This is a genomic window from Paraburkholderia dioscoreae (genome assembly GCF_902459535.1).
GTDB lineage: Bacteria > Pseudomonadota > Gammaproteobacteria > Burkholderiales > Burkholderiaceae > Paraburkholderia > Paraburkholderia dioscoreae.
Map to the genome: position 1 here is coordinate 2,515,115 of NZ_LR699553.1, position 54,660 is coordinate 2,569,774.

The window sequence follows — 54,660 nt, forward strand, 5'->3', positions numbered from 1 at the left end:
CAACGGGAACTGGCGAAAAAGCTGGAAGAAAAGCCGGAAGTATCAGCCGCGGGCAAAGTGCTGCCGCACGCAGGAGCGAACGCGTTCCATATGTTGCGCTGCCACGTCCGTCGGCAGTTCAGGCGCGATCTCGTCGAAATGCAGGTGCTCGATCAACTCGAAACCTGTGGAACGGAGCACATGCGTATCCTGCAGAACCTGCACGGCGTTCCAGTTTCCGCTCTTCACGAGGACCGGCAGCGGCGCCCCCGAGCAGGTGATCAGCACAGCCTTCTTTCCGCCCAGCAGTCCGCGCACCGCGCCATGACTGGACTCATAGGCAAAGCCGCGGGCGAAAACCCGGTCGATATAGCCCTTCATCATGGCCGGCATCGACATCCACCAGAGCGGATAAATCACAGCGAGGACGTCGGCGGCGCGAATCTCATCCTGAGCCTTGGCCACATCGGCACAGACAGGGTGTTTGTCGTTGGCTGGCGATAACTCCTGCGCGTTGAGCGCCGGGTTGAATCCCATACGATAGAGGTCGTAGGTACGCTGGGTATGTCCGAGCTTTTCGAGTTCATCGGTATAGGCACGCGTCAGTCCCATCGTGAAGCTGTTTTCGACGGGGTGAGCTACTACGGCAAGATGTTTCATCTCTTCCTCCCAGACAGATGAACGGCGACGCGCCCGGCTGAAGGTTCGCTATGGCATACGCGATTTGAGCCGGATCGTTTCGCCGTCGACCGTGAATACACCGTATCCACGGTGGTGGATGGTCTTCGGATTACGCTGCCGCGGATCTCGCCATGCTTTCAGCACCTCCACCACGAACAGGTTGTACCGGTTCACCAGCCGCGTATCGACCACCTTGCATTCAAGGTTCGCGAAGCACTGCGCCACAAGTGGCGCAGCCACGCATTCGGCCGGCAGCGGCGTCAAACCGGAAGCGTCGAATTTATCGACGATCTCGCGCCCGCTGCCATTGCCGATTTCGACCACGGTCGAGGCCAGTTCCACGGCCGGGATGGCGATGACGCACTCCCGCGTTGCGCGCAACGCGGCGAAACTGTAGTCGGCCTGGCTCACCACGCACGCCACGAGTGGCGGCACGAATTCGACCATCATGTGCCACGACATCGTCATGACATTGGCACGGTCCTTATGGCGCGTCGTGAGCAGTACGACCGGCCCCGGTTCGAGCAGTTGGTAGACCTCCGCGAGCGGTACTTCTTTCATTGTCCGCCGCGCCGGACCGTCGCCCGTTTCAGCACGGCCCGCCTCTGCGGCGTGCGCCCGAACATGGCAATCGTGACAAGCGTAGAGACGGCCAGAAATCCCATCATCATGATCTGCGACTGCATGGATATTCTCCTCGTGAGTTAGAACGCCCCAAGGCCCGATGTTCGGGGTCCAGCAGGAAATGTAGGCGTCTTGACTATTGCCACGTTGACTCACGTCAAGAACGGAATGCGCCGACCACGAAGATGGCAGTGCCGCGCGCGGCGAGTGCGAGCGTACGGCCAGGTGAAACCGCATTGACGTTGGCATGGGCACTGGTGGCGCCGGGAGCACGAGCCGAAGATTACGAAATGCCTCACCGCAACTCACCGTTACGGGATCGAGCCGGCGAATGCGGCCTCGCGCGATCGTAATGATTCCGTCAGACAGCGGATCAGCCGCGACCTGGCCCCTATGGAGTTTCAACTTGACCTGAGTCAATTGGCCGGACGGGTAGCGGCTCTATCTTCAGCAAACGCAACATAGATAGTCTCGCGATCTCCGGCTTCGCCTTCTCCATCCGGATGCAGTTCAAACGAACGAAAAATATGGACCTATCGAAACACCGCACGCAGGCGCTGCTCGTGCTGGTCGCCGTCGCGGCAGCCGGCATTGTGGCGTGGCGCTGGCCGGTGCTGTTCGGCTCCCATGCCGATACGACTCATATCGTGGTGTCCGGCAACATCGAGGCCCACGAAAGTGTCCTGAGCGTCACTCAGGTGCAGGCACCCATTGTTTATCTGCCTTTCGACGAAGGCGCTTATGTCCAACGCGGCACTGTGCTCGCGCGCGTCGACGATCGCCTGTATCGCCAGCAAACGGAAATCGACCGTACCAACCTGCAGGTGGCCACGGCGCAGATCAGCGCCAATGAAAGCACCCTGGCTGCGGCACGCAACAACGTCGTCAGCGATCAGTTCGATCTCAGCGAAAAGCAGCTCGACCTGGGACGTGCGGAAAACCTGGTGAAAGGCAACGCCATTCCGCGCCAGACGCGCGACCTCGCCTTCACCGCCGAACGGCAATCCGCCGCGACGCTGGCGCACGACAAGGCGCTGGTGGAAGTCGCGAGCAACAACATCGTGCTCGCGCGCGCAAACCAGGCTGCGGCGGATGCGAAGCTCAAGCTCGACGAAGTCATGCTCTCCTACACGGTGCTGCGCGCACCATTCGACGGCGTGATCGCAGTACGCGAGGCGGAGCTCGGGCAACTCGCGGGATCGGGCGTCGCCATCTTCACGCTCGATGAACTCGATCACGTCTGGTTGCGCGCATATGTGAACGAGCCCGATATCGGCAAGGTTCGTCTCAACGAGCCCGTCACCGTGACGACCGATACCTACGCCGGCAAGACTTACCACGGACGCATCAGCTTCATTTCCCCGCAGGCTGAATTCACGCCCAAAACCGTCGAGACGCACGCCGAGCGCGTGACGCTTGTCTATCGCGTTCGCATCGATATCGACAACCCCACGCACGAACTGTTGCCGGGTATGCCGGCCGATGCGACGATCGCCTTGCTGGCGCCCGGCAAATGAGCACCGGCGCGGCAACGACCGCGATCCATGCACGCGACCTGGTCCGCAGTTTCGGAACCGTGCAGGCGGTGCGCGGTGTCAGCCTCGATATCGAGCGCGGAGAAATCTTCGGTCTGGTCGGGCCGGACGGCGCAGGCAAGACCACCATCATGCGCATGCTGGCGGGCGTGCTGCGACCGGACGCCGGTGAGATCTCGCTGGAAAACATCGACGTGATAGCGAAGCCGGAACTCGCAAAAGCGGCACTCAGTTATATGCCCCAGCGTTTCGGCCTGTACGAGGATCTGACGGTCGCCGAGAACATTTTTTTCTATGGCGAACTGTTCGGGGTGTCGCGCAAAGCCAACCGAACCCGCAGCGGCGAACTTCTCGAAGCCGCCGGGCTCGTGCCGTTCCGGGATCGTCTCGCCGGGCAACTGTCGGGCGGCATGAAGCAGAAACTCGGCCTGGTTTGCGCGTTGATTCACACACCGCGCGTGCTGCTGCTGGATGAACCGACTACCGGCGTGGACCCGGTGTCGCGGCGCGATTTCTGGGCGATTCTGTACAACCTTCGCGAGAGCGGCGTCACTATCGTGCTGTCCACGGCGTATATGGACGAAGCCGAACGCTGCTCGCGGCTCGCGTTGCTGCACACCGGCCAAATTCGCCAGTGCGATACGCCGGCACGACTGAAGCAGGCCATGCCGGGCGCCCTGTTCGCAGTCGTCGCCGCAGACCCGCGCGCGGTACACGACGCGCTCGTGGATGCACCCGGCGTGCTCAGCGCATTGCTGATGGGCGACCGTGTGCACGTGCGCGTCGACGACGCAGCGCGCCGTCTGCCGGAGTTGCAGGCACGGCTTGCCGCGCGCTCCATTGCGAACGCAACCATGACGTCGATCGAGCCGGGCATCGAAGATGTTTTCGTCGCGCTCGTCGGGTCGGGAAGCACAACATGAGCGCCGCGGCTCCTGTAGTGGAGGCAATCGGCCTGACCAAACGATTTGGCGCGTTTACCGCGGTCGACGGGCTCAACCTGTCCATCGCCAGGGGCGAAGTCGTCGGCTTCATCGGGCCGAACGGCGCGGGTAAGTCGACCACCATCCGCATGCTATGCGGGCTGCTTTCGCCCAGCGCCGGGCCGGCGTCCGTAGCCGGCTTCGACGTCGGCACCCAGGCCGAAGCGCTACGTTCGCACATTGGCTACATGTCGCAGAAGTTCTCGCTGTACGGCGACCTGACCTGCCGCGAAAACCTGCGTTTTTTTTGCGGCATCTACCGGGTTCCCCGACGCGAAATCGCCGAGCGTATCCAGCTGGCCATTTCGACCGCGGGACTCGAAGGACGTGAAGATACGCTGGTGCGCACGCTCGCGGGCGGCTGGAAGCAACGGCTCGCACTCGGCTGTGCGAATCTGCACCGCCCGCCCGTGCTGTTTCTCGACGAACCGACCTCGGGTGTCGAGCCCGAGGCGCGCCGCCGGTTCTGGGATCTGATTCACGGCCTCGCCGCGGGCGGCGTGACGGTACTGGTGTCCACGCATTACATGGACGAGGCGGAATACTGCCACCGCATCGCGCTGATCGATGCGGGCCATCTGGTGGCAATCGGCAGCCCCAGTGAGCTGCGCGAACACAATCTCGGGGGCAACCTGTTCGAGGTGGTGTGCACGCCGCTGGGCGCGGCCCTCGCCGCGCTGCGCGAAGCGCCCGAGGTGATCGACGCCGCGATCTTCGGCGACAGGCTGCACGTGCTGCTGCATCTGGGTGCGGCTGAAACCGTACTTCAGTCATTTCTTGCAGCCCGGCATATCGAGGTGAAGACCGTGCGCGCCATCCGCGCCAGTCTCGAGGATGTGTTCGTCCAGCTAGTTACCCGTGCGGACAAGGGAGTGCACTCGACATGAGCCTGCGGCGGCTGCTGGCAATGGCATTCAAGGAAACGCTGCAGATCTGGCGCGATCCGCGCAGTCTCGCCATCGCGCTGCTGATGCCGCTGCTGCAGATGGTGCTGCTCGGCTATGGCGTCAGCCTCGACATCCGGCGAGTGCCGCTGTGCATCAACGACGAGGAGCACAGCCAGCTCAGCCGTGAACTGGTGCAGGACTTCGTGTCGTCACACTGGTTTTCCGCGGTTCGGAACGTGGACAACGAGCGTGCGCTGCGCGATGCGATGGATCGCGGCACGTGTGCCGGCGTCGTCACCATTCCGGTCAATTTTTCGCGTGTCTTCACCACGACGGGTACGGCCTCGGTGCAAACCGTGTTCGATGCGACCGACGCCAATACGACCAACATTGCGATCGGGTACGCGCAGAACGTCGTCGCGCGCATCACGGCCGAGTTCCAGACGCGCTGGCAGCAGTCCCACGGCATACCGGCGCAGACCGTGGGAGCGGTCGATCTCGAACCGCGTGTCTGGTTCAACGAGACGCTCGACAGCCGCAATTTCATCATTCCGGGTGTCGTCGCGGTCATTCTCGCGCTGGTCGGCGCGCAACTCACGTCGCTGACCATCTCGCGCGAGTGGGAGCGCGGCACGATGGAGCAGCTCATTTCCACGCCGGTCACCGCGCTCGAAGTGATGCTCGGCAAGCTGCTTCCGTACTTCGTGATCGGACTCGTCAATGCGGCATTCTGTCTGCTCAGTACGGTGTACTGGTTTCACGTGCCATTGCGCGGCAGCGTCGGCACGCTGATCGCCACGACCGCGCTGTTTACGCTCGTCGTGCTCGGCATCGGCTATCTGGTGTCGGTGCATATCCGCAGCCAGCTCGGCGCGAGCCAGGTGGCACTGCTGCTGACCATGCTGCCGACCAGCATGCTTTCGGGCTACACGTTCGCCATCGACCAGATGCCCGAGCCGATTCAGGTCGCCACGCTGCTGGTCTACGCTCGCTACTACATCACGATCCTGCGGGCGGTGTTCCTGAAAGGCAGCACCATTCCCGATCTCGCCATGCCGATTCTCGCTCTAGCTGTGTATGCGCTGGCCATTATCTGGATCGCCTCCCGGGCGTTCCGCAAACATCTGGACTAGCACATCATGTTCGACCGTCTGCAGGTCATGTTGATGAAGGAGTTCCTCGAACTCAAGCGCGACCCGTGGGCGATATTCCGGCTGGTCGTGCCGCTCCTGCTGCAGGTGATCATCTACGGCTACGCCGCGACTTTCACCGTCAACCACGTGAGCCTCGCCGTACTCGATCTGGACCATAGCCAGGCGAGCCGCAACCTCGTCTCGCATTTCACCGCGACGGGCAAGTTCGACGTTGTCGATAACGCCACGACGGCGGGCGATATCACGCACGACATCGATAGCGACAAGGCGACGATGGCGCTCGTCATTCATGCGGGATTCGCGCAGTATCTCGGCAACGGCCAGACCGCGCCGCTGCAGGTCGTCGTGGACGGCACCAACTCCAACACGGCGCTGATCGCGCTCGGCTACGTCAGCCAGATCGTCGCGCAATTCCAGAAGGACCAGATGGCCGACCAGTGGTCCACTTTCACGGGTTCCTCGCCGCCCGCCGTTGACGTTACGCTGCGTGAGCGCCCCTGGTACAACGATGCTATCGACGACCGCTGGTTCTTCATTCCAGGCGTGGTCGGCACGCTTACGCTGATGCAGGTGGTCAGCCTCACCGCGTTTGCCGTGGTTCGCGAACGCGAGATCGGCACGCTGGAGCAGATCATGGTCAGCCCGATCAAGCCGGTCGAATTCATTCTCGGCAAGACCGTGCCGTTCTTCCTGATCGGCCTCGGCGACGTTGCTCTCGTGACCGCGGTCGGCATAGGGTGGTTTCGCGTTCCGTTCGTCGGCAATCCGTTCGTCATGCTGGTCGGTGCGTCGCTTTTTCTGCTCGCCGCACTCGGCCTGGGTTTGCTGCTGTCCACCTTCTCGCGCACGCAGCAACAGGCGTTCGCGCTCAATTTCTTTCTGATCAATCCGCTCTTCATTCTGTCGGGCTTTGCGTTCCCTATCGCCGCGATGCCCAAAGTGTTGCAGTGGATTACGCTTATCAACCCGTTGCGCTACTTTCTGGTCGTACTGCGCTCGGTATTCCTGAAGGGCACCGGCTTTGCGGTGCTATGGCCGCAACTCGCGGCAATGGCGGCGCTCGGCGGGATCATGCTGACGCTGAGCGTCCTGCGTTTTCGCAAATCGCTCGACTGATTCGCAGCTTCTCCCCGATGGTTCCGGTTGTGCACGGCGTGGTGGACGATTCAATGCTTCAGTACGCTTCAGTACGTCAACGCTCCTGCAAGCAAGTCCGGATCCACGCCCGGACAAACAGACGATTCCCCGAGATTGCAAGTGAGAACGTCTCTTTCAGCCTGCATGGCGAATCTGATGTCGGGACATCTTTCGTAAGCGATAAATACGGAGCAGACAAGAGCCGAGAATACGACCACCGAAAACGCAAGCTTTTCCAGAATTCGAGGATGATGCGGCATACCCATGCTCCTGATTTGCAGTCGCCCAATACTGCCTTTGAAAGCGACGTGGGCACGATCCAGCGAATCGCTCTCGCGTGGCCGACGGATTGCAACGCTGATGTGTGCAGACAACACGCGCCGCCTGATACGCAGTGCTCGACGCGCGTTCCGTATAAGACCATACGCGGACTTTTGCCAGCCCAATTGACGTGCCGCAACGAACCCGGAACGTTGAAAAACCGCCACACCCGACAGACAAATCCAACATGAGATCGGCTATTTATCGACCTCGCTGCGTTGTAGCCCCGAGTTTCTTGACATTGCTCAAGCGTGAACAACCGTTCTTTCATGAAGATATGACTTACCGCGACCGATCGCATAGCAGTCGGCCCGCTCAAACTCGAACGAAGTCGTCCATCGACCGATCATGACCATCACGCTGAACGACAGGAACCGACCTCGCCCCGCCCTGCGCGCGCGACTTGCCGGCTGGCTGCACGGACCGACTTTCACGCGGGATATCGTCATCGTCCTCGCCATCAAGTTCGCATTGCTGATGGTGCTCAAGTACACCTTCTTCAATCATCCGCAGGCAGAGCACATGTCGCTCCCGCCTGAGCAAGTCGCGCAGGCGCTGCTGTCCGTGCCTGCCCCGCATCCGTCCCAAGGTGATCAACATGCCCGTTAGCGAAGTCGTAGAACTGTCGCGCCTCCAGTTCGCCATCACGGCGCTTTATCACTTCCTGTTCGTCCCGCTCACGCTCGGCCTGTCCTGGCTGCTCGTCATCATGGAATCGGTCTACGTGATGACCGGCAAGCAGATCTACAAGGACATGACCCAGTTCTGGGGCAAGCTCTTCGGCATCAACTTTGCCATGGGCGTGACCACCGGTCTCACGCTCGAATTCCAGTTCGGCACCAACTGGTCGTATTACTCGCACTATGTGGGCGACATTTTCGGCGTGCCGCTCGCCGTCGAAGGCCTGATGGCGTTCTTCCTCGAATCGACCTTCGTCGGCCTGTTCTTCTTCGGCTGGAAGCGTCTCTCGAAGGTCCAGCACGTGTCCGTCACGTTCCTCGTCGCGCTCGGCTCGAACCTCTCGGCCCTGTGGATTCTGGTAGCCAACGGCTGGATGAACAATCCAGTCGGCGCGACCTTCAACTACCAGACCATGCGCATGGAGCTCGACAGCATCTTCTCCGTGCTGCTCAATCCGGTCGCGCAGGTCAAGTTCGTGCACACCGTCTCCGCCGGCTATGTAACGGCCTCGATGTTCGTGCTCGGCGTGTCGTCGTGGTATCTGCTCAAGCGCCGCGACACCGAATTCGCGCTGCGCTCGTTCGCGATTGCCGCCGGTTTCGGTCTTGCGTCCACGCTGTGCGTGATCGTACTCGGCGACGAATCCGGCTACCGCACCGGCGAAGTCCAGCAGGTCAAGCTCGCCGCGATCGAATCCGAATGGGAAACCGCCCCCGCGCCGGCCCCGTTCACGATCATCGGGATTCCGAACCAGAAGGAGGAGCGCACCGACTACGCGATCCGGGTTCCCTACGCGCTCGGCCTGATCGCCACGCGCTCGCTCGACGAACCCGTGGTCGGCCTGAAAGAGCTCATGGTGCGCAACGAGGCGCGCATCCGCAACGGCATGCTGGCCTACGCCGCGCTGCAGAAGCTCAAACAGGGCGACGTCACCGACGAAGCCAAAGCCGCCTTCGACGCGCACAAGCAGGATCTCGGCTACGGCCTGATGCTCAAGCAGTTCACCGCGAACGTCACCGACGCCACGCCCGACCAGATCACCCAGGCCGCGAAGAAAACGATCCCGCCCGTGGCGCCTGTGTTCTTCTCGTTCCGCCTGATGGTGGGCCTCGGCATCCTGTTCCTCGCGACCTTCGTGCTCGCCTTCTGGTTCTGCGCGCAGCGCTCGCTGTTGCTGGAGAAGCGCCGCTGGTTCCTGCGCTGGGCGCTGTGGGCGATTCCGCTGCCCTGGCTCGCGGCTGAATTCGGCTGGATCGTCGCTGAAGTGGGCCGCCAGCCGTGGACCATCGCGGGCATTCTGCCCACCAGCCTGTCAGCCTCGAGTCTGACCGCGGGCGACCTGTATCTGAGTATCGGCGGCTTCGTGGTGTTCTACACGGCGCTGTTCATCATCGAAATCATGCTGATGTTCAAGTACGCGCGGCTCGGTCCCTCGTCGCTGCATACGGGCCGCTATCACCACGAACAACCGTCACCGGATCGGCCGCTGGGCAACCGGCCGCTGCCGACCAGCACGGTCGCCTGATTCGCCGACACCGAGATTCAAGGGAAAAGATCATCATGGATTATGCAACCCTCAAACTGATCTGGTGGGTGCTGATCGGCGTACTGCTGATCGGCTTCGCGCTCACCGACGGCTTCGACATGGGCGCGGCGATCCTGCTGCCGTTCATCGGCAAGACGGACGCCGAGCGGCGCATCGTCGTCAACACGGTGGGCGCGACCTGGGAAGGCAATCAGGTCTGGCTCATCACCGCGGGCGGCGCGATGTTCGCCGCGTGGCCGCTGGTGTACGCGGCGTCGTTCTCCGGCTTCTATTTCGCCATGCTGCTGGTGCTGTTCTCGCTGTTCTTCCGGCCGGTCGGCTTCGACTACCGCAGCAAGCGTGAAGATCCGCGCTGGCGCAGCGCGTGGGACTGGGCACTGTTCGTCGGCGGCTTCGTGCCGGCCCTGGTGTTCGGCGTCGCGTTCGGCAACCTGCTGCAAGGCGTGCCGTTCTCGTTCGATACCGACCTGCGCGTGACCTATCACGGCGGTTTCTTCGCGCTGCTCAACCCGTTCGCGGTGCTGTGCGGGCTCGTCAGCGTGTCGATGCTGGCCGCGCATGGCGCCGCCTTCGTGAAGATGAAAGCGGACGACATTGTGGCCGAGCGCGCTTCGCTCGCGCTGCGGATCGCTTCGTTCGCGGCCGTGGTGCTGTTCCTGATTGCCGGTGCGCTGATCGCCACGATGATCGGCGGCTATCAGCTGGTCGACGCCGCGCCGCTCGACACGGTCGCCAATCCGCTGCTGAAGAGCGTGATCGGCGCACCCGGCCTGTGGCTGACCAACTACGCGACCTATCCGTGGATGGTGGCCGCGCCGGTGGCCGGTCTGGTGGGCGGCGTGCTGGCCACGCTACTCGCACGCTCGCGTTTCGAGAAGAGCGCCTTTCTGGCGACCTCGCTGATGATTATCGGTGTGATCCTCACGGCGGGCTTCTCGATGTTCCCGTTCATCATGCCCTCCTCACTCGACGGCCGCAGCAGCCTCACCGTGTGGGACTCGACCTCGAGCCGCATGACGCTGCAGATCATGCTGATCGCCGTGATCGTGTTCCTGCCGCTCATCCTGATCTACACGAGCTGGGTGTATCGCGTGATGCGCGGCAAGGTGACGGCCGCGGCGCTCGAAGAGAACAGGCACACGATGTACTGAGCGGCATTCCGCACATTCTCGCAAATTACTGAAACGCGATTACCGGGAGCACACAATGTGGTATTTCAGCTGGATTCTTGGTATTGGAGTAGCGCTTGCGTTCGGCATCATCAACGCGCTTTGGCTTGAGTCAGCCCAACCGGTTGAGGGAACCAGGCGCCCTGATCAGAAACGGGTCTGAGTCGACCGGAGGGTGTTCGGGTCGCCGGGCAGGAAGGAGCATTCAATGAACACCGCCACGCCGTTGGCGCAGAAAACCACCGAAACCTTCCCTCTGGACCGCGGCTATCTGTTTTCAGCCAGCGGAATAGGCCGCGAGATAGACGCGGACTCCGCGGCCAGTTGGTTGGAGCATCGGAACGACAGCAGCGGGGAATTCATCTGGCTACATTTCCACGATATTCCCGCAGTGCTGGACAGTTTGCCGTTGCAGCGCATGGTGAGCATGTCGGCAACCTTCGCTGAAGCGCTCAGGGAAGGTTCCCGTTCAACCCGGATGACTCACGTGCACGAAGACGTCATTGCTGTACTCAATGACGTCGAATACGACTTCAGAAGGCAAACGCCCCTCCAGGTGGCGACGCTGTGGCTCAATGTCAGCGATCGTTGCCTGCTAAGCGCGCATGCCCGTCCGCTGCGCTCGGTCAATCAGTTGACGCTGGCTGTCGAAGCCGGTCAACCCTTTCTCAGCCCTATGGCACTCCTGATCAACCTGCTGGAAGAGCAGGCAGATGTCCTGACCGGAATTGTGCGGACGGCCGCTAAAACAGCCAATAAAGTGGATGCAACGCTGCTCACCGGAAAATTGCCGAAACGTTCGAGCCTCGGCATCATTCGCCGCGACCTGGTAAGCCTGCGACGCCTGCTGGCACCGGAGCCTGCCGCACTCTTTCGCCTCGTCAACCGGCCGCCCAAATGGGCGGGTGACGAAGACATCCAGTCGCTCCGCCAATCCGCCGAAGAGTTTTCCCTGAGACTGCGCGATATGAGCGGCCTCGAGGAGCGCATCAAGCTGCTGGAAGCGGAAATCGCCAATCGCGTGGCCGAACATACGAACAGGAGTGTGCTGATCCTCACTGCTGTCACCGTGATCGCCTTGCCGATCAACCTGATCTCCGGTTTGCTCGGAATGAACGTGGGCGGCCTGCCTTTCAGATACGATACTCGCGGATTCTGGATCATCGCCACGATCGCCGTGCTTTTCACGAGCCTCGCAGCCTGGCTGATCTTCCGCCCGAGGCGCGATTGATCTCGACGCGGGCGAGCGGACTGGCGGAAAAAAAGCCCGGACGAACCGGGCTTAACACGCTACTCCCTGGGGGTCCCCACCCCCAATGCAAACCTTACCCCGGTCCCGCTCGAGCTCCCTTGTGCTGAATCAAGGCGGCCTTACGTCAACCATTGATCAGACCAGTCAGACGCCCGATTTCCAGGGCCACGACGGGTATAAGCGTCCGCCGTTTTCCACGCTCTCACGCGAAGCCTGTGACTGGTCGCCATTATCGCGTTCGATATCGCCGGAATCCGGCCGCCCTGTATCCGCGTCGCGGGCGAGAGGATCCGGCTGTTCCGTATCGGCGCGCGTGACGACCTCGCCTGGCCGCTGGCTCGTCTCAATGGGTTTCAGGTCCGCGCCGAACCACGCAACCGCCTCGCGCAACCTCACGACATAGTCCTGCCAGCCTTGCGCGTTGTCCGCAAAAAGCGCCTGCTGAACCGTACGCGCCAGCTGCTCGCGATCAAGCTCCAATTCAAGCAATTCCCTGGGCCAGGAAAGAAAGGCTGCAGTGGCATGCTCGACGAAATCCCGCGTGGCCATCGAGGGCGATACATGCATCAGCAGCGGCACGCCCTTGAGCGAATCATGCGCGGCCACTGCTTCGTGCACGGTCTGTTTGCCCTGTTTGTCGCCGCTGCAAATCATGAGACGATTGACCGCCTCCAGCACGTCGCCCAGATGAAGCAGCAACGCACGCCGCTCGTACGCATCTTTCACGTTTTCGACTCCCTCACACGACACCTACCCAGACCCCGCGTGTAACGGCCGATAGTGCAAACGAAACGGGCACCGCTAACGGCCGCTGACTCGAGGACACGTTATCCGCTCTCTGCAAGCGGACGCACGATCACAGGATAGCCGGCTTACTCGGCAATTCCTCGCATATCCCGGTCTCGGCCGGGAAGTGCTTCCTGAGCAACTCCGTCACCTGCTCGACGCCACTTAGCACGCCGGCCTCATAGTTACCACGCTTGAATTCCGCCTCCATTCGCTGGCAGATGGCTTCCCATTCGCCCGGCCCGACCCTGGCATGCACGCCCCGGTCGGCGACGATCTCCACGTCATGATCGGCAAGCAGCAGATAGATCAGTATCCCATTGTTGTGCTCGGTATCCCAGACGCGCAACTGGGAAAAAACGTCGATCGCACGTTCCCGGGCCGAGATCCCTTCCCAGAGCGCCGCGATGTGAAGTGTGCCTTCGACGGCGAACCGGATCTGCCCCATGTGCGCGGCATGGCTGTCGCGCACGGCTTTGTCGATGGCCCGCAGCACCGGGACCGGAAAGGCCTGGTTCACATGCCAGCGGGTCAGCAACAAATGTCTGACGATGCGTTCAAGGTTCATGACTACCACCTGCCCGACGCGCCGCCGCCGCCGAATCCGCCACCGCCGCCCCTGAAGATGTCGCGGCCGGAACCGCTGCCGAATCTTCCGGGCGGCCCGCCGATCACGCGCGCGCCGGCGCTGGCGCCGAGACCGCTGCCGAGCAGCGTGAACGCGAGAGCGATCACTCCGGCGAACACGGCGATGAACAGCGCGCCCGACAACATCCAGGCAACCACCGCGACGGCTCCCCCGGTCACGATGGCGCCGGGCAACCGCCCCAGCAACACACGCAATACGCCGCCCGCGACAAGAGTCAGCACGAAAAGAACCGGCAGATAGCGCCCGATCTGCGTTGAGCCGCTTACACGCTGGTCCGGCGCGGGTAAAGGCTCGCCATCGACCACTCGCATGATGCTGTCGACGCCTGCGGCGACGCCGCCATAGTAATCACCCTGTCTGAACCGCGGAACGATCGTCTCGTTGATGATGCGACTGCTGGTTGCGTCGGTGAGCGCGCCTTCGAGGCCGTAGCCCACTTCGATGCGAAGCGTCCGGTCGTCTTTCGCGATGATCAGCAGCACGCCGTCGTCGACGTTTTTGCGGCCCAGCTTCCATTGTTCGACGACGCGAAGCGAATATTGCTCGATGGTTTCCGGCGCGGTGGTAGGCACCATGAGCACGGAAATCTGGCTTCCCTTTTTCGTCTCGAACGCCTGCAAGGTCTGCTCGAGCGAAGCGCGTTGGTCGTTCGAGAGGGTGGCGGTTTCGTCGGTGACATGCGCGCTCAGGGCCGGAACCGGCACCTCCGCGCTGGCGCCGGGCGGCAGGAATGCGCAGAGGGCAAGCAGCAGCGCGCTGGCCAGCTTCAGGATGTTCAATTTGCCGCTCCGCTGGCCGGCGTGGGCGCCGTGTTGAAATCGACCTGCGGCGGGCGTGCGATCTCCGCTTCGTTCGTGACCGAAAAGTTAGGTTTCTCCTTGTAGCCGAACACACTGGCCGTGAGGTTGGACGGGAACGAACGAACAGTCGTGTTGTAGTCCTGCACGGCCTTGATATAGCGGTTTCGGGCCACCGCTATACGGTTTTCGGTGCCTTCGAGTTGCGCCTGCAGGTCGCGGAAGTTGGCGTCCGACTTTAACTGCGGATAAGCCTCGGAAACGACCAGCAGTCTTGCCAGCGAACTCGACAGTTGCGCCTGGGCGGACTCGAAACGCGAGAACGCCTGCGGGTCGTTCAGCAACTCGGGCGTAGCCTGCACGGACCCGACCCGCGCGCGAGCCTCGGTAACGCCGAGAAGGACGGCGCGCTCCTGGCCTGCAAAGCCCTTCACCGTATTCACGAGGTTCGGAACCAGATCGGCGCGGCGCTGATACTGGTTGACGACCTCCGACCAGCTTGCCTTCACCTGCTCGTCCTGGCTCTGGATGACGTTGTAGCCGCATCCGGAGAGCATCGTGACGATGGCGGTCAGCAAACCAAGATATAGCGTGCGCATTGAATTTTCTCCCTGTTTTAATAGCCGCATGGACTGGGCCGGTGAACGGAAGCATCGACACACGCCATGCGGCGCGAGCGGCTCTATCCCTGCAACGAACAGTATTCGCTGTGAACCTGGGTTCGTTGATCCCGGTCAAGCGCATGAGAACTGGCGGGGGCAACGTTATCCCCGTCATTGACGGGCCCAGGGCAACCTCGAGGAGGCAGCATGTGGTACGCATGGCTGGAGGCACAGCGCAACCTGATGCGGCTGCGTGGCACGTGGCGGCTGCCGGCTAGCGACGGAAACCCGCAGGGGGCAGACGAGCCGCGCGTCGCCGCAATGGGTTACGACTGGATCTTCCGCCTGATTCAACCGCCGCCGGAGGCGCCGCCTTTCGGCATCGCGACAATACGAATCGGCGAACATGAGGTGCCGGTCGTCGAGCAGGTGATCGAGCGCACCCCTTTTTGCACGCTGCGCAAGTTCAGCCGCGCACCGGACGCCGGGGTGTTACTGCCGGAAATATGACTGAAGACTACTTTCTCGACACGATTCGTGTGTCTTTCCAGGAATACTCGCTTGCCCTCGGAAACTGGAAGATCGGCACGCGTCACGTACGGCCGCAGGATATCGTTTCGACGGCACTCTGCACGGTCGAGGGCGCTCGCGACGACATCACCGGCGCGGGCCAGACACACGCCGCCCAGGCGCTGTGCAGCGGCATTGCGCCGGACATGCGTCAGATGTTGACCGTTAAGGACTGCGACCACTACGACCTGTTCACCGGGCCGAAGTGGCGCGACGTCATCCACCCCGCCCTGTCTGCTTTCTGGCGCTCGATCCGTTAGGGCGGCGGCCGGTTTTTATCGAACGGTGTAGTCGCCGTGCATGGTGCACCGCGCGATCAATGACAGGTGCGCGCCAACGCGGCGCGCGCGCCGAGTAGCAGTTCAATGCGCAGGTCGGTGTAAAACCCGGCCTCATGAATCGCCATTTGCGTCGTGTCGAGACTGCCGTCGAGAAATCCTTTCGTCAGTTGCGGACGCTGATATGGCGCGAGCGTCTCGTCGCACAGGATCGCAATGCTGGCGGACTGGTCCTCGGTGCGCAGCACTCGCGCCGCCGTTGCACTGGCTACACCGCCGCCAAGTAGCAGATAGTCGATTTTTCGCGCCGTCATGCCACTCACCCGTGTTGGGCGAGTGGAGACGGACTGCCCGCGATGTGCGCCTCGGGCGCCGCATGCCCAGAAGCGCCGGTCCCCGCACTGGCTACCTCCGTGGCGTTCTGTTGCGGTGCGCTTGCCGGCGCCGCGTCGCCGGCCATCAGTTGCAGCAGCGTGGCCTGGTCGAGCACTTCGCACTCCAGCAAGCGCCGGGCAATGCGATCCAGCTGCGCGCGGCTGCCGGCGAGCGTGCGCGTCACGCGTTCATGGGCCTCGGCCAGTTCGCGCCGAACTTCGTCGTCGACCAGCTTCGCGGTGCTTTCGCTGAAACGCTCGCCTCGCCCAGCCGCCGACGGATAGCCCATGCCGGGATCGCTGCTGTCGAACGTGAAAAGTCCCAACTGTTCACTCATTCCATAGCGTGTAACCATATGCCGCACTAGCGCGGTTGCCCGGTCCAGATCGTTCTCGGCGCCGGTCGATACGTCGCCGAAGACGATCTCCTCCGCCACGCGTCCGCCGAGATACGCGTCGAGCCGGTCCAGCAGTTCGCTCTTGCGCAGCACGTAGCGGTCTTCGGTCGGCACCTGCTGCGTATAGCCAAGCGCGGCGACGCCGCGCGGAATGATCGACACCTTCTTGACGGGGTCGCAATGCGGCCGGCTCAGCGCGACCAGTGCGTGCCCCGCTTCGTGGTAGGCAATGGTGATCTTTTCCTGTTCGTTCATGACGCGGCTTCTGCGTTCCATGCCGGTCATCGCCCGGTCGATCGCTTCGTCGAAATCCACCATGCCGACCGCGGATTTGTCGAGTTCGGCCGCATGCAGGGCGGCTTCGTTGACCACGTTGGCGAGATCGGCTCCGGCAAAACCGGGCGTGCGTGACGCAATTTCGGCCAGATCGACGTCCGCTGCGAGAGTAACTTTCTTCACATGGACCTGCAGAATCTGGCGACGTCCGTTGAGGTCCGGGCGGTCGATGGCAATGTGCCGGTCAAAGCGCCCTGGACGCAGCAATGCCGGATCGAGAATCTCGGGGCGATTGGTCGCCGCCAGAATGATCACGCCGGAATTCGGCTGAAATCCGTCCATCTCCACCAGCAGTTGATTCAGGGTTTGCTCGCGTTCGTCGTTGCCGGACGTGACTCCGGCGCCACGCACTTTACCGAGGGCATCCAGTTCGTCGATAAAGACGATGCACGGCGCCTTCTTCTGCGCCTGTTCGAACAGGTCGCGCACCCGCGCCGCCCCCACTCCCACGAACATCTCGACGAACGCCGACCCGCTGATCGAAAAGAACGGCACGCCCGCTTCCCCCGCCACGGCCTTGGCAAGCAAAGTCTTGCCGGTCCCCGGCGCGCCGACGATCAGAACGCCCTTGGGGATCTTGCCTCCCAGGCGCCGATAGCGCTCGGCGTTACGCAAAAATTCGACAATCTGTTTCAGTTCGGCTTTTGCTTCGTCAATGCCCGCGATGTCGTCGAATGTGACATCGGTGTCCTGCGCCACGTAGACCCTAGGCTTGCTTTTGCCGATCCCGCTGAAATCACGCAAGCCGCCGCCACCGCGCCGCATGAATACGCTCCAGATCGCCGCGAGCATCAGGATGGGGACGATCCAGCCGAGCACCGCGCCCAACCCTATCCTGTCGGCTACACCGGTATAACGAACGCCCGAGTTGGCCAGATCTTCGATCAGGTGATCGTCGCTCACCCGCACGGTCGAAAAGCGCCACGGCTCGCCATTGGCGGCGAGTCCGCTCGCAGCGGATGCCGGCAGCAAAGGAGCAGCCCCGGGCATCCGCACGCTTCCGGTGATCTGGTCCGAGCCGATCTCCAGGTTATCGAGCTGCCGGGCGACCAGCAACCGGTGAAAGTCGCTGTACGCGATCGCTTCGGTCGGCTGCCGGTACAGGAAGATCTGCGCGAGAAGCAGCAGCACGACGCCGATCGGTATCAGTACACCCGTGTAATTTGATTTTTCATTCATCGCCGTTTGCGTCGATCGTCAGACAGCTGGGAGGAAAACCGGCCTTGCCTGTCTCGCTTGTCACCTGGCCGAAGAGCGGACCCAATGGGCGCGCAGAAGCCCTTCGTTGTCGCGATAGCTGATCTCCAGTTCGCCCTGATGCGCATGCAGCATCGCCGCACCGAGGCGGCGAACCAGATGCGGCCCCGTGGTCTGCACGACGATATGCTCCGGCTGTTGCTGTATATCCATGATCCGTTCGAGCGGATGCTCCTGCTTCTCGCCGTCCGCCTGATGATGCAGCAACGCCAGAACTTCGTCTGCGCGGTTCAGCAGATAGTCGCCGTCGAAAGTGATTTCTCCGGCCGGTGCCTGCTCGTGAATCCGCTTGCACGCCGGGCATTGCAACTGATGCATCTGCCCGGCCGAGATACGCCACGTCCAGCGGCCGTCGTCATAAATCGCGCCGCAGTCAGGACAGCGCGACGCGCCCGCGCTTCGTCCGCGCGACCTGTAACTGTCGTAGATATGCGACTGGGGCTGCTTGTCGCGGCGCATCTGGTTGCGCTTCAATCGTGTCTGTATCGCGGTCATTTCGAAGCCCCTCGGGGGTAAAAGTCACAGTTGATTCGAACAGGATGGGAAGGCCTGCAGCACGACTCATGCAACGACTAACTGGTCGACTACCCACCGCACTCCCTTGGTGCCCCAGGCGACACCGCACGCCACACGCTTGTCGAGGAGCGACTCGGCCACGCCGGTCAACCGGACCACGCCGTCGTGGACGTCGACCGAAATGCCGCCTGACTCGCGCCGCGAGCGCCGCTGCAAGGCTTCGGCGATCTGTTTGCTGACATCGGCCGCAACCGGATCGATTCGTACCTCGATCTGATTGGCCACGCCGACGACCCCTCGCATTCGAGTCACGAGTACTTCGGCCATCTGGCGCTGGAAGCCGTAATCCACCGCGCCGGTGAGCGTGACGCAACCGTGTTCCACCACTACGCGTATAGCGTCTTCGGGAAGTCCTTCCTGCCATTGCAGCGCCGAGACGATCGCGGCGGCCAGATCTTCGTCTGTATGCCTCAACGGGGACGGCGCACGGACCACCAGGTCGAGCACGACCGCACGACTGCCGGCTACCCGCTGCACCGCTTTCTGCAAAGCGAGTTTCTGGGCGCAACTGTTCACGGAACCTTCAAGGGTGACGATACGGTTGAGCACCGTGGCGGTGACGTTTCTGGCATCGAGCGCAGGATCCCAAAGCAACTCCTGATCCACGTCATGCTTGAGTTCCAGATCTGATTTCATCGGTATCTCCTGCCGCTGTACGCCAGCTATGCGCCCTTCGTCGTGCGCGATGCGCGCCGTGAATGCGAAAGGATCCGGGAACGGATGCGTGAACCATAGTCCCGCGCCAGCGACTTCCGGTTGACTCAGGTCAAGCGCGATCGGACCACATCACCGGCATGCGCTGCGTTGCGCCGTTCGCTCGCCGCAGCCACGCCGGGATTGATGCACGTCAACCGGCCGCAAGACCCCGCGCCTATGCTGAGCAAAACCCCAGCGCCTATGACTGAAACAGTCACGGCAAGGCGATGCGGACGATCCGGTTCGACGGATGATCGGAGTGTCGTTGGCGAAGCGCACAAGGCCGGCGTGCATATCGGTCTGTGCGGGCAGGCGCCGCGACGAAACCAAAGAGGCTGCCGACCATGCCGGAAATCGTGACGATCACGCTCAACCCCGCCGTCGATGTCGCGACATCGATCGAACGGGTGGTTGATACTCGCAAGTTGAGATGCAGCGCCGCGCGGCGTGATCCGGGCGGCGGCGGGATCAACGTCGCGCGCGTCATACAGCGTCTTGGCGGCGACTGTTCAGCCTTCTATCTCGCGGGCGGCGCAACCGGCCAGATGCTGAGACGGCTGCTGGACGCCGAAGCGTTCACAGGCGTCTGTATTGAGATCGCCGGGGAAACGCGCGAGAATTTCTCGGTCCACGAGCAGTCCACCGGTCTGGAATACCGCTTCGTGCTGCCGGGTCCGACGCTCGCCGCGTTCGAATGGCAACGCTGCATCAACGAGGTCACCGCACTGAAAGCACCACCGCGCTATCTGGTGATGAGCGGCAGCCTGCCTCCCGGTGCGCCGGCCGACATTTACGCGCAGCTCGCCCGCCTTGCCTGCGCTCAGGAAACGCGGGTCGTGCTCGACACATCGGGCCCGGCGCTCGACGCGGCGCTCGCAGCAGGGGTCTGGCTCGTCAAGCCCAGCCTGAACGAGTTGCGCGATCTCACGGGCCGGCCGCTGGTCGAAGAAGCCGAATGGATTGCCGCTGCGCAGGACATCGTGCGATCCGGCCATGCCCGGATCGTCGCGCTGACGCTCGGCGAGCAAGGCGCGCTGCTGGTTACGGCGGACCGCTGCTTGCGGGCGGCGGGATTGCCGGTGAAAGTGTCCAGTTCGATCGGTGCCGGCGACAGCTTTGTCGGTGCGCTAATCTGGGCTCTGAACCGAGGTGCAGGTATCGACGAAGCATTTCGCTATGGCATGGCCGCAGCGTCGGCGACTTTGCTGGGTGCCGGCACAGCGCTTTGTGAGCGCGGGGAAATCGAGCGGCTCTATCGCGAGATATCGATCAGGTAAGCGACAGGTATGGCTGTGCCGCGCATCCGGAGGGAGGCGGGAAATGGCAGGATCTCTTCGCAGGACAGGCGCTTCATGGGCCGAAGCGGTGATGCCATGAACCCGGACCGGATGGCGACCGCGCCGCCGTTCAGCGACCGCGCCGAAGCAGGACGCATGCTTGCACGGCAGTTGAGCGAATACGCGGGACGTCGCGATGCGATCGTGCTGGCGTTGCCGCGCGGCGGTGTGCCGGTCGGCTATGAGGTCGCGCGGGTGCTGGGCGTCGAACTCGACGTGCTGATCGTGCGCAAGCTGGGCGTACCGCATTACCCGGAACTGGCTATGGGCGCGATCGCCTCCGGCGGCGCACTCTATCTCGATGAGCAGACCATCCGCATGGCAGGCGTCACCCAGCCGGAAGTCGTCGCCGTACTCGACGACGAACGCCGCGAACTGGCACGGCGAGAAGCGCTATATCGCGGACAGCGGCCGCCGCTGAATCTGGAAGGCCGCACAGCCATCGTCGTCGACGACGGCATCGCCACCGGCTCATCGGTACGTGTCGCCATCGAGGCTTTGCGCACCGGCAAGCCCGCTCGAATCGTGGTGGCCGTACCGGTCGCGCCGGAAAGCACGGCAAAACGGCTGGCCGGGCTCGCCGACGAGTTTGTCTGCACCCGCCCTGCGCGACACTTCGACGGCGTCGGCCCGTTCTATCAGGACTTCGGGCAGACAAGCGACGCTGAAGTATGCGCGCTTCTCGCTCGCGCCCATCAGGACATACCGTAATACACCCGCCCCGCCATTTCTCGCCGTGCGCGAGTTTCGCCCAATGGCTCGATGACAACAACAGCGACTGTTATGCATCGCTGGAAATCGCGCAGCCTCATTCCTGCGGAACCCAGCTATCGCCATACTTGACATAGGATCGCTTCACCGCGGCCCAGGCAATGCGATGGGCAATCTCCTCGCAGCGCGCATCCTCCGAGTGGGCCGCATAGGCGTGGTTGAAAGCGGCCCGATAGATGTCCTGCGCATGCTCCGGCAAGTGGCCTCGCACTGGCGAAGGTAGATCCGCGTTGGAATAGTAGGGCATAGCCTCTCTCTAAAGATCTGAAAACCGTCCTGGAAGCTACGGAACCAGCCCCCTACCGTTCACAAGTTTTTACCGCGTGGAAGATCGCGTAGCCTGAGTAGAAGGAACCTGAGCCTGCGAGCCGTCAACGAAAGCACTTTCAAATGCTCGCGCGAATTCCCCCAGCCTATTCTGCGCAAGCCGACCGATGCCCGCCGCAGCCTCCCGCCCTCCGCCGCCTGCGAATTGCCTGCACAGGTCGGCGGCTCCATAAGGGTGAGCGAGTGGAGCCCGCACGCTCACCATGTATTCGCCCTGAACGCTTTGACTCAGCACGGCGTGAGCAAGGTCAGGAAAACTCGTCGCCAGAAAATTGCCGAAAGCGCCGCGCACCCGTCGCGCCCACGGTTCATCGGGCAGCAGATAGATTTTTCCGCCCGCCATAACACTCTCCGGCGGCAAGCTCAAGGCCAGTTCCATGTCCCGGCGTAGTGCGTCGCACAGCGCGCGCGCAATCGGCTCGTTCGCCGCGAAGTCGAATGGGCTGGAGTAAGGGCGCACAGTTCTGTAAAGGCTGGCAGGCGGGATCAGCAGATCTGCCTCGCTCTCCCCATAGGCGTTGTAATTGATCGCCTCTCCCAGTTCGCGCAACTGTTCGGCTTGCTCCGGTTCGAGTGCGCATGTCGCGGCGAGGGTGCGGGCCGCGTGCAAGAGGTTGTCGCCATAGGCGCCGACGAGCGCCCAAAGGCGGTGCTGTCCTCCCACATGACGATCCACGAGCAGGCTCGTACAAATGTCGGGCGTCGTGTCGATGTAGAGCTTCAGGTTGGACGCTTCGGGAATGGCTCCTGCGAAGTGGTGATCGAAGTACTCCACTTCGGCTCCGTGTCGAAGCAATGCAAGCAAGGCTGTCCGATTGGAATCCAGAGAGATGTCCAGCACGGTCACGGAGAGGCCCGCCCCGAGCGGAACGCGGCCGAGCAGTTCCACGTCGCGCTTGACGCCGGTGATCAATACAGACCGCAATGGCTTCGACAGGCGCAACTGATGCAGTGCGCAGATTCCGTCGGCATCGCCATTGAACACATCGAAATGTTTCATGCCCTGTCACCGTACCGGATAGCGTCGCCAAAAAAACAGATCCACGATTTCAGTGAATACAGCCCCGATGTCAGCATTGTGCACCAGCAGGTTTCTAGCCACTGACAGCGCTCCGATTCACTCTATTCGCCGACTTATCCTCGATATTGACATGGCTCAATCCCGCGGTTCACCAGGCAGAAGCGCAAACATGACGAAGCATCATCGCATTCGATCCGCCGGCCGAGCCGATCGCGTTGACACACGTCAAGCCGTTATGGCGAACGAGCCCTATGCTCGATCCATAGCGAAGTTAATCAGGTTCCGGAGGCGATATGTTGAGAAGTACAGTGCTCGTTGGCCTGTTAATGCTGCCAGGCGCGTTTCTCGTTCTCGGCCTCGCCTGCATTCATCCGCGCCTTCGCAAGGAAATCGTCCAGTTCAGCGGTCTGTCCCGTCCATTGACGCGGGCGGGTCGCTCCTATGCCGGAATGCGGGCATGGTTGCTTCAACGCTGACGACAGGTTTCGCGAAATTGCCGGATCAAACGATTGCCTCGTTGCAACGCCGCCGGGCATCGGCCTGCGCGGCTTTGGCATACGATTGACTCACGTCAATGGCATCGTCGACAATCGCGGTTGAATAATCAGAATAATCACGTGTGTTGCGAACGTAGTCCGTCACGCCGGCCCAATCGGATAATCCTTATGCACAAGTCAATTGCGTGCATCGCCTCGCTCGCCATCTTCATTGCGGGGTGCGCGCATGATCAAACGGTCCCGCCGCAAGCCCAGGCACCCCAGTCGGCATGCGTGGCAGGGCCGCCAATCGATCTCGAACGGTACATGGGACGCTGGTACGTCATCGCGGACACACCGTTCCTGAGCGAATCCGATTATGTCGGCAGCTACGACGAGTGGACGTTGCGCAGCGACGGAAGCATCGACGACAAATATCTCGGCCGGCGTCACGGCTTCGATCAGCCGGCCACGGGAAGCCAGTTCGTAGCGAAGGTGATGTCCGGAACCGGCAACACGAAATGGCGAGTGGGACTGATCTGGCCGTTCGAAGTGGTGGTCGTCACCGCCTATGTGGACCCCGACTATCGTTACACGATTCGCTGCATGGCCGACGGCAATATGCTGTGGGTACTCGCGCGCGCCCCGGTGATGGACGACGCCACCTACGCCGGCATGCTGGCCCGGCTCGCCGCTATGGGCTTCAACACTGACCGGCTACGCAGGGTTCCGCAAACGGCGGGGCAAGTCGGCCAACCCGATTTTCAATGAGCGTTGCGCGGCAACGGAACCAGGCGGGAACGCGCATGACAACCTTCCCCAGGCACGCGGCAACGAATGCCGGCACGCCACCGGATAATCGTGCGGACCCTACGTCTGCGCCGTATCAGGACGCACCTGGATTGCCCGAATCCGCGCGCAGAGCGCCACGGGTCCACTCAGATGCGCCGTCCGAACGTTCGGCGCGCGTGCGCCGCATGATCGAAAGCCCAACGTATCTGGAGGCGGACGAAGACCTCGCCTTTCTGCGACGCCCGGAAATGTGCGGCATCCGTCTGCAACTCGACTACTGGAAGACCGAAGAGACGCTGCAGCGACATGCAATACATCACACGATCGTGGTGTACGGCAGCACACGGATCGTCGCGCCGGCAGCCGCGCGTCGACGGGTCGAAGAGGCGCGGCGGGCGCTGGAAAACCGGCCCGGCGAGCCTGAGAGCCAGAGCGCGCTACAAGTCGCAAAACAACTGCTCAAGCGTAGCCACTACTACGGCATCGCGCGCGAATTCGGCCGCATTGTCGGCAGCGCGCAGGGCACGGGAGCGCTGTCGTCGCTGGCCATCGTCACGGGCGGCGGCCCCGGCATCATGGAAGCGGCGAATCGGGGTGCGTACGAGCTTCAGGCGCCGAGCATCGGCTTGAATATCTCGTTGCCCCGCGAGCAGGAACCCAACCCGTATGTCACGCCTGAACTCTGTTTCAGGTTTCACTATTTCGCCATTCGCAAACTGCATCTGCTGGAACGCGCACAAGCCGCCGTGTTCTTTCCCGGCGGCTTTGGAACCTGTGACGAGTTGTTCGAGGTGTTGACCCTGCTGCAAACGAACAAGATCCGGCGCCTACCCGTAGTGCTGGTCGGTGAATCGTTCTGGCGCCGCGCTATCAATTTTGATTTTCTGATCAGCGAAGGGATGATCGCGCCACAGGACGCCGCGCTATTCCGTTTTTGCGAAACAGCGGCGGACATCTGGTCCAGCATCGTTCGTTGGCATGCGGCACATGATGCGCGATCATCTGCTCAGGGGCCTGCCGCCGGCCACCTCTGAAAGGCCGGCCGGATCGGCAGCCGTGCCGTCGGCTGAAGGTTGCCGGGCCGGGCGTGCGTTGCCAGCAACCTGCCAGCAACCTGAACGACGCCGTAAGACAACCGTCAACGACGACAATGAGCCTCGCGACGGCGAGGCTACGCCGTCAACCAACCAACAGACGATCGACCACGGCCTTCACACCGGGCGTCGAGCGCGCGGCCCCGGTCACGATGGAACGCTCGGTGACCGAACTGAGACGTCCCGACAGGGTTACCTTCCCGTCTTCGACTTCGACACCCACATGCTTCAGCTCGCGATCGGTATGGCGCTGAATGGCTTTGCGGATGCTGTACTCGATGTCGAGCGGGGAAGCCGAGCCACGGATTTTGATTTCGTTTGTCACGCCCGTCACGCCGCGCATATGAACGACGTTTTTCTCGGCGATATGGCTGCGATAACCGTCCTCGACTTCGCCGCTCAATGTCACCCAACCCTTCTCCACCTGGATCTTGATCGCATGGTCTTCGAGACCCGCGATCCAGTCGAGGGCGACGCGCACATTCAAGGCGATGTCCTCGTCGGTACGCCGCTCGGACTCCCGCAGCTTCACGTCGATGGCGACGACCACGGCCACCACACCGGCGATTCTCATCGCACATTTTTCAGCCGCGACTTTCGTCGCGTAGTCCGGGACGTGTCCGCTGATCGTCACGATGCCGTCGACCACGGCAACGCCTATTCCGTTTGCGTCGACGGCCGGACTGTGCCTCAGTTCGTCCTCGACTTCCTGCTTCAGTTGACTGTCCGACTTCATGGAATTTCTCCTCCGACTTGACCTTGCAACGCGATGGGGCATGGCTGCGAACTGATTGAGCGCGGCGACTATTCCGGCGGGCGAGCCGTGTTCCGCCGCCAATGCGCCACGTATCCAGACTATTGCTGCCCGGCCCGATGCGATTGATCGAGGTCAAGGGCCACGCGACGCCGTGCGCCGTAATTGATCACGGTGCGCTCTGACTATGCATCGACGCGCGGCAATGCGGGCAGTTCATCCGCGCGTCGCCGGTGGAGCGCTCCTGCAAGACGATGTGCAGATCCAGCCCACCGCGACGCGGAACGTCTACCGTCTTCGCGAACTCCGTGCGCCCGGCATGCGCGACGATACGATAACGTCCGGCCGGAAGCATCACGAACAGGAACGGGCCTTCGGTGCGGGTGTCCAGAACGGCATGGCCCGACGCGCTTGCGATCGTCACGTCCACATCGGAGAGGTAGTTGCCCGCGGCGGCGGTAAACGTCATGCGCAGGCTGTAGCGAGGTGCAAGCGCGCGAAACGCTTTCGCGTCGTCCTCACCGATGCCGCCCGTCATGTACAGCACGCCGTCGCGGCTGACCGGCTCGGGCAGTGTTTGCGCGGCGAGCGCCGCGCTCATGGCGAGAAACACGAATGCGACACCGATGCGCAGCAAGCGTGGATTGAACAATGGCATAACGAGTAGATCTCCAGGTTCGTGAACGTCTGGAGGCGTTCCGCGCCGGCGTTTCGGCCGCTCCCCGCGTTCACATGGCGCAATACGCGCAAAGTGTGTTCAGCCGATGTTCAGCCGATGCCCGCCGCCCGTTTCATTCCTCGGGGCAAGGCCGCGCCAGCAGCAACGGCGTGCGGGCGAGACGCGCGGTGCGCGCGGCCACGCTGCCGAGAAGCCAGCGTGCGACGCCACGCCGCCCGTGGGTGCCCACGACGATCAGATCCGCCTGCCACTGTTCCGCGTCGCGGACAATTGCATGCGCTACGTCGTCACGCGACGGCGCCGTCTCGACTGCCTCAGTCTCAGCGTGATTCGGCAATTCGGCAAGAACCGTCGCTGCCGTCTCCAGAATCACCTTTCCTTCTTCGACGAACGCTTGCTCGAGGACGCTGATCGGCACGATATCGGTCAGGCGGACAGCACGATCTATCACGTAGATCGCACGAAGACGGGACTCGGGTGTGGCGAGTTGCAGCCCGAAGTGCAACGCGTCGAGCGAAGCGGCGCTTCCGTCCAGCGCGAACAGGAGCCGGCGCGGCGATGTCCGGATCTCCGCTTCATAGCCGGCAGGCACAACGAGAATCGAACACGGTGCCTCGGTCGTGACGAATTCCGACACCGTTCCTTCGACCCAGCGCAACATGCCGTGATGCTGGCGAGCGCCCATGACCAGCAGATCCGCCTTCCATTCGGCTGCGGCATCAATCAATGCGTTTGCGGTGTAGCCGCCTTCCCTTGAAATTTCCGTGACGCCCGATTCCACGTCGATACCGGCATCCGCGAATATCTTTCTGGCGCGCGCCACGGCTTCGTCCGCATCGTGGGCGAGTTCGGTGCGCGCGAGTTGCAGTTCGGCATCCGTCATCGATCCGAGCGGCAAGAGCACACGAGGATTTTCCGCCACACTCACAATGCGGATCCGGGCACCGGGTAGCGTCAGGTGGCGCACGTATGCCACTGCGCGCGCCGACTCCGGCGACGTGTCGACGGCCAGGAGTATCCGTTGGATTGCGCGAGTGGCGTTACCGCCGGAGGACGTTGTGCTCATGATCAGGTCTCCATGAGGGCGTGACATTCGCCCTGCTGACATCGAGGTCTGATTCTCTGCGCTCTGCTCTTCGACTCATTGATGCACGTCAAGTCGCTTCCACCGCCGCCCGCACGGCATTTATCGCTGACGCGCGAAGGAGCGCACCGCCATTGTGTGATGGAGCGGCCCTCGTCGCGTGCATTTGACGGGGATCAATCGCCCATCCGGGCGGGCCCATATGCTGGCCGAGGCAGAGCGATTGCGCCGTGCATCGCCGCAAATCGCCTCCAGCGAACAACGCCACTAAAAAGGACGTCCATGCCGCATCTGCTCGCCCGCGGTCTTTTCCAATTGCACAATCGATGCTGGCGCGCACTGTCCATTGGCTTATGCGGACTCGCGTTCATGTTCGGCGCACACGCGCAGACGCCGCCCACGCATGTGCCGATCCTGGTCTACCACCGCTTTGCCGCGACCGTGAACGATTCCATGACGGTCCGTGTCGCGACCTTCGAGGCACAATTGCGATTCCTGAAAGAACGCGGCTATCAGGTGGTGCCGCTGCGAGACGTCGTGAACTGGCTGCGCGATCCTTCCGTGAAGCTACCGCCACGGCCGATCGTCCTGACCGTCGACGACGGCCATCGGTCGGTCTTCGACGAACTGCGGCCAATCGTGGAGCGCGAGCGTCTGCCGGTCACACTCTTCGTCTATCCTTCGGCCATTTCGAATGCTTCCTACGCGCTGACGTGGGAGCAATTGCGCACGCTCAAACAGACCGGCCTGTTCGACGTTCAGTCGCATACGTACTGGCATCCCAACTTCAAGGTCGAACGGCGCCGCCGGACGCCCGCGGATTTTCAGCATTTCGTGCGGACCCAGCTCGACATGTCGCGGCAGCGCATCGAGGCCGAAGTCGGGGGCGAGATCAATCTGCTGGCGTGGCCATTCGGCATTTGCGACGATGAGTTGATGGCGCTGGCCTCCGGGGAAGGTTATATCGCGGCATTTTCGCTGGAGGGACGCAGCGTGGATAGGCATTCGCGCATGCTCGCCCTGCCGCGCTTCCTGATGGTCGATTCATATGGGGTCGCGGGTCTGGCCGCGCTGCTCGGCGAGCCGGCGCCTCGGGCCGCCCCGAACTCCAGCGGCGATTGAAACAAATGAAGTGACAAATGAAGAGACAAATAAAATGGCCACACTTTCATTCCTGCGCGGCACCGCGCTAGCGCTTGCGGTTCTCGTGACGAGCTTGCCGTGCAGCGCGGCAACGGGCGTCGTCATCGACGAAGTTACGGCGAAACCGATACCACACGCGTTTGTCACAAGCCCGTCCGGCGTACAGCAAGCGGACGCAGACGGCCGCTTCGAGTTCGAGTCGTCCATCACCCGCATCGCTGCGCGGGCACCCGGCTATCTGCGCACAGAGGTCGACACGAACGGCGAGGCGCCGCTGACGCTCAAGCTCACGCCCTTTCGCCCCAAAGCGGTGTATCTCTCGGTATATGGCGTGACGAGCACCACGCTGCGCGACGAAGCACTCGCACTCACGCAGACCACGGCCATCAATGCACTGGTGATCGACGTCAAAGGCGATCGCGGTCTCACGCCTTATCACAGCGCGGCACGCGACGCGGTCGGCGCATCGGCCCAACTGAAGGGCAATGGACCGATTGCCCGCGATTTCCCGGCACTGCTCGCCGAACTGCATGCCCGGCATCTTTACCTGATCGCCCGCATCGTCGTGTTCAAGGACGACCCGCTCGCCGATGCCCATCCGGCATGGACGGTGCGCGATGCAAACGGCAATCCGTGGCGCGACCGCGAACATTTGCAGTGGCTGGACCCATTCTCGCGCGAGGTGTGGCGGCACAATCTCGATGTCGCCGAAGAGGCGGCCAGAATGGGCTTCGACGAAATCCAGTTCGACTATGTCCGCTTTCCCGACGCGGGCGGCCTGCACTTTTCGCAAGCCAATACACGGGCCAACCGCACGGCTGCGATCGTGGGTTTCCTGCAGGCCGCGCGTACGCGCCTCGCGCCCTACAACGTATTCGTCGCGGCGGATATCTTCGGCTACGTCTGCTGGAATCTGGATGACACCGCCATCGGCCAGCAGATCGAACTGCTCGGCGCCCCGCTCGACTACATCTCGCCGATGCTGTATCCCTCCGGCTTCACATGGGGTTTGCCGGGTTGCACGAATCCGGTTGCCGATCCGGGGCAGATCGTCCGGCGCTCGCTCGACGAGGCGGTGCAGCGGACGCATTTGCCGAGCGTGCGGTTTCGCCCCTGGCTGCAGGCGTTTCGCGACTATGCGTTCGACCACCGCGATTTCGACGCAGCCCAGATCCGCGCCCAGACCCATGCCGCGGATGCCGCCGGCAGCGACGGCTGGATGCTATGGAACCCGCGCAATCGTTACGATGCCGCGGACATGCCGCGATGAGACGCCGGCTGGCCCGAGCCGTGCCGGCAGCGGCACTGGCGATTGCGCTGCTGCACGCGCCGCCGTTCGCGCGCGCCGCGCCGCTCGACGCCGGCATGCGTGCGGAGCTCGGCCGCATTGTCGCCGGCCAGATCGAAGCCGGCCGGCTGCCCGGCGCCGTGGTGGTGGCGGGAACCGCGAGCGAGGTGCAGTATCGCGAGGCGTTCGGCCAACGCATGACCGAGCCTTACCGGGAAGCGATGACTGTCGGCACCGTCTTCGATCTGGCCTCGCTGACCAAAGTGATTGCGACCACGACGGCGGTCATGCAGCAGGTCGAAGCGGGACGCATCGACCTCGATGCTCCCGTGATGCGCTATTGGCCCGAGTTCGGCGCGAATGGCAAGGAAGCGGTCACGGTGCGCGAGTTGCTCGCGCATAGGTCCGGGCTGCAGGCGGATCTGAACTCGCGGCCGGCAGGCGGCACACGTGCAAGCGTCCTGAACGATATCGCGCGGCAACGACTGCGCGCGAGGTCGGGCGAACGCGTGATCTACAGCGATCTGAATTTCGCCACGCTGGGCGTGCTCGTCGAGCGCGTGACCAGTCAACCTTTCGATGTGTATTGCCACACGCATATTTTTGCGCCGCTCGGCATGCGGGACACCGGCTTTCTTCCCGACGCGCGGCACGCTGCGCGCAGCGCCGCGACGACAGCGGACCGCCTCGGCATGCGCCGCGGCCGCGTCCATGATCCGCTCGCCAGCTGGATGCAAGGCATTGCGGGAAACGCCGGCCTTTTTTCCACCGCCGACGACCTCGCCCGTTTCGCGCAGATGCTGCTCAACGGCGGCCTCAGCGCGACAACGCGCGCAAGACCGGCAACGCGCGTGCTCCTGGCATCCAGCATCGAGGCTCTGGCGGCGGCCGTTTCGCCGTTGCCCGTCCAGCCCTGGCGCGGCCTCGGCTGGGAGCTCGCGAGCCCGCTGGTGGCAAACCGCGACCGCTTGCCGCCGATCGGCGCGATCGACCACACCGGTTACACCGGCACCGGCATCTGGGTGGATTTCGTCACGCGCCGCTTCGTCGTGATCCTGACCAACCGCGTGCACCCGAACGATCAGGGCGACGCACGGCCGCTGCGCGCGCAGATCGTCGCCGCGATCGCGAGCGCTGCGCCGCCGCGCACCTCTGCCGACATCCGCACCGCAGTGCCCGCCGCGGCGCCTGCCCTGACTTGGGCGAGCCGCCTGCCGGGCGCCGCAGGCCCGGTCAGGAGCGGCCTCGACGTGCTCGAAGAGCAGCAGTTCGCGCCGCTGACCGGCCGGCGTATCGGTCTCGTGACCAACCGCACCGGATTCGACGCCGCAGGCACCCGCACCGTCGACGTTCTCGCGCACGCGCCCGGCGTCACGCTTGCCGCGCTGTTCTCGCCGGAGCACGGTCTGAATACCGACGTCGACGAACGCGTCGGCGATTCTCGCGATCCGGCCACCGGCCTGACCGTGCACAGCCTGTATGGCGGCACACGGCATTTCCCCGCCGGCTCGCTCGACGGCATCGACGCGCTCGTATTCGACATCCAGGACGCGGGCGTGCGCTTTTTCACCTATGAGACGACCCTCGGCTATGCGCTCGAAGCCGCGGCGTCGCGCGGCATTCCACTCTTCGTGCTCGATCGTCCTGATCCGCTGGGCGCGGACCGCTTCGGCGGCCCCGTGCTCGACGAGGGACACGAATCGTTCACCGGCTACTTCGCGCTGCCGCTCGAGCCGGGACTGACGGTCGGCGAGCTTGCGGCCCTCTTCAATCGCGAGCGCCACATCGGCGCCGATCTGCGCGTGATCCCCATGAGCGGCTACCAGCGCACGATGCGCTTCGCGGACACCGGCCTCGGCTGGGTGCCGCTCTCGCCGAATCTGCGAACACTCACGCAGCTGGCGCTGTATCCGGAAGTCGCGACGATCGAAGGCGCCAATGTGAGCGTGGGCCGCGGCACGCCCACGCCGTTCGAGCTCGTCGGCGCGCCGTGGATCGACGGTGCGAGTCTCGCCGCCACGCTGAACGCGCTCGATACCGGCGCCCGCTTTACGGCCACCGACTTCGTGCCGACCGAATCGGCCTGGCGCGGCCAGTTGTGTCACGGCGTACAGATCGCACGCGATCCGGACGCCGCGGCGGCGCACGTCGGCCGTCTGGGCCTCGCCCTTGCCGTAACGCTGCATGCGCTCTACCCTACGCGCTTCGACGTCGCCGCGACACGCGACGCGATCGGATCCGGCGCGGTATGGCAGGCGTTGCGCGATGGAGTAGGACTCGATCAGATCGACGCGATCGCGACGCAGGAAAGCAACCGTTTCGCGCCCTTGCGTGACAGGTATTTGCGTTACTGAGTCTGCATTGTCAAGCGCGACCGTCCTTGCACGCACGGGGTTGCTTCGCCTGATCTGCGTCAATGGGCGACAGGGATTTCGGGCTAACCTGGAATGGCACCCGTCGTGGGCAGCGTGGCGCTGCCGCGGCCACCCCCAGGCACACTTCAACGGAGTCCGATATGACCGACATGCCACTCCTTGCGTACGAGCCCGCACCCGTGTTGCGGCCCCCACTCGCCAGCGGCGAAACGCCTGCCGTGATCGCGTTGCCCAAACCCGATCTGAACACCGGCGTGCCGCTGATGACCGCCTTCGCACAGCGCGCCAGTTGTCGCGCGTTCGCGCCGACGGCGTTGCCGCCCACCTTGCTCGGCGAGTTGCTCTGGGCCGCCGACGGGATCAATCGGCCCGCGACCGGCGGGCGCACCGCGCCGTCACCGCATTCGTTCAATGAAATCGATATCTACGCCGCGCTGCCCAATGGCGTGTATCGCTACGACCCGCCGAACCACCAGCTCGTCCTCAAGCACGCAATCGACGCGCGCGGACAGACCGGCTATCAGGACTTCGTCGGTGAGGCGCCGCTCGATCTCGTCTACGTGGTCCGCACGTCGCGCATACTGGAGATGCCCGCGCAACAGCGCGAGCGCTTTTCGGCTGTGACGGCCGGAGCGATTGCGCAGAACGTCTCGCTGTATTGCGCGTCGGCGGGGCTGGCCAGCGTGATCCGGGGCTGGATCAACCCGCGACTGCTCGCGAATGCGCTGTCTCTCAACGAAGACGAACTGCCGATTCTCACGCAGACGGTCGGCTTCAGTCCGACGTGACTGCACGGACATCGCAGCGACAGCTACTGACGGGCACTTACAGGCCCGCCGGTATCTCGTCCTGATCGCGTGGGCACCTGACCAACAGCACCGGAACGTGGGCGCCCCGCAAGAACGTTTCCGCGACGCTGCCCTGGAGCAGCCGACCTATGCCATGCCGGCCTTGCGTGCCCATCACCACGAGGCCGGCGCCCTGGCGTTGCACACAACGGGCGAGACAGTGCGGGATATCGTCCGCCGCGCTCTCCGTCTCCTCGATCTCGGTATCGCCGGGCACACCACGCTCGGCCATGGCCCGGCGCGCCTCATCGAGGGCGAGCCGGCCGTCTTCACGCAGCACGTCACGAAGCTGGTCGGGATTGAAATAGCCCGCGTAACGGGACGCACACCACGGATGGACGACATACACCGCATGCAGCCGCGCTTGCGTGAGCTGCGCAAATTGCAGCGCTTCATACAGCGCCCATCTGGACGACTCGCTGCCGTCCAGCGCCACGACGATCTTCTGATACATGATCCGCTCCTCGCAGACGTTGCAGACACCCGCCCGACGTCCTGATACCGCTCATCGCGGCAGAATAGCTGGATCATCGGCGCGAACGGCTCCACGCGCCTGACTTGCGTCAAGCAATCGCATGACGAGCCGGGAAAGCGAGGCTTCGCGCGAAAACATCGGCCGCCTGCGCCCATCACGCTATGCGCCGTGCGCGTCGCGAGCCGGCGATAAAGCCCTGCGTGCACACCAGGCCAACGCTTGATCAAGCTCAACGACTCGTGCGGCCCTCCGCCCACAATGACCCGATCGACAAGCGGCGGGCAACACGACAGTCACCTTCCCGCTGGCCTGCTTTTCCAACATCGGTACATTCGGGAGATACGACATGGCGGAACATCTGTGCGAACTTTGCGGCGTCAGGCCTGCGACCATCCGGGTCGCGGTCATTCAGGGCGGACGCAGAAGGCAACTCGATGTTTGCGACTATCACTACGCGCAGCTCACGCGGCATCAACGACAGGTGTCGCCGCTCGAATCGCTGTTTCGGGGCGGCCTGTTCGACGGATTACTGGACTCGGGCACAGACGGCTTCGGCGCTGAACCAGCCGCCACGCGTCACGACGGCCCGGTGAACAAAGGCGTCGACCTGCAACAGCATTTCAGCGAGCAGGCGAAGGAAATACTGCAACGTGCCGCCGAACGCGCCGTGCAATTCGGCCGCCATGAGGTGGACACCGAACACGTGCTTTATGAACTCGTCGAAAGTGAAGCAGTACAGCGCATTCTGTCGGCGCTGAAGATCTCCGCCAGCGATCTTCAAAAGCATATCGAAGCAAACGCGCCAAAGGGGCACGTCACGTCCAAAGCGCCGCAAGGCGAGATCTCCGTTTCGCCACGCCTGAAAAGTGCGCTCGAACGCGCCGTCATCGCGTCGCGCGAATTCGGACAGAACTACGTCGGCCCCGAACACATTCTTACCGGCCTCGCCGAGGTCACCGACAGTTTTGCCGGCGATCTGTTGATGAAGTACGGCCTGTCGCCTCACCTGTTGCGTCAGCAGACGCTGAAGCAGGCCGGCCAGGAAGAAGCCGCGCAAGCTCCCAGCGACACGCCGCAGCTCGACAAATATAGCCGCGACATCACGCGGCTCGCCCGTGAAGGCAAGCTCGATCCGGTCATTGGACGATCGAAGGAAACAGAGACGCTCGTCGAGGTGCTCGCCCGGCGCAAAAAGAACAACCCCGTGCTGATCGGCGAGCCCGGCGTCGGCAAGACGGCGATTGTGGAAGGACTCGCGCTGCGCATGATCAGCGGCGACGTGCCGGAAACATTGCGCGAAAAGCGCCTGATCGAACTCAATGTCAACTCGCTGGTCGCGGGCTCGAAATACCGTGGCGAATTCGAGGAACGCGTCAAGCAGGTGATGGACGAAATCGCCGCGCACAAGGATCGGCTGGTTCTCTTCGTCGACGAAGTGCACACCATCGTCGGTGCGGGCCAGGGCGGCGGCGAAGGCGGCCTGGATATCGCCAATGTGTTCAAGCCGCCGATGGCGCGCGGCGAGCTCAATCTGATCGGCGCGACCACGCTCGCCGAATACCAGAAGTACATCGAGAAAGACGCCGCGCTGGAACGGCGCTTCCAGCCGGTGCTGGTCGGCGAGCCGAGCGTGGAGCAGACTATCGGCATTCTGCGGGGGCTGCGCGACCGTCTGGAAGCGCACCACAAGGTCACGATTCTGGATGAAGCGTGCGTGGCCGCCGCCGAACTGTCCGACCGCTACATTACGGGCCGCTTCCTGCCGGACAAGGCCGTCGACCTGATCGACCAGGCGGCCGCGCGCGAGCATCTGTCATCCACATCCCGCCCGGCGGAGGTGCTGGAACTCGAATCGGAAATCGCCCAGATCCGGCGCGAGCAGGAATACGCGACGTCGCACAAACAGTTCGAACGGGCGAAGGCGCTCGGAGAACAACTGTCAGGCAAGCAAACCCAGCTCGACGACTCGACCGAGGCATGGAAGCGGCGTGTGAGCACGAGCACCGCGGAGGTGACCCGTACGCTGGTCGCCGAGATCGTCGCGAAAATGACGGGCATTCCGGTTGCCGACCTGACGCAGGAGGAGAAAACCAAACTGCTGCAAATGGAGGACCGCCTGCACCGGCGCGTGATCGGCCAGGAAGAAGCGATCAGCGCGGTAAGCGATGCGGTGCGGCGAAGCCGCGCGGGTTTGCAGGCCCGCCATCAGCCGCTTGCCGTGTTTCTGTTCCTCGGCCCGACCGGCGTCGGCAAGACCGAACTGGCGAAGGCGCTCGCCGAAGTCGTATTCGGCGACGAGGACGCCATTGTGCGTATCGACATGAGCGAGTACATGGAGCGGCACGCGGTGGCGCGACTGATCGGTGCGCCGCCCGGCTATGTCGGCTACGACGAAGGCGGCCAGTTGACCGAGCGCGTGCGGCGGCGTCCGCATAGCGTGATTCTGCTCGACGAAATCGAAAAAGCGCATCCGGACGTCTACAACGTGCTGCTGCAGGTATTCGACGACGGCCGCCTGACCGACGGCAAGGGCCGCGTCATCGACTTCGCCAATACGCTGATCATCGCGACCAGCAACCTCGCCTCCGACGTCATCACGGGCACGCCGCGCAAGCGTCCCGGCTTCATCGCGGCGGACAACGACATCGTTGCCGGCAAGAGCCCCCGTAAGGACCGGCAGCCCGACGGCGTGCGCGAAGGTGTGATGACAGTGCTGCGGTCACATTTCCGCCCCGAGTTCCTGAACCGTATCGACGAGATCATCATTTTCGAGTCGCTCAACGCCGACCAGATCCGTTCGATCGTGCGCCTGCAACTCGACAAGGTGGCGCACATCGCGAAGAGTCAGGACATCGACATCGTGTTCGACGACAGTATCGTCGATCAACTGGCGAAGGAGGCTTACCGGCCCGAATACGGCGCGCGTGAACTGCGGCGGCGCATTCGCCAGGTCATCGAAAATCCGCTCGCAAAGCAGATGCTCGACGGCGCGGTCCGCGAGGGCAACCGGGTGGTGTGCCGGTTCGATCCGCTCCAGGACGATACGGTGTTCGAACTGAGCGAAGCACCGCAGCAGGAGCTCGCCGGCACAACGCAGCAGGACAAACAGAAAGACCCGGACGCCGGCAATGGTGCGGCCGACACCGGGCCGGCCGCCAAACCCGCGCGCAAGCGTGCCAGCCCGGCGCGCAAGCGCGGCAACACGGACGGCGGCGACCACGCCGCGGGATAAAGCGAGCGGCGCCGGGCATGACAGCCCGGCGCTCCGCTAGACCGGCTGCGTGGTGGCTGCCGCGAGTTCCGCGATATCGTCGGTGATTTCGTCCTGACGGACCCGGCGATAGCTCTGCGTCAGTTCCTCGAGCGTATCCCGCACATTGGTGCGGGCGGCCAGCATCGCGTTCACCCTCGCCTCGTTTTCCGCGGCGAACGAGAGCATCAGTGCCTCGCAGATCTCGACAAACACATATTCCTCGACCAGACCCGGAAGCAGACGTTCGACCGGCAATGTGAGCAGCGGCGGCACAGCGCGCCTCGCCACCTGAAAGCGCGAATAATCAAACGGTATCAACCGGTGCTCGACCATCTTGCCGGCGGCGGTGCCGCCGCCCGGCAGCGCATGGATGATCGAGACGTGATCCACCGCGCGAACGCCGAGACGCGCGTAGAGCGCATCGGTAATGCGGTTGGCCAGAGACGGCACTTCGTCGGCGTGGGACACCGCGGGCGAACTCCATGCGACCGCAAGGCGGCGCTCGCTGGCCGCCATCTCGCCGCGCGTGCCGACGAGCAGCAGCTCGCACCGTGCGCTATCGACGCGAGTCCGTACATAGTCCAGCACCTGCTCGTTGAATGAGCCGACGAAGCCCTGCTCCGAGCACAGCGCGATCACGATCCGCGCGCCATGATCCGGCTCGTCCAGAGGTGCCTGCGCCCCTCTGCCGTAGGCCAGCACGGCGCCGATCGCGGCCCCCACGGTCGCAGCCGACGAGCGGATACCGGGCAGCCGCCGCTGCGCTTCGCGTGAGCGAGCTGCGGCAATGCCGCGCATCGCGCCGATCACGGCGTCCAGTTGGCGCGCGGTGGCGGTACGCGCTTCGATTTCCGCGAGTCTGCCGCTCATTTGCCACTCCCGGTCCGGGCGGGGACATTCGCCGCTTCCTGCGTCAGGCGCTGCACGATCTCGCGAACCGTCGTGACGAGCGCGGCCTGCGTGGCGGGATCCAACGGCGCATCCACCCAGCCGGCTTCCATGCTTGCGCCCGGCAGTTGTTGCGCGAGTTGAGCCCGCGCTTCAGTGGCAATCGCCGGCGGCGCGGCATCGAACACACCCTCCGCCAGTGCGGCAAGCAGCGCGATTTCATCCACCGTGCGCAGCGGCCTGAATCGCGGTTGCGCGATCAGTGCCCGGATGCGTTCGCCGCGCGCGATCTTACCGGCGACGTGGGCATCCGTCAGACCGCCGAAGCGGCTGAACATCTCGAGCTCCAGGAACTGCGCGTAGTCGAGCCGCAAACGGCCCGACACCTCGCGCAAGGCTGGATGCTGCGCCTTGCCGCCCACCCGGCTCACGCTCAGCCCGACGTCCACGGCAGGACGCTGGTTGGCTGCAAATAGCGCGGCATCCAGCACGATCTGGCCGTCCGTGATCGAAATCAGATTGGTCGGGATATAGGCGGACAGATTGCCCGCGTCGGTTTCCGCGATCGGCAATGCCGTCAATGAGCCGCCGCCGAGCTTGGCCGACAGCTTCGCCGCGCGTTCGAGCAACCGCGCGTGAACGTAGAAGATGTCGCCGGGATAGGCTTCGCGTCCCGGCGGCTCGCGTGTGAGCAGTGCCAACTCCCGATGGGTCGCGGCATGCTTGGTGAGATCGTCGATGACGACCAGCGCGTGCTGCCCGCGGTCGCGAAAGTACTCGGCGATCGTGACGCCCGCGAACGGCGCGATCCATTGCAATCCGGCCGCCGAAGCCGCCGGCGCCACCACGAACACGCAGCGCTCGGGCGCGCCGTAGCGGCGCACGGATTCGATCACCTGCTGCACGGCCGTCGAGCGCTGGCCGATCGCCACATAGATGCAGATCATGTCCGAGTGCTTCTGGTTGACGATCGCGTCGAGGGCCAGGGCGGTCTTGCCGGTTGCACGATCGCCGATGATCAGTTCCCGCTGTCCGCGACCCACGGCGAAGAGCGCGTCGACGATCAGCACGCCGGTTTCGACAGGCTCGCTGACCAGGTCGCGATCGATGATCGCCGGTGCGGGCCGCTCGATCGGCATGCGCTTCGCCGCGGACACCGGCTCGTCGCGATCGAGCGGCCGGCCTAGCGGGTCGATCACGCGCCCGAGCAGGCCTTCGCCGACCGGCACCTCGATCACCGCGCCGGTGCGAGTCACGCGCGCGCCGGCTTCGACCGTGGCGCCGTCGTCCAGCAGCACGACGCTCATCAGATCGGCTTCCAGCGTATGCACGAAGCCGCTCGCGCCGCTTTCGAAGCGCAGCAGTTCGTCGAGCGCCGCATCGGCCAGCCCCGAAACGAACGCGATACCGTCGCCGATCCGCTCCACGCGGCCGAGCGTGTCGGCATAAGGCGCGGCCGCCGTGCGAGCCAGCGCCTTGCGCTGCGCCGCGAGCCAGGCGTCGTCGCTCATTTCAGCGGGCAGCATGACTGTCATCGAGCAGCGCCTCCTTGATGCGAACGAGTTCCGCGCCGAAGCTATTGCGCACCACGGCATGCGGCGAGCGCAGTTCGAGGCCGGCTATCAGTTGCGGATCCACTTCGAAGTTGACCGGCACATCGCGCTTCAGGCACGTTGCCAGCATCGCGCGGCACTGGTCCTGTTCCTGCGGGCTCAACGCTCGCGGCGCGGCGAGTATCGGCACCGCGCCATCCTCCCAGAATCCGCCACGCGCGCTTTCCGGAAGTCGTGCGATTCCCTCGGCGAGGCCGTCGACAAAACCGCTCACGCGCATGCTCTCTGGCAACCTGTCGAGCAGCTTGGCGGCGATATCCACGGCAAGCCGGCTGGCGCGTTCGGACGCGAGTTTGTCCTGCTCGGCGCGCGCTCCCGCGGCTTCGCCTTTCGCCGCTGCTCGCAATGCGTCCGCGTCGGCCTGAGCGGCGTTCAGAAGCGCCTGCTTCTGCGCCGCGGCTTCCGCCGCGACGGCTTTCATGGCTTCGCCGTGCGCCGCCGCGAGCTGCTGCGTTTCCTGGGTTGCCTTGTCGCGTTCCTGCACTGCTACGAGCTTCGCCGCCTCGGCATCGGCGATCAGGGCCTGCGCCGTCTTCTGACGTTCAGCGATGATGCCTGCGACCGGGCGGAACAGGAAACGCGCAAGCAGCCATATCAGCACCAGTGCATTGATGGTCTGAAGCGCGAGCGTCCACCAGTCGATTCGCATGGTGTCCGCCTATTTCGCAAACGGGTTGGCAAACAGCAGCAGCAAGGCGATCACGAGGCAATAGATCGCCATCGTCTCGATCATGGCCAGCCCGACGAACAGCGTGCGCGACACGGTGCCTGCCGAATCCGGCTGCCGTGCGATCGCGTCCATTGCCGCGGCGACCGCCCGGCCTTCGGCAAGCGCCGGCCCGATCGCGCCGAACGAGACGGCAAACGCTGCCGCGGCGATACTGACGACTTCGATAAGGTTATTCATGAGACTTCGCCCTTTTTGACACTGACATGGTGCGGATCGCCGATCGCGGCGCCGATGAAGACCATCGAGAGAACAGCAAAGATGTAGGCCTGGACCGCGCCCGTGAGCAGATCCAGCGCCATGAGCGGAATCGGCACCAGCAGGCCGGCGAGCGACAGCAGAATGCCGATCACGAACACGCCGCTCATGACGTTGCCGAACAGGCGAACCACGAGTGAGAACGTGCGCGTGATCTGCTCGACGACGTTCAGCGGAATCATCACCCAGCTCGGCTCCGCGAACGACGCGAGATAGCCCGTCGCGCCGCGGCTGCGAATGCCGTAAAAGACCGTGGCGCCGAGCACGATCAGCGCGAGCGCGGCGTCGGTTTCGAGGTGCGCGGTAGGCGGCGTGACGCCCGGCACCAGCGCGCACCAGTTGGCGACCAGTACGAAGATGAACAGCGTGCCGATCAGCGCGCGATACGTTGCCGCCTCGGTTTGCATGGTGTCGCGAATCTGCTGGTCGATCGTTTCGACGAGCAGTTCGAGCGCGGTTTGCGTCTTCCCTGGCGCAAGCGAGAGTCTTCGGCTCAGCACGACGGCCCCGGCGGTGACAATGGCCATGATGCCCCAGGTGATCAGCACGGGCCCGGTGATCGGGACCGGGCCAAGCTGCAGAAGCGGCGAGATGGTGAGCGGTGATTCGGTCATGACAGGCCTCCGTAACGCCGCAGCGCGATCCTGCGTGTGAGCAGCACGCCCGCCATCCCCGCAAGCAGCGCCAGCGCGCCGACGCGTACGAGCACGAACAGCAACGCACAGGTCAGCGCGATGCGCGCGATTTGCAGTGCCAGCGCCGCTAACGTTCGGCCAGCCGTGAACAACGGCCAGTTCCAGCGCAGCGAAAGGAAATGCCACGCGCCCGCGACCACGCCGACCGCGAGTCCGATCACGAGCTGGGCGGCGAGCGGCGGTAGCGGCCATGCCAGCGCACTATTCACGGTGTGCTCCTTGTTGACGATGCATCCATTTCCATGCGGACCAGAAACCGAGCGCTGCTCCCAGCATCAGAAGCGGCGCCGAGAAAAATACCCGCGTACCGAAAGTGCGGTCGAGCCAGTGTCCCAACGCAAGCCCAAGCAGTGTCGGCACGACGATGGCCCAGCCAAGAATGCCGATCTGGCCGAGCCGGGTGCCGAGCGACGGCTCCGGCTCCGCACGCCCGCGCGCCGCGCGTTCTGCGGCCTGCTGGGCCGCGCCGGCCAGCTTGTCCTCACGAGGAGTGCGCTCGTCGCGCCGCGGTGTGCTCATTACAGCGTCGCTCCCGTGCCGTCCGGATTTGCGCCGTCGCCCCCGGCCCGCGGCCGCAGGTAGCGCAGCATCTGACGCACCGCGCGCGCATGCAGCCGCATCTGGTCGACGCGGGCACGCCGCACCGCTTCGTCTTCGTCGGCGTGACGGCTGCGCACGATCGCCTCGAGGCCTTCCAGCGAATCGCCCGGAATCGCTTCGCGGCAAGCGATGGACACCGTCGCGCCGCCCGACACCAGCAGCACGCCGCCGTTCACCGCGCAGTAGCGCAACTCCTTGTCCGTGCCCGTCCAGCGGACCACCGACGACGTCAACTGGGTGACGAAATCGGCATGCCCAATACGGATGCCGAACGAACCGCTTGCGTCTTCCGCCCGCAACGAGACGATTTCGACGCCGTCGAACCAGACTCGCGACGGCGTCGCGATGGTGAGCCTCAAAGCATCCTTGCTCATGCCGTCGACTCCTTTCCAGCAGGAGCAGCCTGTTGCGCGGCGGTCTGTTGCGCGGCGGCCGCTTCCCTTTGGCGCCCTTCATCGAGTGTGCCGATCATGTACAACGAACTCTCCTGCCACGTATCGCATTCGCCCGCGAGAATCGCCTTGCAGCCGGCAATCGTATCGGCGAGCGCGACCGAGCGGCCGGGCTCGCCCGTGAACGCCTCGGTCACTGCGAACGGCTGGGTCAGAAAGCGTTGCAGGCGCCGCGCGCGGCCGACCAGTGCGCGGTCTTCGGCGCCCAGTTCTTCCACACCCAGCAACGAGATCACATCCTGCAACTCACGGTAATGCTCGATGATGCGGCGCACTTCTGTTGCGACTGCCGCATGTTCTTCGCCCACCACCAGCGGATCGAGCAGGATCGACGACGACGCGATCGGATCGACGGCGGGATACATGCCTTCGGCCGCCATCGAGCGGGACAGCACGACCATGCTGTCCAGGTGCGCGGCAATCGCGGTCACGGCGGGGTCGGTGAAATCGTCGGCGGGCACGTACACCGCCTCGATCGCCGTCACCGACACGCCGCCCACGGACACGATGCGTTCCTGCAAGCCCGCGACTTCGGTCGCCAGCGTGGGCTGGTAACCGACTCGCGACGGCATGCGCCCGAGCAGACCCGACACTTCGGCGCCCGCCTGCACGAAGCGAAACACGTTATCCATCAGCAACAGTACGTTTTGCCGACGTTCGTCGCGAAAGTATTCGGCGATCGTCAACGCCGTGAACGGCACGCGCCAACGTGCGCCCGGCGGCTCGTTCATCTGTCCGTAAACCAGTACGGTGCGCGGCAACACGCCGGAGGTCCGCATGTCGAGCAGCATCTCGTGACCTTCGCGCGAGCGTTCGCCGACGCCGGCGAACACGGAGATACCTTCGTAGCGCTCGACCATTGCATGAATCAGTTCCATCACCAGCACGGTCTTGCCGACTCCGGCGCCGCCGAACATGGCCGCCTTGCCGCCCTGAGCGAGCGGCGCGAGCAGATCGAGCACCTTGATGCCGGTCGAGAACAGTGTGCTGGTGCCCTTGAGCGACGCCAGCGGCGGCGCCGCGCGATGAATCGGACGACGCTCGATCTGCGCGGGAAGCGCCGGACCGTCGTCGCGCGTCGCGCCGGTTACATCGAGTAGACGGCCGAGCACCGCTTCACCGACCGGTGTTTCAATCGGGCCGCCGGGAACTTGCACGCGTGTGCCGCGCCGCAACCCGGCCGTGGTCTGCAAGGCCAGTGCGCGCACCATCGTTTCGCTCAGATGCGCCTGGATCTCGGCGAGCACCGGCGCAAGATCGTCCGGCGTGACGACGAGCGCATCGCCGACAGCGGGAAGCGCGTCGCTCTCGAACCTGACGTCGACGATCGCGCCGCGCACGGCAACAACGTAGCCATCCCGCGCCGTCGACGGGGTTGCTGAAGACGCTGCTGCTGGATGACTCGGCATGGTTGGGGCTTCCGCGGCAATGTGTGAACAGCCAGAAGATATTCCTGGAATGAAGCGCAAAACTGACTTTCATCAAGTGTCTAAGAAATAGGGACGAGAAAAGCGTGGGCCGCGAAGAAACTCTCCGCCCTTGCGCCGGACCTGCCGGTGCGCGGGCATGCGACCTTGCACGGACTGATCCAGATCAACTGACGGGCCTTCATGAAGTGACCTAATCCAGCTATCTAAAAAACAGTGAGGTCCGTCATGAAGAACCTGGCAGATTCATTTTCGGCACCATCCGTTCCAACTCCGGCCGGCCAGACTGGCAGCGCAGTAGCAAAGCCATTGCGGCTCGGCCTGCTCACCGCGCTGGTGATCGGTTCGATGATCGGCAGCGGCGTCTTCTCCCTGCCGCAAAACATGGCATCCGGCGCGGGCGCCGCTGCCGTGCTGATCGGCTGGTTGATCACCGGCGTCGGCATGTTGATGCTGGCGTTTGTCTATCAGACGCTGACAACCCGCAAGCCTGAACTCGACAACGGCATCTACGCTTATGCGCGCGCCAGTGCCGGCGACTTCGTCGGCTTCAATTCGGCCTGGGGCTACTGGGTCAGCGCGTGGATCGGCAATGTCGGCTATCTCGTCATCGTGTTCGGCACGCTCGGCTACTTCTTCCCCATATTCGGCGACGGCAATACGCCTGCGGCCGTGCTGGGCGCATCCATCGCACTATGGATCATGCATGCCGTGATCCTGCGCGGCGTGCGCAGCGCGGCGGTGCTCAACGCGATCACCACGGTCGCCAAAGTGATCCCGCTGCTGCTGTTCATCGTGCTCGCGGCCATCGCCTTCAGAAGCCATGTGATCGCTCAGGACTTCTGGGGCAATGCGAAGCTCGGCAGCGTCTTCACGCAAGTCAAAAGCACCATGCTGATCACCGTGTGGGTGTTCATCGGTATCGAAGGCGCCAGCGTGTTCTCGGCCCGCGCGCAGCGGCGCGAGGATATCGGGCGCGCCACCCTGCTCGGCTTCGTTGTGGTCCTGCTTCTGCTGATGGCAGTCTCCCTGCTGTCGCTCGGTATCGTGCCGCAAGGCGATCTCGCCGCGATGAAGAACCCCTCGATGGCCGGCGTGCTCGACAAGGCCGTCGGTGCCTGGGGCGCGGTGCTCATCAGCATCGGCCTGCTGGTGTCGGTGGGCGGTGCGTTGCTGGCGTGGACCCTGCTGGCGGCGGAAACACTCTTCACGCCGGCGAACGGCGGCGTCATGCCGAAGTTTCTGGCGCGCGAAAACAGTCACGGCGTACCGGCCAATGCACTCTGGGTGACCAACGGACTGGTGCAACTGTTCCTGATCATCACGCTCGTCTCCAACGCGACCTATCAGGCGCTGATTTCGCTTGCGACTTCGATGATCCTGATCCCGTATCTGTTCTCCGCCGTCTACGCGACTCGCATCGCCATGCGCGGAGAAGGTTACGCGCCGGCGGAAGGCGCACGCACCCGCGACATGCTGATCGGCGCGGCCGCAACCGTTTATTGCTGCTGGCTGCTGTATGCCGCCGGTCCCAAGTATCTGCTGCTCTCCGCTCTACTCTACGCGCCCGGCGTGCTGCTGTACGGCTGGGCAAAACGCGAACGCGGCGCACGTCTGTTCAAGCCGTTCGAGGCGGTGATCCTCGCGGCTCTGCTCATCCTCGCCGCCGTGGCGGCATGGCTGCTGTCCACCGGCGCGCTCGGTTTGTAAGCCGCCGATCTTCAGGAGAAACTCAATGACATTCGGCGTCTATTCCGAAATAGGCACGCTGCGCAAGGTGATGGTCTGCCGCCCGGGACTTGCCCAGGCGCGCCTGACACCGGCCAATTGCCGCGACCTGCTGTTCGACGACGTGCTGTGGGTATCGCAGGCAAAGAACGATCATTACGCATTCGTCAGCACGATGCAGGAGCACGGCGTCGATGTGCTGGAGATGCACGATCTGCTGGCCGACATCCTGCAAGGCCGCGAGGCGCGCGACTGGGTGCTGGAACACAAGCTTGCGCCCGGCACCGTGGATGCGGAACTGGCGGCGCAGCTCAGACCCTGGCTCCAGGAGATGGAGCCGGGCGAACTCGCCACACGCCTGATCGGCGGGATCGTTCGCGCCGAATTGCCATTCGAGGCCGACGGCCTGCTCGCGCAATGCACGCCGCCCTCGGGATTCATTCTGCCGCCGCTGCCCAACACGCTCTTCACGCGCGACAGCAGTTGCTGGATCAACGACGGCGTCGTGCTCGGATCGATGTACTGGCCGGCGCGGCAACAGGAGACGCTGCTCGCCACCGCCATCTACCGCTTCCATCCGCTGTTCAGCAGCGGGACACGCGTCTGGTGGGGCGGCCCGGAGACGGACCACGGCGGCGCGACGCTCGAAGGCGGCGATGTCATGCCGTTGTCGCGCGACGTCGTGCTGATCGGCATGGGCGAGCGGAGTTCGCCGCAAGGCGTCGCGCAACTCGCGCGGGCGCTGTTCGCCGGCGAATCGGTCAAGCAGGTGATTGCTGCGCAGCTGCCGCGCTCGCGCGGCGCGATGCATCTCGACACGGTATTCACCTTCTGCGATCGCGACCTGGTCACGATCTTTCCCGAAGTGGTCGATGCGATCCGTTGCACGAGTTTGCGCCCCGGCAAGCAGCCGGGTCAGCTCGACGTGCGGGCCGAGAGCGCGCCGTTCCTGGACGTGGTCGCGCAGGCGCTGGGTATCGGCACGCTGCGCACCGTCGCCACCGGCGGCGATACGTGGGAGTCCGAGCGCGAGCAATGGGACGACGGTAACAATGTGATCGCGCTCGCACCGGGCATCGTGGTCGCCTACAACCGCAATGTGTACACCAACACGCTTCTGCGCAAGGCAGGTGTGGAAGTCATTACGATCCCGAGCGGCGAACTCGGCCGCGGACGCGGCGGCGGCCATTGCATGACCTGCCCGATCGAACGCGCCCCCCTCTGACGCGAAGCGCGCGTCGCACCTTTGGAGAACCCGCTCATGGCATTCAATCTACGCAATCGCAGTCTGCTCAACATGCAGGACTTCGCGCCGCGCGACATCCGCTTTCTGCTCGACCTCGCGTCCGAGCTGAAGCGCGCCAAGTACGCCGGCAACGAAGTCCCGCGGCTCAATGGCAAGAACATCGCATTGATTTTCGAAAAGACCTCGACACGCACGCGTTGCGCATTCGAGGTCGCCGTGCATGACCAGGGTGGCCACGTCACCTACATTGACTCCGCGAGTTCGCAGCTCGGCCGCAAGGAGTCCCTCAAGGACACCGCACGGGTACTCGGACGGCTCTATGACGGTATCGAATACCGTGGCTTTCATCAGAGCGTGGTCGAGGATCTCGCGACCTATTCGCATGTTCCGGTCTGGAACGGCCTCACCGACGAATTCCACCCCACCCAGGTGCTCGCCGACCTGCTCACCATGCAGGAGTTCGGCGAGAAACCGTTGCATGAACTGTCGTTCTGCTACCTCGGCGACGCCCGCTTCAACATGGGCAATTCGCTGCTGATCGGCGGCGTGCAGATGGGCATGGACGTGCGCATCGCGGCGCCGCGCGAATTGTGGCCGCACGACGAACTGGTGGCGCAAATGCGGCTTCTCGCCGAGCGCACCGGCGCCAGCGTGACGATCGTCGAGGATCCGCATGAGGCCGTAAGCGGCGTCGACTTCGTCTACACGGATGTCTGGGTGTCGATGGGCGAGCCTGTCGAAGCGTGGGGTCCGCGAATCGATCTCCTGCGCCCCTATCAGGTCAACGCCGCACTGATGAAAGCGACCGGCAACCCGCGCACGCGCTTCATGCACTGCCTGCCCGCCTATCACAATCTCGACACCGACACCGGCCGGATGGTCCACGAGCATTTCGGCATGTCCGAACTCGAAGTCAGCGACGAGGTATTCGAATCGGATGCGTCGATCGTCTTTTCCCAGGCTGAGAACCGCATGCACACGATCAAGGCCGTGCTTGTGGCGACCCTCGCTTAAGGCGCCCACCATGCGCATTCTGATAGCGCTGGGCGGCAACGCGCTACTGCGCCGCGGCGAACCGATGACGATGGCGCGCCAACTCGACAATATCCGCCGTGCCGCGAAGCAGATCGCGCTGCTGGCCGATGGCAACCAGCTGGTGGTCGCGCACGGCAACGGTCCCCAGGTCGGGCTGCTCGCCTTGCAGGCCGCCGCCGCCGGCGGCGCGGAAAACACCGCGCCGCTCGACGTGCTCGACGCCGAGTCGGAAGGCATGATCGGCTATCTGCTCGAACAGGAACTGGCCAACGCATTGCCCGCCACCCGGCATGTCGCGACCTTGCTCACGCGCGTCGAGGTGGACCCTCACGATCCCGCCTTCGCGCACCCGACCAAACCGATCGGTCCCGTTTATACGAAGGCGCAAGCCGAAGAATTGGCGCAGCGCAATGGCTGGAGCATTGCACCGGACGGAACGGACTTCAGGCGCGTCGTAGCATCGCCGAAGCCACAGCGCATCGCGGCGCTGAAGCCGGTTGAATGGCTCGTGGAGCACGACGTGATTGTGATCGCGGCCGGCGGCGGAGGCATTCCGGTCACGCTTGCGGCGGACGGTCAAACCCGCACGGGTATCGAGGCCGTGATCGACAAGGATCTGTGCAGCGCGCTGCTCGCCGCCGATGTCGGCGCCGATCTGCTGCTCATCGCGACCGACGTGGACGCGGTATACGCGGACTGGCACTCGCCGAACCAGCGTGCGCTGAGGGAGATATCGGCGGCGCAATTGAGGTCGATCGCGTTTCCCGCCGGCTCGATGGGGCCCAAGGTCGAAGCGGCGTGCGACTTCGTCACACGCACCGGCAAACGCGCGGTGATCGGCTCGCTTGAGAATATCGAGGCAATGGCGGCCGGCACGGCGGGCACGCAGATCAGGCCTTAACACACCGTGAACACCGTGAGACAGCGCGTCTTCGCCAATGCGCCAATGGGTCTTCGCGGATGAACCTCCGCGAACGGCTCAGTCGAACTTCTACAAGGTCGACTCAGGCCGGAGCGAAAGCCGCTACTCCGTGTGCATCGGCTGTATCGCCTTCCTGTCCGCCGACTTGTTCCCGCGTTCAGTTGACGCGGTTGCCGATTTGGCGACGGCGGGCACCGTGGATGGCGCCGGCTCGCTCGGCATACCTATAGGCACGAGCGACCAGGCTGCCACGCTGTCCGCAGCATGCCGTTGCCGGACCGCACCAGCCGGCGGCGCCACGAAATCCGGCTGGAGAGCCGACAGAATCTCGAAGAACTGCCGGCTGTACGAGAGTGCCTGGGCTGCCCCCACAGGCGCAAGCAACGTGGGTAGACATAACATTTCCGGCAGACTGTCCGCCGCGCATGTCCGGGCAACCGCCTCCTGAGTCTCGGCAAGTCCAAACCGGAATGCCTGCAGGTTCAAAGCGGCCAGCCGCTCGAAAGCCTGCAGGCTCCGGGTGGTGATGCCGCACAGTTGGTCGAAGCCGGCACTTTCCACGTTGAACCACTGCCCGGGAATGATCTGAGCCATCACGCCTCCAAAGTTGATTGCCGGACCGCGCCGGCCGCCTGTCTGCTAGATGCCCGGCATCACCGGATACGGCTCGGTGTGATCCTCCACACGTTTGACGCCGGGGATGTTTTGCGCCGCCACCCGAACCGCGTCGACGGCTTCCATTGCATGGAATACGCCCCACAGATGCACGACTCCGTCGGTGACGACGATATTGCGGCCGGCAAAGCTCCATTTACGGCCCGCCAGTTCGCCCATCAGCATCGCGCGGATTTCGGCGTCCGAGAGCGTCACAGCCGACGCCGGTTCGTCCGGCACGCTGGCCAGCGCCTGCACGAGATTGGCGCGGCTCACGATACCCACCACCCGCCCCGCCTGCGTCACCGGCACACGCTTGATGCGCCGCGTCTCGAGAATGCTGGCCACTTCACCGAGCGGCGTGTCGGGCTGAACTGTCACCACGTCGGGGGTCATCACGTCGCGCACTTTCACCGCATGAGTCTTGATGTAATCCCTTGCTTCATGGCTCGCGGACCAGACGTCGAGCCATGAACTCGGCTTGCGCTCGTCGGTGCCGATTTCGGTGCGGCGAAGCAGATCGCCTTCGCTGATCATGCCGGCGAGATGGCCCTGCGGATCCAGAACCGGTGCGCCGCTGATGCCGTTGTCGACAAAGATTCTGGCGACCTCTCTCACGGTCATGTCGGGTGTGACCGATATAACGTTGGTGATCATGACATCGGATGCGCGCATGGTAAGCCTCCTGGACAGTTAGGACGATTGAATTCGCGGGACCGTCACGTTCCGTCCGTCATTATCGAAACGCCGGCAAGCTCCCCGGTGATTTCAGATTAGGCCGGCGCGACGCTCTGCCGTTTGACGTGGATCATCCCGAAGGCCGTTGCGTGCATCTGCCGATTCGTTCGCGGCGACAGAACCCTGGCGCTTGACGCATATCAACCCGGCACAGGCCGTCTGCTGTCGAATAGTCGGCATACCCATTGTTTTCCCGAGCGCGATGGAAATCGATCAATCATTCGACGAGTCGCATCTCGCCGCAGAGGTTCTCAGCGTGGTGACGGCGGTTTACGCCGAGACCCACGCGAACGCGAGCCACGCGAGCGCGGTGAGTCCCGACTCGCAGTTCGAGCGGGATCTGGGTTTCGATAGCCTCGCGCGCGCGGAGCTCTTCAGCCGTATAGAGAAAAAGCTTGGCGTACGCGTGCCGCTCGACGCATTTTCGACCGCCCTGACGCCTGCCGATCTTGCGCAGGCCATCAAGCGCGAAACGGCGCCCGTGGCCGCAGGCGGCGCCGAACACCCGCCAGTTCCGCAGCGCATTGCCGCGCCGGCCGCGCCTTTCACCGACACGCCGCACGAGGCGACGACACTGATCGAAGTGCTGCAGTGGCATGTCGACAGGCATCCGCAGCGCACCCACATCATTTTTCTCGAAGATGGCGCAACGCCTGCCGGGTTGTCCTATGGCGAGTTGTATCGGCGCGCTGCCGCCGCGGCGTCCGGTTTGCGCAGCCGCGGCATCGGTCCGGGCGACACGGTCGCGCTGATGCTGGCGACCGGCTGGGATTACTTCGTCTCGTTCATCGCGATACTGATGAGCGGCGCGACACCTGTGCCGATCTATCCGCCTGCGCGCGTCTCGCAGATCGAAGAGCACGTTCGGCGCCACGCAGCCGTGCTCTCGAATGCGGGCGCCAAGGCGCTGATTGCCTCACCTGAAGTGGCCGGCGTGGGCCGCCTTCTGAAGCTGTACGTGCCCGCCTTGCAGCATGTGCTGACGGCCGCACAGATCGGTGTCGACCGCAATGAGACACCGGTGCCCGGCGCCGCCGCCGACATGGCGCTCCTGCAGTACACCTCGGGCAGCACGGGCGACCCGAAAGGTGTCATGCTCACGCACGCGAACCTGCTCGCCAATATTCGCGCAATGGGTTCACGCATGCAGATCACCGCCGGCGACGTGCTCGTCAGCTGGCTGCCGCTTTATCACGACATGGGGCTGATCGGCGCATGGTTCGGACCCCTGTATTTCGGCATGCCGCTCGTGATAATGCCGCCGACCGTTTTTCTGGCCTGCCCGGAACTGTGGTTGCAGTCGATCCAGCGATATCGCGGCACGCTTACCGCCGCGCCGAACTTCGCCTACGCGCATTGCACGCAGCACCTAGATGAGGCCAGCCTCGCGGGTCTCGATCTGTCGTCGCTGCGCTTTGCCTTTTGCGGCGCGGAGCCGGTCAGCGCGGCGACCCTGCGCTCGTTTTCGGCGCGTTTCAGCCAGTACGGGTTCGACGCGCGCGCGGTGACGCCCGTCTACGGACTGGCGGAAAACACCTTGGGCCTGAGCTTTCCGCCACCCGGGCGCGGACTGCACGTGGACCGTGTCGAGCGCGTCGCGCTCGGCGCCACGGGACAGGCGTTGCCTGCTCCGTCCAGCGAAGACGCAGTCGAAGTGGTCGGATGCGGCGAAGCATTGGACAGCGTGGACGTGCGGATCGTGGATGACAATGCTCAGGAGCAACCCGAGCGCCGGGTGGGCCACATCGAGTTTCGCGGCCCATCGGCGAGCGCCGGCTATTTTCACAACCCGGCGCAAACGGAGCGCCTGATCCATAACGGCTGGCTCGACACCGGCGATCTCGGCTATCTCGCCGATCGCGAACTTTTCATCACGGGCCGCGCCAAAGATCTGATCATTCGCGGCGGCCGCCACATCTTTCCCTACGAACTCGAGGAGGCGATCGGCCGCCTGCCGGAAGTCCCTCCCGGTGGGGTCGCCGTCTGCGGAAGCATCGACCGGGCGAGCGGCACCGAGCGCATCGTGATCCTCGTCGAAACAGCATTGACGCAAGCCGCCGCGCGCGAACAGCTACTGGCGCGCATCCATGCCAGAACGGTCGAACTGCTGGGCGCGCCCGCCGAGCAGGTGTGTCTTGTCGCCCCGGAGACCATCCTCAAGACACCCAGCGGCAAGATCAGACACGCCGCGACGCTCGAACAGTTCGAACGCGGCGGCCGAGCGTCGCCTGCGCGTCCCGCATGGCGGCAGTTTGCAGGTGTAGTCGCAGGCGCAATCGTGCCGTTCTCGCGACGGATCGCGCGCCGGGTTTCGCATACGGCGTACGGGCTCTATTGCTGGGCGGTTCTGGGCGCATTGGCGCCGCTGGTCTGGCCGCTCCTGCTGTCGACCGACACGTCGCGCAACTGGCGCCGGGCCGCCGGCCTCGGTCGTCTGTTCCTGAAACTGACTAGGCTGCATGTGGACGTTCAGATCGACGCCACTTCAGCGGCACTACCCAACGTGGTCATGGTGGCCAACCATAGCAGCTATCTGGACGGCTTGATCCTCCTTGCCGTACTGCCCCGGCCTGTCCGGTTCGTCGCCAAACGCAGCCTGGATCGCCAGTGGCCGGTCGGCCGGCTTCTGCGCGGAATCGGCACTGCTTTGGTCGAACGAAGGGAATACCGGGGCAGTGTCGAGGACGAACGACGCCTCGTCGGGCAGGCCGGAGGCGACACGCCTCTGCTGTTTTTTCCGGAGGGCACATTCGGCCGTGGCGCCGGCTTGCGGCCATTTCATCTGGGCGCGTTCCGGGTGGCGTGCACCAGTGGCCGCCCCGTCGTGCCGGTGGCGCTCGCCGGCGTGCGCGCGGTGTTGCCGGACGGCAGCTGGTTGCCGCGGCCGGGGGCGATCAAGGTCGCCGTGTTACCGCCGATCGTGCCCGACGGCTCCGACCTTGGCGCGATGGCCCGGCTGCGCGACGCCGTACAGAATGCGATCCTCGCTCACTGCGGCGAGCCCCCGCTCTTCACGCATGCCGTTCGCGGCCCGGAGCAGGCGCCTGAGAACGAGCAGAATTTCGCGAGCACCCCGTCATGATCGTCCTGCTGATAATCCTCAATGCCGCGGCGTTTCTGGTCGAGCAACTCGATCCCGACCGTCTGATCGCACTCTTCGCGCTCTGGCCGGTGGGCGGCAACGGCAACCCGGCATTTCACGTGTGGCAGTTGTTGACCTACAGCCTTCTGCACGCGAATTTCATGCACCTCGCGGTCAACATGTTCGCGCTGTATATGTTCGGCCGCGATGTGGAAGCCACCATCGGCCGCGCGCATCTCGTCGTGCTGTACGGCACGAGCGTAATCAGCGGCGCGCTGCTGCAACTGCTGGTGGGCCTTGCCGATACGACCGTGCGTGTACCGGCTATCGGCGCTTCGGCCGGCGTGTTCGGCCTGCTGGTCGGCTACGCGCTGCTGTTCCCGCGCCGCCGCGTGATCCTTCTTTTTCCGCCCGTGCCGATGCCCGCGTGGCTGTTCGCCACCGGCTACGGCGTGCTCGAACTCCTGCTCGGCATTGCAGGCGCGCAAAGCGGCGTCGCCCACTTCGCGCATGTCGGCGGCATGCTCGGCGCCGTGACGCTGTTACTGCATTGGATGCATACGCCACGCGAGCGGCGGCTCGGCTGAGACAGTCCAGGGGCGGAAGAGCATGGCACGGTTTTCGTCACGCGGGCAACGGCCTTCGCCAGCCTGGTCTGCATAAAAGGCGCATGGGTGTTGGATGACCCAAGTCAATCGCCCCGCATCGGTGAAGGAGATACTGGTCGCCACGTAATCATCGTCCGGAGAAAAGTTATGGCCCAACTTATGAAAGCTGCTGTCGTTCACGAATTCGGCGCTCCGCTGCGTATCGAAGAGGTGCCCGTCCCGCAGGTGGGGCGCGGCCAGATTCTGGTCAACATCAAGGCGTCCGGCGTCTGTCACACGGATCTGCACGCGGCTGACGGCGACTGGCCGGTCAAGCCCACCCTGCCCTTCATTCCCGGTCATGAAGGCGTCGGCTATGTCGCGGCCGTCGGCGAAGGTGTCAAGCATGTCAAGGAAGGCGATCGCGTCGGCGTGCCGTGGCTTTATACCGCCTGCGGTCACTGCGAGCATTGCCTTGGCGGTTGGGAAACGCTGTGCCAGGAACAGCAGAATACGGGCTACTCGGTCAACGGCGCTTACGCCGAGTACGTGGTGGCCGATCCGAACTTCGTCGGTCATCTGCCGGCGGCCGTCTCGTTCGAAGATATCGCGCCGATTCTGTGCGCGGGCGTGACGGTGTACAAAGGCATCCGCATGACGGACGCGCGGCCGGGTCAATGGATCACGATTTCAGGGATCGGCGGCCTCGGCCACGTCGCGGTCCAATATGCCATTGCGATGGGCCTGCGCGTGGTGGCCGTCGACATCTCCGAGGACAAGCTGGCTCTCGCCCGCGAACTCGGCGCAACGCTCACGTTCAACGCTTCGGAGTGCGACCCTGCGGCGGCGATCCAGAAGGAAATCGGCGGAACGCACGGCGTACTCGTCACCGCCGTATCGCGCAGCGCTTTCGCTCAGGCGCTGGGCATGGTGCGCCGCGGCGGCACCGTTGCGCTGAACGGACTGCCGCCGGGAGACTTTCCGCTGCCGATCTTCTCGACCGTGCTCAACGGCATTACCGTG

55 protein-coding genes and 1 pseudogene (1 of these 56 running past the window's edge) are annotated in these 54,660 nt (G+C 63.9%); 28 read left to right on the forward strand and 28 right to left on the reverse strand.

The genetic code is table 11. The features are described from left to right. Positions 1-42: 42 nt before the first annotated feature. From PDMSB3_RS11165 to PDMSB3_RS38185, 3 genes are read right to left on the reverse strand one after another with little or no spacing between them, the layout of a single operon-like run. Positions 43-639: an NAD(P)H-dependent oxidoreductase gene (locus PDMSB3_RS11165; protein ID WP_007181580.1), complete on the reverse strand. Its 597-nt coding sequence runs from the start codon at positions 637-639 to the stop codon at positions 43-45. Between the two features lie 48 nt (positions 640-687). Next, a complete protein-coding gene (locus PDMSB3_RS11170; protein WP_007181579.1) occupies positions 688-1,221 on the reverse strand; it encodes a flavin reductase family protein in 534 nt (177 codons plus the stop codon). Next, on the reverse strand, positions 1,218-1,346 hold the full coding sequence (locus tag PDMSB3_RS38185; RefSeq protein ID WP_007181578.1) for a hypothetical protein: 129 nt from the start codon (positions 1,344-1,346) through the stop codon (positions 1,218-1,220). The genes PDMSB3_RS11170 and PDMSB3_RS38185 overlap by 4 nt, the downstream gene beginning before the upstream one ends. 465 nt (positions 1,347-1,811) lie before the next feature. On the opposite strand from PDMSB3_RS38185, the gene PDMSB3_RS11175 reads away from it, so the two are divergent. From PDMSB3_RS11175 to PDMSB3_RS11220, 10 genes are all read left to right on the forward strand, one after another. After that, entirely contained in the window at positions 1,812-2,801 is a 990-nt protein-coding gene (locus tag PDMSB3_RS11175) for an HlyD family secretion protein (protein WP_007181577.1), read from the forward strand. Beyond that, entirely contained in the window at positions 2,798-3,742 is a 945-nt protein-coding gene (locus PDMSB3_RS11180) for an ABC transporter ATP-binding protein (protein ID WP_007181576.1), read from the forward strand. The genes PDMSB3_RS11175 and PDMSB3_RS11180 overlap by 4 nt, the downstream gene beginning before the upstream one ends. After that, positions 3,739-4,689 carry an ABC transporter ATP-binding protein gene (locus tag PDMSB3_RS11185; RefSeq protein ID WP_165186167.1) on the forward strand — a complete coding sequence of 317 codons (951 nt, stop codon included), beginning with the start codon at positions 3,739-3,741 and terminating at the stop codon, positions 4,687-4,689. The genes PDMSB3_RS11180 and PDMSB3_RS11185 overlap by 4 nt, the downstream gene beginning before the upstream one ends. Then, complete coding sequence (locus PDMSB3_RS11190; protein ID WP_007181574.1) at positions 4,686-5,822, forward strand: ABC transporter permease; 1,137 nt, start codon at positions 4,686-4,688, stop codon at positions 5,820-5,822. Before PDMSB3_RS11185 ends, PDMSB3_RS11190 begins: the two co-directional genes overlap by 4 nt. A gap of 6 nt (positions 5,823-5,828) precedes the next feature. Then, complete coding sequence (locus tag PDMSB3_RS11195) at positions 5,829-6,959, forward strand: ABC transporter permease (RefSeq protein WP_007181573.1); 1,131 nt, start codon at positions 5,829-5,831, stop codon at positions 6,957-6,959. Between the two features lie 690 nt (positions 6,960-7,649). After that, complete coding sequence (gene cydP, locus PDMSB3_RS11200; RefSeq protein WP_007181571.1) at positions 7,650-7,910, forward strand: cytochrome oxidase putative small subunit CydP; 261 nt, start codon at positions 7,650-7,652, stop codon at positions 7,908-7,910. Then, complete coding sequence (locus tag PDMSB3_RS11205; protein ID WP_007179434.1) at positions 7,900-9,507, forward strand: cytochrome ubiquinol oxidase subunit I; 1,608 nt, start codon at positions 7,900-7,902, stop codon at positions 9,505-9,507. Before cydP ends, PDMSB3_RS11205 begins: the two co-directional genes overlap by 11 nt. A gap of 35 nt (positions 9,508-9,542) precedes the next feature. Beyond that, positions 9,543-10,679, forward strand: a complete 1,137-nt coding sequence (gene cydB / locus PDMSB3_RS11210; RefSeq protein WP_007181569.1) for a cytochrome d ubiquinol oxidase subunit II — start codon at positions 9,543-9,545, stop codon at positions 10,677-10,679. Between the two features lie 55 nt (positions 10,680-10,734). Next, positions 10,735-10,860 carry a cytochrome bd-I oxidase subunit CydX gene (gene cydX, locus PDMSB3_RS11215; RefSeq protein WP_007181568.1) on the forward strand — a complete coding sequence of 42 codons (126 nt, stop codon included), beginning with the start codon at positions 10,735-10,737 and terminating at the stop codon, positions 10,858-10,860. A gap of 45 nt (positions 10,861-10,905) precedes the next feature. Next, positions 10,906-11,928: a transporter gene (locus PDMSB3_RS11220; RefSeq protein WP_007181567.1), complete on the forward strand. Its 1,023-nt coding sequence runs from the start codon at positions 10,906-10,908 to the stop codon at positions 11,926-11,928. 165 nt (positions 11,929-12,093) lie between these two features. Here PDMSB3_RS11220 and PDMSB3_RS11225 read toward each other — a convergent pair whose 3' ends face one another. The 4 genes from PDMSB3_RS11225 to PDMSB3_RS11240 all read right to left on the reverse strand — a co-directional run bounded on the left by PDMSB3_RS11225 (position 12,094) and on the right by PDMSB3_RS11240 (position 14,780). Beyond that, the gene (locus PDMSB3_RS11225) at positions 12,094-12,675 is read right to left on the reverse strand and encodes a hypothetical protein (protein ID WP_007181566.1); all 582 of its coding nucleotides are present in this window, start codon (positions 12,673-12,675) and stop codon (positions 12,094-12,096) included. A 130-nt stretch (positions 12,676-12,805) separates the two neighbouring features. Next, a complete protein-coding gene (locus PDMSB3_RS11230) occupies positions 12,806-13,303 on the reverse strand; it encodes a TPM domain-containing protein (RefSeq protein ID WP_007181565.1) in 498 nt (165 codons plus the stop codon). 2 nt (positions 13,304-13,305) lie between these two features. Further along, on the reverse strand, positions 13,306-14,163 hold the full coding sequence (locus tag PDMSB3_RS11235; RefSeq protein WP_007181564.1) for a TPM domain-containing protein: 858 nt from the start codon (positions 14,161-14,163) through the stop codon (positions 13,306-13,308). Then, positions 14,160-14,780, reverse strand: a complete 621-nt coding sequence (locus PDMSB3_RS11240; protein ID WP_007181563.1) for a LemA family protein — start codon at positions 14,778-14,780, stop codon at positions 14,160-14,162. Before PDMSB3_RS11240 ends, PDMSB3_RS11235 begins: the two co-directional genes overlap by 4 nt. A 210-nt stretch (positions 14,781-14,990) precedes the next feature. On the opposite strand from PDMSB3_RS11240, the gene PDMSB3_RS11245 reads away from it, so the two are divergent. Next, positions 14,991-15,293, forward strand: coding sequence for a hypothetical protein (locus PDMSB3_RS11245; RefSeq protein ID WP_035518065.1), 303 nt, complete (start codon positions 14,991-14,993; stop codon positions 15,291-15,293). After that, a pseudogene (locus tag PDMSB3_RS11250) lies at positions 15,287-15,613 on the forward strand (polyhydroxyalkanoate depolymerase); the annotation flags it as partial. The gene PDMSB3_RS11245 and the pseudogene PDMSB3_RS11250, both read left to right, overlap by 7 nt. A gap of 56 nt (positions 15,614-15,669) precedes the next feature. Here PDMSB3_RS11250 and PDMSB3_RS11255 read toward each other — a convergent pair. From PDMSB3_RS11255 to PDMSB3_RS11270, 4 genes are all read right to left on the reverse strand, one after another. After that, complete coding sequence (locus PDMSB3_RS11255) at positions 15,670-15,945, reverse strand: hypothetical protein (protein ID WP_007181562.1); 276 nt, start codon at positions 15,943-15,945, stop codon at positions 15,670-15,672. A gap of 5 nt (positions 15,946-15,950) precedes the next feature. Then, complete coding sequence (gene ftsH, locus PDMSB3_RS11260; protein WP_165186169.1) at positions 15,951-17,918, reverse strand: ATP-dependent zinc metalloprotease FtsH; 1,968 nt, start codon at positions 17,916-17,918, stop codon at positions 15,951-15,953. 60 nt (positions 17,919-17,978) lie between these two features. Beyond that, entirely contained in the window at positions 17,979-18,491 is a 513-nt protein-coding gene (locus PDMSB3_RS11265) for a BCAM0308 family protein (RefSeq protein WP_007181560.1), read from the reverse strand. 66 nt (positions 18,492-18,557) lie between these two features. Continuing rightward, positions 18,558-19,208: a BON domain-containing protein gene (locus tag PDMSB3_RS11270; protein WP_007181559.1), complete on the reverse strand. Its 651-nt coding sequence runs from the start codon at positions 19,206-19,208 to the stop codon at positions 18,558-18,560. Between the two features lie 404 nt (positions 19,209-19,612). Between PDMSB3_RS11270 and PDMSB3_RS11275 the strand changes: the two genes are divergently transcribed. Next, positions 19,613-20,545, forward strand: a complete 933-nt coding sequence (locus PDMSB3_RS11275) for a 1-phosphofructokinase family hexose kinase (RefSeq protein WP_007181558.1) — start codon at positions 19,613-19,615, stop codon at positions 20,543-20,545. A gap of 75 nt (positions 20,546-20,620) precedes the next feature. Continuing rightward, on the forward strand, positions 20,621-21,316 hold the full coding sequence (locus tag PDMSB3_RS11280) for a phosphoribosyltransferase (protein ID WP_007181557.1): 696 nt from the start codon (positions 20,621-20,623) through the stop codon (positions 21,314-21,316). Between the two features lie 97 nt (positions 21,317-21,413). Here the strand turns inward: PDMSB3_RS11280 and PDMSB3_RS11285 are convergent, their stop codons facing one another. Beyond that, positions 21,414-21,623: a ChaB family protein gene (locus tag PDMSB3_RS11285; protein WP_007181556.1), complete on the reverse strand. Its 210-nt coding sequence runs from the start codon at positions 21,621-21,623 to the stop codon at positions 21,414-21,416. Positions 21,624-21,692: 69 nt separating this feature from the next. Beyond that, complete coding sequence (locus tag PDMSB3_RS11290) at positions 21,693-22,703, reverse strand: hypothetical protein (protein WP_007181555.1); 1,011 nt, start codon at positions 22,701-22,703, stop codon at positions 21,693-21,695. A gap of 686 nt (positions 22,704-23,389) precedes the next feature. On the opposite strand from PDMSB3_RS11290, the gene PDMSB3_RS11295 reads away from it, so the two are divergent. Continuing rightward, a complete protein-coding gene (locus PDMSB3_RS11295; RefSeq protein ID WP_007181553.1) occupies positions 23,390-23,971 on the forward strand; it encodes a lipocalin family protein in 582 nt (193 codons plus the stop codon). 35 nt (positions 23,972-24,006) lie between these two features. Then, on the forward strand, positions 24,007-25,026 hold the full coding sequence (locus tag PDMSB3_RS11300) for an LOG family protein (RefSeq protein ID WP_007181552.1): 1,020 nt from the start codon (positions 24,007-24,009) through the stop codon (positions 25,024-25,026). A 145-nt stretch (positions 25,027-25,171) separates the two neighbouring features. On the opposite strand, the gene PDMSB3_RS11305 is transcribed toward PDMSB3_RS11300, so the two are convergent. The 3 genes from PDMSB3_RS11305 to PDMSB3_RS11315 all read right to left on the reverse strand — a co-directional run bounded on the left by PDMSB3_RS11305 (position 25,172) and on the right by PDMSB3_RS11315 (position 27,585). Then, the gene (locus tag PDMSB3_RS11305; RefSeq protein WP_165186172.1) at positions 25,172-25,822 is read right to left on the reverse strand and encodes a BON domain-containing protein; all 651 of its coding nucleotides are present in this window, start codon (positions 25,820-25,822) and stop codon (positions 25,172-25,174) included. 187 nt (positions 25,823-26,009) lie between these two features. Then, positions 26,010-26,498: a carboxypeptidase-like regulatory domain-containing protein gene (locus PDMSB3_RS11310; RefSeq protein WP_007181550.1), complete on the reverse strand. Its 489-nt coding sequence runs from the start codon at positions 26,496-26,498 to the stop codon at positions 26,010-26,012. A 133-nt stretch (positions 26,499-26,631) separates the two neighbouring features. Then, on the reverse strand, positions 26,632-27,585 hold the full coding sequence (locus PDMSB3_RS11315) for a universal stress protein (RefSeq protein WP_007181549.1): 954 nt from the start codon (positions 27,583-27,585) through the stop codon (positions 26,632-26,634). Between the two features lie 387 nt (positions 27,586-27,972). Here PDMSB3_RS11315 and PDMSB3_RS11320 point away from each other — a divergent pair, with 387 nt between their 5' ends. From PDMSB3_RS11320 to PDMSB3_RS11335, 4 genes are all read left to right on the forward strand, one after another. Further along, positions 27,973-28,725, forward strand: a complete 753-nt coding sequence (locus PDMSB3_RS11320) for a polysaccharide deacetylase family protein (protein ID WP_232064178.1) — start codon at positions 27,973-27,975, stop codon at positions 28,723-28,725. A gap of 34 nt (positions 28,726-28,759) precedes the next feature. Beyond that, on the forward strand, positions 28,760-30,016 hold the full coding sequence (locus PDMSB3_RS11325) for a putative glycoside hydrolase (RefSeq protein WP_007181547.1): 1,257 nt from the start codon (positions 28,760-28,762) through the stop codon (positions 30,014-30,016). Further along, entirely contained in the window at positions 30,013-32,388 is a 2,376-nt protein-coding gene (locus PDMSB3_RS11330) for an exo-beta-N-acetylmuramidase NamZ domain-containing protein (protein ID WP_165186177.1), read from the forward strand. Before PDMSB3_RS11325 ends, PDMSB3_RS11330 begins: the two co-directional genes overlap by 4 nt. 161 nt (positions 32,389-32,549) lie before the next feature. Beyond that, complete coding sequence (locus PDMSB3_RS11335; protein WP_007181545.1) at positions 32,550-33,197, forward strand: nitroreductase family protein; 648 nt, start codon at positions 32,550-32,552, stop codon at positions 33,195-33,197. Between the two features lie 37 nt (positions 33,198-33,234). Here PDMSB3_RS11335 and PDMSB3_RS11340 read toward each other — a convergent pair whose 3' ends face one another. Then, positions 33,235-33,711, reverse strand: a complete 477-nt coding sequence (locus PDMSB3_RS11340) for a universal stress protein (protein WP_007181544.1) — start codon at positions 33,709-33,711, stop codon at positions 33,235-33,237. A gap of 367 nt (positions 33,712-34,078) precedes the next feature. Between PDMSB3_RS11340 and PDMSB3_RS11345 the strand changes: the two genes are divergently transcribed. Further along, positions 34,079-36,964, forward strand: a complete 2,886-nt coding sequence (locus tag PDMSB3_RS11345) for an ATP-dependent Clp protease ATP-binding subunit (protein WP_165186180.1) — start codon at positions 34,079-34,081, stop codon at positions 36,962-36,964. A 36-nt stretch (positions 36,965-37,000) separates the two neighbouring features. Here the strand turns inward: PDMSB3_RS11345 and PDMSB3_RS11350 are convergent, their stop codons facing one another. Genes PDMSB3_RS11350 through atpD form a run of 9 tightly spaced genes read right to left on the reverse strand, consistent with a single transcriptional unit; the run spans position 37,001 to position 43,627 of the window. Continuing rightward, complete coding sequence (locus PDMSB3_RS11350) at positions 37,001-37,855, reverse strand: F0F1 ATP synthase subunit gamma (protein ID WP_007181542.1); 855 nt, start codon at positions 37,853-37,855, stop codon at positions 37,001-37,003. Next, positions 37,852-39,408 carry a F0F1 ATP synthase subunit alpha gene (locus PDMSB3_RS11355; RefSeq protein WP_007181541.1) on the reverse strand — a complete coding sequence of 519 codons (1,557 nt, stop codon included), beginning with the start codon at positions 39,406-39,408 and terminating at the stop codon, positions 37,852-37,854. Before PDMSB3_RS11355 ends, PDMSB3_RS11350 begins: the two co-directional genes overlap by 4 nt. Next, the gene (locus PDMSB3_RS11360) at positions 39,386-40,135 is read right to left on the reverse strand and encodes an ATP synthase F0 subunit B (RefSeq protein ID WP_007181540.1); all 750 of its coding nucleotides are present in this window, start codon (positions 40,133-40,135) and stop codon (positions 39,386-39,388) included. The genes PDMSB3_RS11355 and PDMSB3_RS11360 overlap by 23 nt, the downstream gene beginning before the upstream one ends. Before the next feature lie 9 nt (positions 40,136-40,144). Then, the gene (locus PDMSB3_RS11365) at positions 40,145-40,393 is read right to left on the reverse strand and encodes a F0F1 ATP synthase subunit C (RefSeq protein ID WP_007181539.1); all 249 of its coding nucleotides are present in this window, start codon (positions 40,391-40,393) and stop codon (positions 40,145-40,147) included. Continuing rightward, positions 40,390-41,085: a F0F1 ATP synthase subunit A gene (locus PDMSB3_RS11370; protein ID WP_007181538.1), complete on the reverse strand. Its 696-nt coding sequence runs from the start codon at positions 41,083-41,085 to the stop codon at positions 40,390-40,392. Before PDMSB3_RS11370 ends, PDMSB3_RS11365 begins: the two co-directional genes overlap by 4 nt. Continuing rightward, positions 41,082-41,375: an ATP synthase subunit I gene (locus PDMSB3_RS11375; RefSeq protein WP_007181537.1), complete on the reverse strand. Its 294-nt coding sequence runs from the start codon at positions 41,373-41,375 to the stop codon at positions 41,082-41,084. Before PDMSB3_RS11375 ends, PDMSB3_RS11370 begins: the two co-directional genes overlap by 4 nt. Beyond that, complete coding sequence (locus PDMSB3_RS11380) at positions 41,368-41,685, reverse strand: AtpZ/AtpI family protein (RefSeq protein ID WP_007181536.1); 318 nt, start codon at positions 41,683-41,685, stop codon at positions 41,368-41,370. The genes PDMSB3_RS11375 and PDMSB3_RS11380 overlap by 8 nt, the downstream gene beginning before the upstream one ends. Then, positions 41,685-42,140 (reverse strand): F0F1 ATP synthase subunit epsilon, encoded by a 456-nt coding sequence (locus PDMSB3_RS11385; protein WP_165186182.1) that lies wholly within the window; start codon positions 42,138-42,140, stop codon positions 41,685-41,687. The genes PDMSB3_RS11380 and PDMSB3_RS11385 overlap by 1 nt, the downstream gene beginning before the upstream one ends. Then, a complete protein-coding gene (atpD, locus tag PDMSB3_RS11390; RefSeq protein ID WP_007181534.1) occupies positions 42,137-43,627 on the reverse strand; it encodes a F0F1 ATP synthase subunit beta in 1,491 nt (496 codons plus the stop codon). Before atpD ends, PDMSB3_RS11385 begins: the two co-directional genes overlap by 4 nt. A gap of 246 nt (positions 43,628-43,873) precedes the next feature. Here atpD and arcD point away from each other — a divergent pair, with 246 nt between their 5' ends. Genes arcD through arcC form a run of 4 tightly spaced genes read left to right on the forward strand, consistent with a single transcriptional unit; the run spans position 43,874 to position 48,555 of the window. Next, positions 43,874-45,355 (forward strand): arginine-ornithine antiporter, encoded by a 1,482-nt coding sequence (gene arcD / locus PDMSB3_RS11395; RefSeq protein ID WP_007181533.1) that lies wholly within the window; start codon positions 43,874-43,876, stop codon positions 45,353-45,355. Positions 45,356-45,380: 25 nt separating this feature from the next. Then, on the forward strand, positions 45,381-46,598 hold the full coding sequence (locus PDMSB3_RS11400; RefSeq protein WP_165186185.1) for an arginine deiminase: 1,218 nt from the start codon (positions 45,381-45,383) through the stop codon (positions 46,596-46,598). Positions 46,599-46,634: 36 nt separating this feature from the next. After that, a complete protein-coding gene (argF, locus tag PDMSB3_RS11405) occupies positions 46,635-47,633 on the forward strand; it encodes an ornithine carbamoyltransferase (RefSeq protein ID WP_007181531.1) in 999 nt (332 codons plus the stop codon). Between the two features lie 10 nt (positions 47,634-47,643). Beyond that, complete coding sequence (gene arcC / locus PDMSB3_RS11410) at positions 47,644-48,555, forward strand: carbamate kinase (protein WP_007181530.1); 912 nt, start codon at positions 47,644-47,646, stop codon at positions 48,553-48,555. A 123-nt stretch (positions 48,556-48,678) separates the two neighbouring features. On the opposite strand, the gene phaP is transcribed toward arcC, so the two are convergent. Beyond that, positions 48,679-49,170 carry a TIGR01841 family phasin gene (gene phaP, locus PDMSB3_RS11415; RefSeq protein ID WP_165186188.1) on the reverse strand — a complete coding sequence of 164 codons (492 nt, stop codon included), beginning with the start codon at positions 49,168-49,170 and terminating at the stop codon, positions 48,679-48,681. Between the two features lie 45 nt (positions 49,171-49,215). After that, positions 49,216-49,905 carry a CBS domain-containing protein gene (locus PDMSB3_RS11420; protein WP_007181528.1) on the reverse strand — a complete coding sequence of 230 codons (690 nt, stop codon included), beginning with the start codon at positions 49,903-49,905 and terminating at the stop codon, positions 49,216-49,218. A 265-nt stretch (positions 49,906-50,170) separates the two neighbouring features. On the opposite strand from PDMSB3_RS11420, the gene PDMSB3_RS11425 reads away from it, so the two are divergent. The 3 genes from PDMSB3_RS11425 to adhP all read left to right on the forward strand — a co-directional run. Continuing rightward, positions 50,171-53,050 carry an AMP-binding protein gene (locus PDMSB3_RS11425; RefSeq protein ID WP_232064179.1) on the forward strand — a complete coding sequence of 960 codons (2,880 nt, stop codon included), beginning with the start codon at positions 50,171-50,173 and terminating at the stop codon, positions 53,048-53,050. Further along, the gene (locus tag PDMSB3_RS11430) at positions 53,047-53,637 is read left to right on the forward strand and encodes a rhomboid family intramembrane serine protease (protein ID WP_007181526.1); all 591 of its coding nucleotides are present in this window, start codon (positions 53,047-53,049) and stop codon (positions 53,635-53,637) included. Before PDMSB3_RS11425 ends, PDMSB3_RS11430 begins: the two co-directional genes overlap by 4 nt. 168 nt (positions 53,638-53,805) lie before the next feature. Beyond that, positions 53,806-54,660: the 5' portion of an alcohol dehydrogenase AdhP gene (gene adhP, locus PDMSB3_RS11435; protein ID WP_165186191.1), read on the forward strand. The gene runs 171 nt beyond the window's last position; the window shows 855 of its 1,026 coding nt (coding positions 1-855); it begins with the start codon at positions 53,806-53,808; its stop codon lies off the right edge, out of view.

What these genes read in the sequence shown, in the direction of transcription:
- PDMSB3_RS11165 (WP_007181580.1), bottom strand. Translation starts at nt 639, where the DNA reads ATGAAACATCTTGCCGTAGTAGCTCACCCCGTCGAAAACAGCTTCACG.
- PDMSB3_RS11170 (WP_007181579.1), bottom strand. Translation starts at nt 1,221, where the DNA reads ATGAAAGAAGTACCGCTCGCGGAGGTCTACCAACTGCTCGAACCGGGG.
- PDMSB3_RS38185 (WP_007181578.1), bottom strand. Translation starts at nt 1,346, where the DNA reads ATGCAGTCGCAGATCATGATGATGGGATTTCTGGCCGTCTCTACGCTT.
- PDMSB3_RS11175 (WP_007181577.1), top strand. Translation starts at nt 1,812, where the DNA reads ATGGACCTATCGAAACACCGCACGCAGGCGCTGCTCGTGCTGGTCGCC.
- PDMSB3_RS11180 (WP_007181576.1), top strand. Translation starts at nt 2,798, where the DNA reads ATGAGCACCGGCGCGGCAACGACCGCGATCCATGCACGCGACCTGGTC.
- PDMSB3_RS11185 (WP_165186167.1), top strand. Translation starts at nt 3,739, where the DNA reads ATGAGCGCCGCGGCTCCTGTAGTGGAGGCAATCGGCCTGACCAAACGA.
- PDMSB3_RS11190 (WP_007181574.1), top strand. Translation starts at nt 4,686, where the DNA reads ATGAGCCTGCGGCGGCTGCTGGCAATGGCATTCAAGGAAACGCTGCAG.
- PDMSB3_RS11195 (WP_007181573.1), top strand. Translation starts at nt 5,829, where the DNA reads ATGTTCGACCGTCTGCAGGTCATGTTGATGAAGGAGTTCCTCGAACTC.
- cydP (WP_007181571.1), top strand. Translation starts at nt 7,650, where the DNA reads ATGACCATCACGCTGAACGACAGGAACCGACCTCGCCCCGCCCTGCGC.
- PDMSB3_RS11205 (WP_007179434.1), top strand. Translation starts at nt 7,900, where the DNA reads ATGCCCGTTAGCGAAGTCGTAGAACTGTCGCGCCTCCAGTTCGCCATC.
- cydB (WP_007181569.1), top strand. Translation starts at nt 9,543, where the DNA reads ATGGATTATGCAACCCTCAAACTGATCTGGTGGGTGCTGATCGGCGTA.
- cydX (WP_007181568.1), top strand. Translation starts at nt 10,735, where the DNA reads ATGTGGTATTTCAGCTGGATTCTTGGTATTGGAGTAGCGCTTGCGTTC.
- PDMSB3_RS11220 (WP_007181567.1), top strand. Translation starts at nt 10,906, where the DNA reads ATGAACACCGCCACGCCGTTGGCGCAGAAAACCACCGAAACCTTCCCT.
- PDMSB3_RS11230 (WP_007181565.1), bottom strand. Translation starts at nt 13,303, where the DNA reads ATGAACCTTGAACGCATCGTCAGACATTTGTTGCTGACCCGCTGGCAT.
- PDMSB3_RS11240 (WP_007181563.1), bottom strand. Translation starts at nt 14,780, where the DNA reads ATGCGCACGCTATATCTTGGTTTGCTGACCGCCATCGTCACGATGCTC.
- PDMSB3_RS11245 (WP_035518065.1), top strand. Translation starts at nt 14,991, where the DNA reads ATGTGGTACGCATGGCTGGAGGCACAGCGCAACCTGATGCGGCTGCGT.
- PDMSB3_RS11255 (WP_007181562.1), bottom strand. Translation starts at nt 15,945, where the DNA reads ATGACGGCGCGAAAAATCGACTATCTGCTACTTGGCGGCGGTGTAGCC.
- ftsH (WP_165186169.1), bottom strand. Translation starts at nt 17,918, where the DNA reads ATGAATGAAAAATCAAATTACACGGGTGTACTGATACCGATCGGCGTC.
- PDMSB3_RS11265 (WP_007181560.1), bottom strand. Translation starts at nt 18,491, where the DNA reads ATGACCGCGATACAGACACGATTGAAGCGCAACCAGATGCGCCGCGAC.
- PDMSB3_RS11270 (WP_007181559.1), bottom strand. Translation starts at nt 19,208, where the DNA reads ATGAAATCAGATCTGGAACTCAAGCATGACGTGGATCAGGAGTTGCTT.
- PDMSB3_RS11275 (WP_007181558.1), top strand. Translation starts at nt 19,613, where the DNA reads ATGCCGGAAATCGTGACGATCACGCTCAACCCCGCCGTCGATGTCGCG.
- PDMSB3_RS11280 (WP_007181557.1), top strand. Translation starts at nt 20,621, where the DNA reads ATGGGCCGAAGCGGTGATGCCATGAACCCGGACCGGATGGCGACCGCG.
- PDMSB3_RS11285 (WP_007181556.1), bottom strand. Translation starts at nt 21,623, where the DNA reads ATGCCCTACTATTCCAACGCGGATCTACCTTCGCCAGTGCGAGGCCAC.
- PDMSB3_RS11290 (WP_007181555.1), bottom strand. Translation starts at nt 22,703, where the DNA reads ATGAAACATTTCGATGTGTTCAATGGCGATGCCGACGGAATCTGCGCA.
- PDMSB3_RS11295 (WP_007181553.1), top strand. Translation starts at nt 23,390, where the DNA reads ATGCACAAGTCAATTGCGTGCATCGCCTCGCTCGCCATCTTCATTGCG.
- PDMSB3_RS11300 (WP_007181552.1), top strand. Translation starts at nt 24,007, where the DNA reads ATGACAACCTTCCCCAGGCACGCGGCAACGAATGCCGGCACGCCACCG.
- PDMSB3_RS11305 (WP_165186172.1), bottom strand. Translation starts at nt 25,822, where the DNA reads ATGAAGTCGGACAGTCAACTGAAGCAGGAAGTCGAGGACGAACTGAGG.
- PDMSB3_RS11310 (WP_007181550.1), bottom strand. Translation starts at nt 26,498, where the DNA reads ATGCCATTGTTCAATCCACGCTTGCTGCGCATCGGTGTCGCATTCGTG.
- PDMSB3_RS11315 (WP_007181549.1), bottom strand. Translation starts at nt 27,585, where the DNA reads ATGAGCACAACGTCCTCCGGCGGTAACGCCACTCGCGCAATCCAACGG.
- PDMSB3_RS11320 (WP_232064178.1), top strand. Translation starts at nt 27,973, where the DNA reads ATGTTCGGCGCACACGCGCAGACGCCGCCCACGCATGTGCCGATCCTG.
- PDMSB3_RS11325 (WP_007181547.1), top strand. Translation starts at nt 28,760, where the DNA reads ATGGCCACACTTTCATTCCTGCGCGGCACCGCGCTAGCGCTTGCGGTT.
- PDMSB3_RS11330 (WP_165186177.1), top strand. Translation starts at nt 30,013, where the DNA reads ATGAGACGCCGGCTGGCCCGAGCCGTGCCGGCAGCGGCACTGGCGATT.
- PDMSB3_RS11335 (WP_007181545.1), top strand. Translation starts at nt 32,550, where the DNA reads ATGACCGACATGCCACTCCTTGCGTACGAGCCCGCACCCGTGTTGCGG.
- PDMSB3_RS11340 (WP_007181544.1), bottom strand. Translation starts at nt 33,711, where the DNA reads ATGTATCAGAAGATCGTCGTGGCGCTGGACGGCAGCGAGTCGTCCAGA.
- PDMSB3_RS11345 (WP_165186180.1), top strand. Translation starts at nt 34,079, where the DNA reads ATGGCGGAACATCTGTGCGAACTTTGCGGCGTCAGGCCTGCGACCATC.
- PDMSB3_RS11350 (WP_007181542.1), bottom strand. Translation starts at nt 37,855, where the DNA reads ATGAGCGGCAGACTCGCGGAAATCGAAGCGCGTACCGCCACCGCGCGC.
- PDMSB3_RS11355 (WP_007181541.1), bottom strand. Translation starts at nt 39,408, where the DNA reads ATGACAGTCATGCTGCCCGCTGAAATGAGCGACGACGCCTGGCTCGCG.
- PDMSB3_RS11360 (WP_007181540.1), bottom strand. Translation starts at nt 40,135, where the DNA reads ATGCGAATCGACTGGTGGACGCTCGCGCTTCAGACCATCAATGCACTG.
- PDMSB3_RS11365 (WP_007181539.1), bottom strand. Translation starts at nt 40,393, where the DNA reads ATGAATAACCTTATCGAAGTCGTCAGTATCGCCGCGGCAGCGTTTGCC.
- PDMSB3_RS11370 (WP_007181538.1), bottom strand. Translation starts at nt 41,085, where the DNA reads ATGACCGAATCACCGCTCACCATCTCGCCGCTTCTGCAGCTTGGCCCG.
- PDMSB3_RS11380 (WP_007181536.1), bottom strand. Translation starts at nt 41,685, where the DNA reads ATGAGCACACCGCGGCGCGACGAGCGCACTCCTCGTGAGGACAAGCTG.
- PDMSB3_RS11385 (WP_165186182.1), bottom strand. Translation starts at nt 42,140, where the DNA reads ATGAGCAAGGATGCTTTGAGGCTCACCATCGCGACGCCGTCGCGAGTC.
- atpD (WP_007181534.1), bottom strand. Translation starts at nt 43,627, where the DNA reads ATGCCGAGTCATCCAGCAGCAGCGTCTTCAGCAACCCCGTCGACGGCG.
- arcD (WP_007181533.1), top strand. Translation starts at nt 43,874, where the DNA reads ATGAAGAACCTGGCAGATTCATTTTCGGCACCATCCGTTCCAACTCCG.
- PDMSB3_RS11400 (WP_165186185.1), top strand. Translation starts at nt 45,381, where the DNA reads ATGACATTCGGCGTCTATTCCGAAATAGGCACGCTGCGCAAGGTGATG.
- argF (WP_007181531.1), top strand. Translation starts at nt 46,635, where the DNA reads ATGGCATTCAATCTACGCAATCGCAGTCTGCTCAACATGCAGGACTTC.
- arcC (WP_007181530.1), top strand. Translation starts at nt 47,644, where the DNA reads ATGCGCATTCTGATAGCGCTGGGCGGCAACGCGCTACTGCGCCGCGGC.
- phaP (WP_165186188.1), bottom strand. Translation starts at nt 49,170, where the DNA reads ATGGCTCAGATCATTCCCGGGCAGTGGTTCAACGTGGAAAGTGCCGGC.
- PDMSB3_RS11420 (WP_007181528.1), bottom strand. Translation starts at nt 49,905, where the DNA reads ATGCGCGCATCCGATGTCATGATCACCAACGTTATATCGGTCACACCC.
- PDMSB3_RS11425 (WP_232064179.1), top strand. Translation starts at nt 50,171, where the DNA reads ATGGAAATCGATCAATCATTCGACGAGTCGCATCTCGCCGCAGAGGTT.
- PDMSB3_RS11430 (WP_007181526.1), top strand. Translation starts at nt 53,047, where the DNA reads ATGATCGTCCTGCTGATAATCCTCAATGCCGCGGCGTTTCTGGTCGAG.